A 56,418-nucleotide genomic window follows, 5' to 3' on the forward strand; every position below is an offset into this window, starting at 1 on the left:
TTTTTATCAAGCTGCCTAATGAAATAACCGTGTCTAACTTTTAGGGGTCACTTCATAAATCCTTACTCTTTTTACTTTTATTGTGTGAATAAATGTCGTTCTCTTTTTATTCTTATAGTTCTTAGTACGATTCCAATTCCGAGAAATAAAACAGTAGCAGCGACCCCGCTAATAGGATTTAACCAAAAATCACTACTGTTTGTAAGAGTAATAATCCCTGTTATGGTAACTAAAACAGTAGGAACGGCATCCTCGATCGCATGCATGATAACGCATGGCCAGACGGATTTTGTAAGTCTATATATTTCAACATACATAATTGACCAACAAACCATAAGGATACAGCCAGATAAAAGCATATTTAATCTTGAGATAGATTCAAAATATTCATTTGGCAAAAAGACTATATAATATGCAGCATGCCAAAGTGCCCAAATTAAACCAGAAATAATATAAATGTACCAATCGTTTAGATTTAGTTCAATCAACTTTGGAGTTAAATAACCACGCCAAGAAAACTCTTCAAAAATATTTTTAATAAAGTTACCAATAGTAGACATGACTATGAGTGACAATAACGTGGATATATCAAAACTAGCAATATGAGCTACTCCAAAAATGAGCGATATGCTTATCGTTATTACTGTAACGAATGGATAAATAAGTAGTGCAGTGAAATACCATATAAAGTTTCCTTTCAAATTTGGCTTGATGCCAAAATCATTCCAATCTCGGCTAATAACTCTAAGTAAAATGCTTACGAGGAAAGGTAATATTATCCATAACCCCATACCTAAAGTATTTCCTTCAGGTTGATTTGTTAGAAGAGAATCTAGAAATACCCCAATCCATCCACTGGCCAAAACAGTTAATACAAAAATAAGTAAATATAACTTTAGTGATTTCTTTTTCGCGAATTTCATTTGAATAGACTCCTTTACTTTTATTTAGCCTACTATTTGTGGGCAGTAAAACCCCCTTATAAAATTTTCACTTTATGTATCTTTGATTTTTACATTGTTTGTCAATATATAAATTAAATAGGTCACAAATAGAAAGAGGTATTTTTTGTATGCATCACTATACTATATGTGTAGTGATGTGATTTAGATGTTGTATATATCTTTAAAATTAGAAAGATAAAAAGTAAGTTTTTTCGGAAAATTTAATTGGAAACTATTGACTTTACGATTGAATTTTTAATACAATGGTATTTCGACTGAAAAATTAGAACGGACAGGAGGGAATCGTCGAAATGAGCAACATATTTGAAGATGAGTTACAAAAAATGAAGGATACTTTACACACGATGGATGAGCAATTGGATAAGCTTGAAAAAATCCCAGTTTATTATGGAGAAGATTTTAAAGAGCAAATTCTTGAAAGTATGAGAGAGTCTAATAGACAAAATTTACGTATTGGTGTGCAAGAGCCGTACTTTGGAAGGTTAGATTTTCAGGAAGATGGTAAAGAAGCAGTTATGCCGATTTATATTGGAAAAGTAGGGGTTTCGGATATGGACACGATGAAACCAATTATTATTGATTGGAGAGCACCTGTCGCAAGTATGTTTTATTCATTTACCGGTGGAGAAGAGTTAGCATTTTATCAATCACCAGATGGGTTAGTAGAAGGTGATGTGTATTTAAAACGAAACATTTCCATTCGAAAAAGAGAACTTGAACGTGTTGTTGATACATATGTAAAAGGAAATGAAGATGTATCGCATGCCGATGATTTTCTTCTATATCGATTAGGTGAGAATAAAGATAATAAGCTAAAGGATATTGTTTCAACGATTCAATCGGAACAAAATGATATTATTCGTGCGGAAAGAAACTTGCCATTATTAATTCAAGGGGTTGCAGGGAGCGGAAAGACAACAATCGCTTTACATCGCCTTGCTTTTTTAATTTATGAATATCGTGAACAACTAGAAGCAGAAAGAATGATCGTATTTGCGCCGAATAGTCTGTTTTTAGACTATATTTCGAGTGTACTTCCTGAATTAGGTGTAGGGAATATTAGTCAAACAACGTTTTCGGATTGGGCATTACGTACGTTAGAGGGTTCAGTGAAACTAAAGCAGACAGAAGAAAAATTGAAAGAAGCCTTTTCAATTAATCGCGATGAAAGAAAGATTATGATCGGTAAATTAAAAGGTACGCTAGAATTTAAGGCGTTTATAGAAGAAAGAATGACTCAATTTGAAAATGATTTAGTGCCAACAAAAGATTTTGAGGCATGGGATAAAGCTGTTATTCCAGTGGAAGACGTTAAAAAATGGATGCAAGTGGAATATAAACATTATCCATTAAAGAAGAGAAGAGAACGTTTAGTCGGCCGTATGAAACGTTGGATTGAAATTGAACTTAAAAAGTATGGAGAAACAAACGAGAAAAAGTTACTAAAAAAAGAAGCAACAAAGAGATTGAACACCTATATGAATTTTTGGCCAAAAATGAGCCCACTTTCACTATACAGTTCAATGTTGAAAAGCAAAGAAATACTCGAAGTATTACCTGAAGAACTTGTTCAAGAAACAGAAAAGAGTTGTCGTAAAAAAGAAGTGTATGTAGAAGATTTACCAGCTTTAATATACATACATCATCGTATAACAGGGATTGAAATCGGACAGAAGTTTCATCACGTTGTTATTGATGAAGCGCAAGATTTTTCGCCTTTCCAAGTTTATGTATTAAAAGAAATTACATTAGGTAATTCTTTCACTATATTAGGTGATTTATCGCAAGCGATTTATGATTACCAAGGAATTGAAGATTGGAATGCTTTTAAGCAAGTATTCCAAGAAACCGGTTATTATGAATTAACAAGAAGTTATCGGTCTACAAAAGAAATTATTGAATTTGCAAATGAAATAATTAAAAATGCAGGAATCCCAGTAGGACTCGCAACACCAGTCTTCCGCAGTGGAGAAGATGTGAAAGTAATTCGTGCAGAAAATCAATTTACTGAAATTGTGAAGACGGTAAAACATTTGCAAAATGCAGATGTGAAAACAATTGCGGTAATCGGAAGAACAGAAGATGAATGCCGTGATATATATGTGAAATTAACAAATGCAGGATTAACGGTAAACGTAATTGAAGCAAACCAAAGTAAATATGAAGGTGGTATATCAGTAGTACCTGTCTATTTAGCGAAAGGTTTAGAATTTGATGCGGTGCTTTTAATTGATGTGGATGAAGAACATTACAAAAACACAAAACATGATGCAAAATTACTATATGTCGGATGTACGAGATCACTTCATGACTTATGGATTTTCCATAGTGGGGAAGCGTCACCTTTAATTAAAGGATTAAAATAAAGTGGAACTATAATCAGTGGGGAGTTTTACTGCAAGCTAATGTGGGATAAATATAAAAAGAGGATTTCTATTACTGTCTACTTAACAGGGAGATGACTATGAAGATCCTCTTTTTATATTGAAATTAATGTTCAATTTTAAACGAATAAAGCCATTAATATTAAATTTTGATAGCTATCATCCAATTTTACACCCTTTGCTTTTCTACCCTCTTCAAAGAAGCCTAGATTCTTATATAACTGGATTGCACCTAGATTATCTTCCATTACCTCAAGACAAACTTTTTCAATCTTACTGTTATTTTTAGCCCAATTGATTAACGTTTCTAGAAGAGCTCTTCCAATACCATAATTTCGATATTCAGGTAGTATGGTCATCGCAAAAGCCCCTTGATGACTAATTTTTTCTTTGTTTCCGTTCTTAAAATCTATTGCACCTACTAACTTACCATCAACTTCAGCAATAAACTGTACATAATTTGGATTTTCATGATAAGCTTTTAACGTTTTTTGAATAGCATCGATACGCACCTTTTTTAAATCCTCAACCGTACTTAGCATGTATGGAGCGTTTATTAAAGCTTTTGAAGCAGAATCTAGTATTCTTTCTGCATCCTGTTCTTTAGCTTCTCTAATTATTACTGTTTTTCCATCCTTAGATTTATAAGTAAAAACATTAGTTGATAAGATACTACACACACCCTTTCGGAATATAATTAATTAAAATTTTCAACTGTTTCGCGATTCTTAAGTAAGAAAAAGTCGTATCACCTTTTTCTGCAATCGTTCTGCTTCAACTTAATAACGATTATTTCAAATATTTCTAATTTTTACAAGGATTCATTCCATTATATAGTCCGATTGTTGAATAACATGACTGGCGTTTTTTAAACAACTTTATTATCTCTGTACAAGATGAATTAACGACTTGAGCTGTTGTGTAAATAATATACAATGACCATTTCTAATTCCTTAGTTTGTTCTTTTTCCCATATACGAACAGCATCTACTGGAATTTGTGTATGTTTTAACCAATCTAGAATTAAGTGTAGTTGTTCTTGTATTTGACCAATGTTTTGCTCCTTTATGTTCTTATTCTGAATTCTATTAATTAATTGAAGCATATAGGGAAGTTTTTCTATACATTCGCTTAAATCTCCGCAATAACCTGAAGGGAATTCATGTGTACCAAATTCTAAAGTATGGATGTAATTAGAAACTAGGTATATCATAGCTTCTTGTTCGGTATCACCACCTAATTCAATCGCTTTTCGAAGGGATTTTTCTAAATCGTCTTCTTTATTGCTAGAGTCCATATAAATTCCTATCCATCTAAAAGGTCTTGAATCAATCGAGTTGTTTTCTGTCCATCTATATAGAATGTCAATTAGAAAACTATTTAGTGAGAAAGTTAAGACCTCATCTTTTTCGTTTAATGCATCTAAAATAGTAAACAGTGAAATGGCAAACTCTTCTTGATCTTTTGATTCCCATTTCTTTGCATTTGAAATAAATGTCTCTAAATGTTTATAAGCTAATTTTCGAAGTCCCGCTTCGCGATGCTGACAGTAACAAATAAAATCATGCCAATGCTCATTTGTATTCATATGTATAATAATAGTTTGTAATGTAGTGAGAGGTTTATCCATTATAAGTCCCCAATCTATTAAGAACGTGTTGAAAATTTAGTGTTATTATATCATTACATAAATTAAAAAGGGAGAGTTACTATGATTACAAAAGTAATTACGAAAAGTAATTGGGAAATCGCAAAAATAATTGGAAAAATTAATGAAGATTCCCTTATAGAAGAGGGATTTATTCATTGTTCATTAGTAGATCAAGCTTTAAGAGTTGCAGAAAAATATTTCAAGTATGAAGAAGATGTTTTATTACTTACAATTGATCCAGCCCTATTAAAAGCAGAAGTAAAATATGAACTTGCTTCAAACGGTCAAGAATATCCGCATGTTTACGGAGTAATTAATGTTGAGGCGATTGTAGAGGTTGTTCCATTTTCTAAAGAAAAAGGGGAATTTATATTACTTAAATCAGTTCGACTTTAGTAATAGGCGATGGAGTTCGCTATAATCGCTATATATAGCTAATGAATCCTATTGATAAACGAGATTTTTTGTTTATCAGTAGGATTTTTAATTGTATTCGAACAGACTTAAAAAGAGCACATTTGAATTGTGCTCTTAAAGAGAAAAGTGAATTAGGGTTTTTACTTCTAGATAATGTATGAGTGATTCATCATAATGTGACGATGAATCACAAAAGAGCAGTTAGAGTGGGAAGAATTTAAGATGGATTTTATTGGTCACGGGATCCAATCGATTGGTAATGAAGCAGTTCTAACAGGACTCATTATAGACTTTGAAGATGAAACGTAAAAAAATTATTATGTTTATCTGAATATTGAGGGAATACAAAAGTTTTATTTATCTAATTTTTAGAAAACATAGACTATAACGTTAATAAATGGTATAATTTCCTTGTTATTGGAATTAAAATGAAAATATTTGAAGAAAAAGGATTGGGTTGGTTTTAATGGGGGATTCTGATCACAAAGAAACAAAGGCAATATTAAAGTTATGGTTTATTTATATACCACTTGCATTTGGAGAGTTTGTCTTTTCGAATATCATAGGTTATTTAAAAAAATAAAGATTTTGCATTTGAAAAACAATTAACCTAATTTAATTGTTTTTTTATTTTACTTTAATAAACCAAATAAAAATAGAGATTTTGAAAAAGATGAAGTTTATGAAGGAAATAACGTTGATTAGGTGCTGAAAACAGTGTGAAATCAACAGTGCCTAAAGAATAAAACAGGAATCATTCAACCATGGTAATTTGCCGTTTTAATAGCTTCCTATAGTGATATGTTATGTTCACATCATATGTATACGATATTTGTAACATAGCATTACTAGAACTTCAAAATTAGTAGTTAAGGTGCTACCTTTTAGAGTGCTATAGATATATAACTTAGCTAAAAAAGCAAAAATCATATAATTTGCGCTTTTTATTATCCGTTTTTTGGTAAATGATTATAGTTTTTGTCACATTAATACTGTATGATACATAGTATAAAACACATACTGTATGACATATAGTAACGGAAATGAGGTGAGTGAATGGATACTTTATTAAACTCGTTAATTACTGAGTTAAGAAGAGGGACATTAACGTTAGCTGTTTTAAGTCAATTAAGAACGCCGCAGTACGGATATTCACTTGTCCAGTTATTGGAGCAATCAGGGATTACAATTGATCAAAGTACTTTATATCCGCTACTTCGCCGATTAGAAAAGCAGGAGTTAGTGACGAGTAGTTGGGATAAAACAGAGAGTAGACCTCGTAAGTATTATGTTTTAAGTGAATATGGATTAGAGATATTTTTACAATTGAAAAAGCAGTGGGTAAAGGATTCGAAAGAACTTTATAACTTATTAAAGGAGGAGGACGAAAATGAGTTTGATTGATATGTATGTCCATGAAGTTGCGAAGAGATTGCCTGAACAAAATCGTGAAGATATTACACTTGAACTACGGTCAACAATAGAGGATATGTTACCAGACGATTATAATGAGGAAGATGTGAAGAGTGTACTCGAAAAATTGGGAAGTCCAGTTTCATTGGCTAATGGTTATTTGGATAGACCGATGCATTTAATTGGACCACGTTATTTTGATGTATATACGACCTTGTTAAAAATGATTATACCAATCGCAGCAATCATTGCACTCATATCAATGGTTGCAGAAAATTTTATAGGATATAGTGGTGATCAAGCGGTATTAAATGTTATTTTACAATTGATAGGTAAAGGTATTGGGGAAATTTTTGAAGTAGGTCTTCATATATTTTTCTGGTTGACACTTGTGTTTGCTATTTTAGAAAGAACTGATAAAGAAAAGGATCCACACCCATTAACAACAAGCTTAAAAAAATGGACACCAGATGACTTGAAAAATGTTTCGTATATCCCGAAGAAAAAGGCGATTTCAAAGTTTGAAGTTTTTGGAGGTTTAATGTGGACAGCAATATGGGCTACACTTTACTTTTATGCGAATCATCTTGTAGGCGTATATCATGGTACAGAAAACGGATTGAAGTTTGTCGCACCAACGTTTAATCAAGATGTTTTGCTGCAGTACTGGCCAATCGTTGTAATTATGATCGTTTTTGAAATAGGTATATCCCTTTATAAATTAGTACAAGGAAAATGGACGCAAAGATTGGCGATTGGAAATGCTATTCTTCAAGTAACTGGAACGATAGTATTCATTGTAATTGTAGTAAATCCACATTTATTTAACGCAGGATTTATTACGTATTTGGCAAATGCATTTACTATTTCCCCAGAGGAGTTTAAAACGTGGCTCATTGGGGGAGGAATTTTCTTTTATATGTTATCTGCTGCAATAAATATATTTGATGGTTTCCGAAAAGCTAGTATTCGTATGTAGATAAAAATCTGAAATTTCGATAAAATAAAACTATTAAAAAGATAGTGAAATAAGATGAACATGATGAAAGGAAGAAAATAATGATAAGGGAAGCAACGAAAAGAGATTTAGCATACATTTTAGATATTTATAACGATGCTATACTATATACAACAGCTGTATATGCGTATAAACCTGTAAACCTTGAAAATAGAATAGATTGGTATGAACAAAAAAAGGCTGAAGGGTATCCAATTTTCGTATATGAATTAGACAATAAAGTAGTAGGATTTGCGACATTCGGCCCATTTAGAGCGTGGCCTGCTTATAAATATTCAGTTGAACATTCTGTGTATGTAGATAAGGCATATAGAAAAAATGGCATTGGGTCTTCATTAATGAAAGAATTAATCAAAATTGCGAAGGAAAGAGAGTATATGACCTTAATTGCTGGAATTGATGCAGAGAATGAGAAAAGTATTGCCTTGCATCAAAACTATGGATTTGTTCATGCAGGGACAATAAAAAAAGCTGGTTATAAGTTTAATAAATGGCTAGATTTAGCTTTTTATCAGCTGGAGCTTAACGGTCCTGAAAATCCTATAGAAGAATAAATATTTTTCGGTAGCAAGAAAAAATTCATGCTACCTTTTTCTTATTTTAATAGCTGATGAAAAGGTATTTTATATTTAATATAGAATTATTATAAATTAATATAACAATATTAAAAGGAGGATGGAAATGGAAACTGTCATAAATAAAATAAAATAAAATAAAAGAGGTACAATCTAATTATGTGGGAATGGAAATTTATTCTACAAAAAACAATCGTATAGTTGCTTCATATAATAGTGAATTAAATATTCCGTTAGCATCAGCAGCAAAATTAGTTATTGGATTTGTAGTAGCACAAATGGTGAAGGAAAATAAACATAATTGGAATGATATACTTCATCACATTAAATTTAATCCGCATGAAGATAGTACGCAGTTATATCCGCACTTACAAGGAAGAACTTCTTTAACACTTAGTCAAGCGGTCGAGGTAATGATAGCTTGTCATGATAGTTATGTTGCACAGTCAGTTGTAATGCACTGTGGTGGATGGGATGCTGTGAAAATGTATGTACAAACGTACTTTTCAAAAATTCATATACAAGAGAATGCTAGAGATGAGAAAAATATTGGAGACTTAAATGAAGTTCTTTCCCTTTTGATACAAACCTTTCAAGGTTATAAATCAGAACCAGAATTATGGGAACCAATTATTAGTGGTATGGTAAGACAACAAGGGGAGTATGAAGAAATCCCATATTATCATTTAGCCCATATGACAGGTGGATTGCTCACAGCTACAATAAATATTGGTATAATAGGAATGTTTAACGAATTTCCGCTTCTTTATGTGATTGGGGGAAAAGATTTACCGAATCGCCGTGAAAATAAAGAGGTAGATGAAGCTTTTGCAGTAGTTTTAAAGTACATATACAAAGAATATAGTGAAAACATGCTAGGAGTGAGCGGTTGAAAAGAAACTTAAAGACTTCAACAATCATTATTTTAATTTTAACGATTATTGCTCTTGAAGTTGGAATCGCACTATATGATCACGATTTGTCATTAGATACAATTTACTTTACAGCGATCCTTATTTGTATTGTATTGCTTTTTGGCACACGTGTTTCTGGAGAGAAAGAAAGTACATCGAAACGAGGAAGAAGAAAAACAGCTCTTATATTTTGGCCATCTATTTTATTGTCTATCGTTTGTTTTGCGGTTATAAGTTACATAAGGGTAGGATATGTCTTTGTACCAGGGATAATTGGCTTTTCATGCTTTGTTACATACGGTGGATTCGTATGTATTAGTATTTTAAAGAGAAAAAATAAAATGTAGCTTACTAAGCTGAAAGGAAGCAATATAAATGAAACATATAAAGAACGGTACACGCACTGAAGGAGAATATATTAAAAATAAAGTTATTCAATATAATATGTCCATCTTAACAGATGAGGCAAGACAGACGATGGAAGAAGTACGCCTCGTAGTAAAAAATGAAGAAGGAAAAATTTTTGGTGGCGTAACAGGTACGATGTATTTTTATCATCTTCATATCGACTTTTTGTGGGTTGATGAATCAGTTCGTCATGACGGTTATGGCAGCCAACTTTTACATGAAATTGAAGGGATTGCGAAGGAAAAAGGGTGTAGATTAATATTGCTAGATTCATTTAGTTTTCAAGCACCAGAATTTTATAAAAAGCACGGTTACAGGGAGTATGGTATTGTTGAAGATCACCCGAAAGGTCATAGTCAGCACTTTTTTGAAAAGAGATTATAATAATATTATGTATACTGTTTGATAGGAGAAAGAATATGTACACGTATAAATTGCAACAAGAACAACCAATCTGTGCAGAAAAAATAAAAAAACTTTATGATTCTGTCGGTTGGTGGCCAGAAAGAAAAGAAGTCGATATTGAAAAAATATTAAAGAATAGCATAGCCATTGGAGTATGGGAAGAAAATGAATTAGTTGGATTTGCTAGAGTCGTTTCTGATGGTGTTTTTCGAGCATACATTGAAGATGTTGTCGTACATGAGAGTGTAAGAAATAAAGGTATTGGAGAGAAGATGCTAACAATATTACTTCGAGAAATATCTCATATTGATATTGTTAGTCTATTTTGCGGAGAGAAGCTAATAAAGTTTTATGGTGAGCAACAATTTCAAGCAACGAAGCAAATTGTGATGCATCGTAATTAAACAGGGAAAGAATAAGAGGTGCCAATTAAAATGAATGCAACAAGAGCGTACTGTTTATCGAAAAGAAAAGCGACAGAAGATTCTCCAGATGGTTGGAGTGCAACATGTATGAGACTTAATAATAAAATATTTGCGATAGTAAATCATGAAGAAGGTGAAAAAGCTGCGATTACATTGAAGTGTGATCCAGAAGTCGCATTAAGGATAAGAGAAGATTATCCAGAAACAATTATTCCAGGGTATCATATGAATAAAAAACATTGGAATACCGTTTATATTCATAAGGGTATAGAACAGGAGCAAATAAATAAAATGATTGATTGGTCGTATGATTTAGTACTACAATCATTTTCAAAGAAAAAGCAGCAGGAGTTAATGAATTAATATGTATTAGGAGTGTGTGTAATGAAAGATTCGATTAAAGATACGTATGATAAATTAGCGAGTACATATAAAGAAAATCTAGATTTCGCAAATCCATATAACAGTTATTATGAAAGACCGGCGATGATGGAGCTTATTTCAAAGGAACTAGAAGGAAAAAAGATACTAGATGCTGGATGTGCAGCTGGATGGTATACTTCTCAATTCATAGGAAGAGGAGCAAATGTTACAGCAATTGACGTAAGTCCTGAAATGGTAAAAGCAGCAAAAGAATATATAGGAGAAGAAGCAACGTTCCTTTGTCATGATCTGCAAGAAACATTGCCATTTGAAGATAATACGTATGATGTGATTGTAAGTTCGTTAACTCTTCATTACTTAGAAAATTGGAATCAAGTATTTCAAGAATTTCGTCGCGTATTGAAGCCGGGTGGAGAACTTATATATTCTATCCATCATCCTTTTATGGATTTCACAAAGTTTCCATGTGAAAGTTATTTTGAAAAACAGCTATTAATAGATACTTGGGTTAAACCGAATATTACTATTGAAGTCGAATTTTTCAGAAGGTCACTACAAGACATAATAAATGAAACTACAAATTATTTTGTATTAGAAGAGATAGTGGAACCGAAGGCAGTTGAAAAGATGAAAGAAGTAGACGAAAAATCATATTATTATTTAAATACGAATCCACATTTTCTTATCATAAAAGCAACTAATAAATAGCTAGTAAAATAACTTTATTTTACTAGCTATTTACAGTTATACATTATATATTAGGAGACTTTAAAATGAATACGAAACGAAATAGAGTATTATATGCACTATTTACTATAGTTGTTATTATTTTAGGTCTTAGCTCAAGAAAGTTTTCTTTTGCACTACCACATCTATTAAATGATTACTTAGGCGATGCTTTATGGGCATTAATGATTTTCACTGGCTTTGGATTTTTGTTTCCTAAAACAGAGACGAAGAAGTTGGCTTTTATTAGTTTAATGTTTTGCTACGGGATTGAAGTGAGCCAATTGTATCATGCGGAATGGATAGATAGCATTCGTACAACGACTTTGGGCGGACTCGTGTTGGGATACGGTTTTTTGTGGAGTGATTTGGTGGCTTATACAATTGGTGTTGTTGTTGGCATACTTTGTGAGTTTATGTTACGGAGGAAATAATCGATTTTAAAAAGGAGCCCTTTATGAAAAAAATAATATTAATTGGTTCTGGTGGTTCAGGAAAATCTACATTAGCAAGGCAGTTAGGGAATAAATTAAATATTAAGGTGCATCATCTTGATGCATTATTTTGGAAACCGAATTGGGAAGGTGTTCCGAGAGAAGAACAAATAACAGTTCAAAATAACTTAATTAAAGATGAGAAATGGATTATTGATGGGAATTACGGCGGGACGATGGGTATAAGACTGAATGCAGCTGATACAATTATCTTCCTTGATATTCATAGAACAATTTGTGTTTATAGGGCTTTTAAAAGAATTGTAAAATACCGAAATAAAACAAGACCAGATATGGGCGCAGGATGTGAAGAAAGATTTGATTTGCAATTTTTTAAATGGATATGGGAATATCCTAATGCTAAACGACCTACAATTTTAAAAGAGTTAGAGCAATTGCCGGAAGAGAAAAAGGTTATTGTTTTAAAATCTCCAAATGAGGTTCGGAAATTTTTAGAGCACATATAATTATAGAATGTAACACAAAAATTCTTTGTGAATCTTACCGATTAGTTTAATAAAACTAATCGTTTTTTATTATGAAAAATTTAACGCTTTTTGAAAATTGTATTTTGTAATGAGTATATGACTTTAATTTCATATAAAATGAACGTTTGGAGGAATAGAAAATGACTAACGATTTAATTCAACTAATCGATTCATTAATGGTCAATATTCCAACTGGAGAGGTAGTATTAAGAGATGATCGAATAAAAAAAGAATGGCTAGTACAAATTCAACCATTTCTTCTTGCAAAGTATGCTGTAACAATGGAACAATATGATGCTATTACAAATAGTACATTAAATAATTTTGATAAAAATCATAAACCAGTTGTCAATATTTCATGGAACGATGCCATTGCGTTTTGTAATGTACTTTCAAAAAAAGCGGGATTAAAAGAATATTATTCTATTAGTGATGGTGGTCAAATTGTGAAATGTAATTTAGATTCAAATGGCTACCGATTACCATCTGAGGCGGAGTGGCAATATGCATGTAAAGCAAGTACAACCGGATATACATACGGGAAACTTCATGATATAGCGTGGTATAATGAAAATTCAAATGGACATATTCATGACGTTGGCCAAAAAGAACCGAATGCATGGGGACTTTATGATATGCTAGGGAACGTTTGGGAATGGTGTTATGATTTGTATGATGAAACAGTGTACGGATCATACCGCATTTTTCGTGGTGGTAGTTGGGCTGAAACAGCGAGAGGGTGCGGCGCTACTTGTCGTCGTCGAAGCCATCCTACATTTCATATAGATGATCTCGGTTTTAGACTCGCTAGGTCAATTTAGTAGGAACATGATACGAACAGCTAGGAAAAGAGTATGGAGAGAATCCGTACTCTTGCGAACATAGAAATGATTTAACGTAAGGAGTGTTTATTATGGCGCGTGTTTTATTTATTAATGCTGGATCAGAAGGACATATAAATCCAACTTTACAAGTTGTAGATGAATTGATTTCTCGTGGTGAAGAGGTCGTTTATTTTTCAATAGAAGCTTTCAGGGAGCGGATTGAGAAGACAGGTGCTACTGTACGAACGATTGATGATCAAAAATTTATAAAAGCGTTTCTATCTGGAGGCAGAAATTATTTACAGGAAAGAATAAATGGCCTTCTACATACAGCGGATATTGTAATACCTAGCGTTTTAGAACAAATTGAAGGTGAACATTTTGATTACATAATTCATGATTCTATGTTTGGCTGTGGCCATTTAATTGCTCAAATCCTTAAACTTCCAGCCATAAATTCATGCACATCTTTTGCGCAGGATGAAAAATCCTTTGAGCAAATGTTAGGTCATCTATCAAAAAATATCCCAGTAGAAATTTATGATAAAATACAGAATGATTTTCAAAACTTAACGAAGGGAATTGCTGAAAAATATGGTGTTGAAATAAAATCATCGTATGAAGTTTTCTGTAATCCTGCACCCCTTACTATTGTATATACAATTAAGGAGTTCCAGCCTTTTGGTGATACGTTTGATGAAACATATAAATTTGTAGGACCATCTATCTCTGCACAAATGAAAAACAGAGACGTTGATTTTACTTCAATTGAAGAAAAAAGTCCGATTTATATTTCATTAGGTACTGTTTTTAATGAAGCGATTGACTTTTATAAACTGTGTATGAAGGCCTTTGAGAATAGTGAGCATACAATTGTTATGTCTATTGGTAGTAAAACAAAAATAAGTGATCTAGGCGAAATTCCTAAAAACTTCATTGTGAAAAACTATGTACCCCAAACTGAGCTGCTTACATATACGAAACTATTTATTACACACGGCGGGATGAACAGTGCGCATGAAGGACTGTATAACGGGGTTCCGCTCGTTGTAATACCGCAAAGTGCAGATCAGCCAGTAGTCGCAAAGCAAGTGGAGAGTCTTGGAGCAGGAGTAAAATTACAAATGCAAGGATTAACTGTGGATCAACTAAGTGAAAGTGTAGAAATAGTATTAAATAATCGTTCATTTAAAGAAGTTGCTTTGAATTTGAAGGAATCTTTCCAAAAATCAGGTGGATATAAGGAAGCTGTTGATGAAATTTTTTTATTTGTAGGTCAGTGAAAAAAATGAAATTATACATTAGAAAAGCATCTAAATAGGATGCTTTTTATTTAACTTTATAATTCTTATTTTTAATATCTAGTATGGTTAAAACTAAGGCACTGAGAGATATAAGTATAAGAATAAAAGTTAACCAGTTAAATGTATTTTCAATTATGAAGTAAAGATGATAGATAAATATATTCAAATTTTATTTTAAAATATTAGGACTTAGTTTTACATGTTAGTAATAATTTCACTGTTTCTACACAACTTCTGCACATACTCAGGTAATTTCTATGTCATGATATATCCATAAAGTGAAATATTTCACAAGAAAAATATAATTTTACTGCGGTGTATGCATAATTAACACATACATCGGTACAAGTTTGTCTCTTGTTATTCTTTTACATCAAAGCCCACATTCCACTACAAAGTATAACAAGAAGGAGACATGAACATGAATAATCGATTTTTAAAACAACTACAAAATATGAAAATGAACAAAAAAAGTTTAGGAGCTGTAGCATTAACAGCTGGAATTATTAGTACGACACTTATTCCTCAAAATGCTTATGCGCACGGTTTTGTTGAAAAGCCCGGTAGCCGATCCGCTTTATGTAGTTCAACTTATGGTGCGCTAAATGTAAACTGTGGAAGTGTTATGTATGAACCACAAAGTTTAGAAGCTCCAAAAGGTTTCCCACAAGGTGGTCCAGTAGATGGACAAATTGCTTCAGCAGGCGGAAAATTTGGTGGTATTTTAGATCAACAAACAGCAAATCGTTGGTTTAAAAATACAATTACTGGTGGGGAAAATACATTTACTTGGAAGTATACTGCGCCTCACTTAACGAGTAAGTGGCATTACTATATTACCAAAAAAGGATGGAATCCAAATAAAGCGCTAACAAGAGCAGATTTCGAACCAATTGGAACTGTACAACATGATGGTTCTGCAGCTTCAAATAATTTAACTCATAAAATCAATATACCTACTGATCGTAGTGGATATCATGTGATTTTAGCAGTATGGGATGTAGCTGATACAGCAAATGCATTCTATAATGTAATTGATGTTAATCTTATTAATGATGTGAAACCAGACATAGAAGCGCCAAGTATTCCAAATGGACTTCAGACGCAAAAAGTAACAGCGAATAGTGTAGAACTAACATGGAACGCTTCTACGGATAATGTAGGGGTAAAAGGATATCAAATCTTCCGAAACGGAGAGATGATCGATACAGTACTAGGCACTCATTTTATTGATAAGAAATTACAACCAAGCACAGAATACTCTTATACTGTAAAAGCAATTGACTCAGCTGGAAATGTATCGAAAGAAAGTACAGCGCTTACAGTAAAAACAACAGATGAGATTCCTGATACAGAAGCACCAACACAACCAAAAGGATTACATAGTATGGGAACGACAGCGTCAAGTGTGGATTTAATGTGGAGTCCATCTGACGATAATATTGGTGTAGACCATTACGATATTTATAGAGAAACAGAAGGATCAATGAAAAAGATTGCAACATCCAATACAACTTCTTATATGGATAAAAATCTGCTCGCTAATACTACTTATAAATATGTAGTAAAAGCTGTTGATGTAGCTGGAAATGAATCCGTACAGAGTGATATATTCACAATTACTACAAAAACCGAAAGCGCTTCATATGAAGCGTGGGATGCAAAAAAAGCATATAAAAAGGGAGATAGAGTTCTACACGAAGGAAAAGTATATGAAGCAGTCCAGAGTTATCAAGGAAATGGTGATCCGAACTGGATTTATGCATTATCATTATGGAAAACAGTGTAAGCTTTACCTAGATATGAACTAAGAGATGATGGGCTTTGATGAAAAAGGGAATCTTGAGAATTCACTTTTCTATTAATAAAAAAGGGTAGTGTATGAATACATAAGATTCATACACTACCCTTTTTATTATGATAACATTTTCGTCATAAGTATATGCGGAATGCCATCTTCCATAAATATATCAGAAGAAGTTTCATAACCTAATTTTTTATAAAATCCTTCAGCTTGTGTTTGCCCGTGTAGTTTCACTTTTGTAGCTTGTTCGTTACGAGCAATTTCTTCTAACGTTTGAATGATAACTTTACCTAATCCGTATGTACGATAATCTTTTAAAATGCAAATACGTTCTAATTTTCCGACGCCATCAACAAATCGTATACGCCCTGTACCTACAGGAAGCTCATTATAATAAACTAAAATATGTTTACATTGCTCTCCGATTTCATCGAATGTATCGAATTCATCTGAAAGAGGGACACCTTGTTCTTTTACAAATACTTCTTTTCGAATATGAAAGGCAGTTTCTAAATCAGCAAGTTCTGTTATAAGTTTGGATTGCAAAATGTTCAGTCCTTTCTAGTGTAATCAGCTTGTGTTTTCATAGTATATCATAATAAAGCGCTATTAAGAGGAGAACATACTAAAAAGCCAACTTTAAAAAGTTAGCTTTTATTACAATTCCTTTATCCCATTTTTAGCGCCGATAATTACTTTACTCGTCATACTTATAAACAACCCTGTTTCAACTACACCAGTAATCATTTTTAATTGAGTGTGTAAATGGGCAGGATTAGAAATATGATTAGGGAATATACAATCGATAATCATGTTATTGTTATCGGTTATATAGGTTTCATTATTTTTCAAACGTAATGTTGTTTGACATCCTAAAGACTGAATTTTATTTTCGGTTTGTTTCCATGAAAAAGGGATGATTTCAATAGGTAATGGAAAAGTACCTAAATGTGTTACAAGTTTCGATTCATCAGCAATGATAATTAGTTCTTTAGAGGAAGAGGCAACGATTTTTTCGCGAAGTAATGCACCGCCACCGCCTTTTATAAGTTGTAAATTTGAATCAATTTCATCCGCTCCATCAATTGTAAGATCAAGACTTTGTACGTCGTTTAACGAAATTAGGGGGATATTTAGTTGATGTGCTAATGCTTCAGTTTCTTTTGATGTCGGTACAGCTTGAAATGATAATCCTTCTTTTACACGCTCACCTAATTTTTGTATTGTCCAATATACAGTAGAACCTGTACCAAGCCCAATCTTCATGCCATCATTTACAAAGTTAGCGGCATATTCGCCAGCGAGCTGTTTTAAATTCATCGCTTTACTCCGCCGGACGCGGTCCGGCATCAAGACCTGAATTTTCAACTGTAAGTACCGGACGAACGACTATATCTTTATGTACACGCATTTGACAAGATAATCGTAAATGGTCTTCAATCCCTTTTTCCGTCATTGCATGTTTCTCATTCGCACTCGCTTCACAGAAATCACCTGCTAGTATTTCTACTCTACAAGTTGTGCAACGTGCATTCCCGCCACAACGATGAAGAATGTTGACACCGCTATCTTCAATTGCTAATACTAACTTCGTTCCTTCTTTTACATCAAATGTTCCCGCACCTTCAATTGTTAATTTTGGCAAATTTGTTCCTCCTCACGTAAAATTGTACATAACATATTTATGACCGCGAATTATTGAACATAAACATTATTTTTTTATATCCCCGTAACTTTTTTTTATGTTGAATCGTTTATTAAGTAAGCGCTGAAAAGGAGTGGTTATTTTGTGCACAAAAGTAACTCATGTTTTAAAGAACCGTATCGATATGAATCATTCAAATATAAACTTTTTAATTGAACAATATGGAGAGTTAAAAAGATATTGTACTTTTTTAACGAAAAACAAATGGGATGGGGAAGATCTCGCCCAAGAAACAGTGTGTAAAGTGCTTCAAAAATATAGAAATAAAGATATTTGTATGACACTCGTCTATAAAATAGCAAGAAATCGTTGGTTAGATCAGATGAAGTCTAAGTCTGTTCATGAAAAAATAAGAGAACAAATCACTTTTGAAGAACCACATGAGAACATTGCAGATTTGCATGAAATGGTAGGGAAAGTATTGTCTTCATTAAATGTACAGCAATCCGCAATTTTATTATTAAAAGATGTTTTTCAATATAGTATCGCTGATATTGCTAAAGTGTGTTCTGTATCAGAAGGTGCAGTGAAAGCTTCTTTATTTCGGAGTAGAAATAGGCTGAAAACTGTAAGTGAAGAAGGGGTCGAGATAGTCGAATTCACAGATGATATGGAAGTTGTAGTAACGTCTATTCGAGAAGAGAGACCGGAATTATTAACGAAACTGCTTCCGTCAATAGATTTTACTAAGTTACCATCTAAACAGCCAGTCTTATTATTTAATGTGAAACAACCTTCTTCCTACAGTTGTATGCTTTGCGCAGCATAACAAGTATTGGAGGGATTTAAAATGAATGCAATTCCATATGTAGTAGAACAAACAAAATTAGGAGAACGTTCCTATGATATATATTCAAGGTTATTAAAAGACCGCATTATTATTATCGGTTCAGAAATTAATGATCAAGTAGCGAGTAGTGTCGTAGCTCAATTATTATTTTTAGAAGCAGAAGATGCAGAGAAAGATATATTCTTATACATCAATAGCCCCGGCGGTTCAACGACAGCAGGTTTTGCAATATTAGATACGATGAATTTAATTAAACCAGATGTGCAAACGCTGTGCATGGGCTTTGCGGCATCATTTGGTGCATTGCTATTATTATCTGGAGCAAAAGGAAAACGGTTTGCGCTCCCTAACAGTGAAATTATGATTCATCAGCCGCTTGGTGGTGCACAAGGGCAAGCAACAGAAATTGAAATAACTGCGAAAAGAATATTAAAGTTAAAGCATGATATTAATAAAATGATTGCAGAAAAAACAGGCCAACCGATTGAAAGAGTAGCACATGATACAGAAAGAGATTATTTTATGACTGCAGAAGAAGCGAAGGAATATGGGATTGTAGACGATGTTGTTACGAAAAAATAAGATGAAAAAGGCTAGAGGACATATTAATTCTCTAGCCTTTTTATTAATCCTTTACCCATTCATCAACTAATGCTTGATTTTTTTTAATCCATTTTCGCGCAGCTTCTTCAGGATCTTTTGTTTTATTTAACATGACCATTAACGTACCGAGCTGTTCATCGTTCATTTTCCATTTATCAAAGTATTTTATAACATCTGGGTGATCTTTTTCGAAACCTTTACGAACGGAGTAATAAATGTCATCTTTTTCACCATATACTTTCTTAGGGTCTTTTAAATATTTCAAGTCAAATTCTGAAAAACCCCAATGCGGATTCCAAAGCGTAACAGCGATTGGTTTCTTTTTTGTATATGCTTTCTTTAGTTCACTCATCATCGCAGCTTCAGAGGATTGGACAAGTTTTAGTTTTATATCATATTCTTTCATTGCTTTATTCGTTAAATTCATAAGACTACTACCGGGTTCGATACCGACAATTTTATTATCTAGTTCATCTTTATGAGCATTTAAATCTTCGATACTGTTTATGTTTTTCATATAAGAAGGGACGACTAAACCTAGTCCAGTACCTTCGTACCATTTTGATTTTAAGACAATATCATCTTTATAACGATCGTTTAGCGGTTTATCTGTAACTGGTAGCCATACTTCTAAATTCGCATCAACATCGCCACGAGCAACACCAGTCCAAATTGCGGCTTTTTCTAAATACATAAGCTCAACTTTGTAGCCTTTTTCTTCTAATAAAACTTTCCACATGTTTGCAGTTGCAATATTTTCTTTCCAACTTGTTACACCAAGTTTAATTTTTCCTTTCGAATTTGCATTTGTTGCATTACATGAAGTGAAAATCATAGTAATAAATAATGCAAGGCATATAAACCAAATTTTCTTTCGCATCGAAAACCTCCTAAGTAACGTTTGCCTTATAAAATAAATGTATAAGTAAGCATTCTTATTATGAACGGAAACGAGAATTTTAAAGAAATCTTATGAATGTCATTTTTATGTAATATTTCTTTGTAAAATCGCAACACTATGTGAATAGATGGGTAGAAAAGGAGTAGTGACATGGATAATACAAAGGTGCGTGTTGAAAACGTAACAAAAGTATTCGGGAAACATCCGCAAAAAGCCCTTTCCTTATTGAAAGAAGGAAAAAGTAAATCGGAAATTTTAAAGGAGACAGGAATGAACGTTGGTGTGAAAAAAGCAACGTTTGAAGTATACTCTGGAGAAATTTTCGTTATTATGGGTTTGTCTGGTAGCGGGAAATCTACGCTAGTTCGTATGTTAAATCAATTGATTAAACCAACCGCAGGTCATATATACATAGATGGTGAAGACATCGCAACGATGGGAAAAGAAGAGTTACGGAGAGTAAGAAGAACGAAAATGAGTATGGTATTTCAGAAGTTCGCTCTATTTCCGCATCGTACGGTTATACAAAATGTTGCATATGGGTTAGAAATACAAGGAGTTCCGGTTGAAGAGCGAGAGAAAAAAGCGTTAGAATCGCTACAGTTAGTAGGACTCGATCATCATAAAGATAATTATCCAAGTCAACTTAGTGGTGGTATGCAGCAGCGCGTTGGAATCGCAAGGGCGCTAACGAATAATCCAGATGTATTACTAATGGACGAGTCATTCAGTGCATTAGATCCACTTATTCGAAAAGAAATGCAAGATGAATTGTTAGAGTTGCAAGATAAAATGGAGAAAACGATTATATTTATTACGCATGATTTAGATGAAGCGCTTCGAATTGGAGATCGTATCGCATTAATGAAAGATGGAGAAATCGTTCAAATTGGAACGCCAGAAGAAATTATGATGAGCCCCGCTAATGAATTTGTAGAAAAGTTTGTTGCGGACGTGAATTTAGGAAAAGTAATTACGGCGGAGTCTATTTTAAAACGACCAGAAACTTTATTAATTGATCGTGGGCCTCGTGTAGCCCTTCAAATTATGAGGAATGCTGGTGTTTCAACTGTATATGTTGTAAACAAAAAGTATGAGTTTTTAGGTATATTAACTGCGGATGATGCGAGTAAGGCAGTACAAAAACAGTGGCCGATTGCTGATTTATTACTTAATGATATTCCGCATGTGTATTTAGATACTTTACTGGAAGAGACGTATGCAAAAATGGCGGAGATGAAATATCCGTTACCAGTAATCGATGAGAAGAAAAGGCTAAGAGGAATTATTAAACGTGAAAGTGTCATTCAAGCTCTTGCAGGAAACATTGAGGAAGAGGTGAAAGACGATGAATAGTATACCGCGTATTCCATTAGGGGAATGGGTAGACTCATTTGTTGCAAGTTTATATGAGCACTTTGAAGGCTTATTCCGAGGATTCTCTTATATTATTGGTGGATTCGTTGATTTACTCACTAATTTTTTAATAATAATTCCTGCCATATTGATGATTATTATCTTATGTTTCCTCATTTGGTACACAACGAGAAAACTATCTTTAGTCATTTTTACGCTTATTGGATTATTATTTATTTTGAATATTAACTACTGGGCACAAACGATGCAAACATTGGCACTCGTACTTACGTCAGTTATTATTTCAATTATTGTCGGAATTCCAATTGGTATATTAGCATCTCAAAATGAACGTTTCTCAAAATTTTTAAAACCAACATTAGATTTTATGCAAACAATGCCTGCATTTGTATACCTTATTCCAGCGATCACATTTTTCGGAGTAGGTGTAGTACCTGGAATTATTGCATCAGTAATCTTTGCAATGCCACCGACAATTCGTTTTACTGACTTAGGAATTAGACAAGTTCCAGAAGATTTAATTGAAGCAGCGAATGCATTTGGATCCACTGCATCACAAAAACTATTTAAAGTACAATTACCACTTGCAACCGGAACGATTATGGCTGGTGTGAACCAAAGTATTATGCTTTCGTTATCGATGGTTGTAACAGCGTCACTTGTAGGAGCTCCTGGACTTGGAGTTGATGTATATCGCTCGGTAACACAAGTTAATATCGGAATGGGATTTGAAGCTGGATTAGCTATCGTAGTAATCGCAATTATATTAGACCGAATTACACAAGGGTTCCATACGAAAAGAAAATAATGACCAAAAAACACACTTTTATACTACAAAGTGTGTTTTTTATTGCATCCAGTTTACATACGAACGATAACAGAACCTCCAGCTGGTGCACAAACTTGGTTTTGCTGTTGTTCCATGGATTTAATTAATTGATTATTTTCTTCAATTAATGAGATTAATTTAGCTAACTGACTTTCAAGACTTGCGATGCGCTGCATCATATATTGTGAATCATGATGCAATGTATTCCTTAAAGGATGGGGGAATAAACATACTGTTGATTTATATTTGGATTCCAATGAGGATGCATTTGAATCGTTCCTCCTTCAATAAATTACGGATCTTTCTTATAGTAAATGCCTATATATATTTAATGGTTACTTGAAATTTTTTCATTATAAAAGGAGTATGTACAGAAAATGGAAAATATTATATATGAAGTTAAAGTGCATTTTTTGAAAAGATTCAAGCGAGATAGTGCGTATATTAATACATTTAAGTGAATGCATGTTGTTTAGGGAGAAATGATGGGAGGAGATGCAATTTTGGCTAAAAATAAAAAAAGAAATGATGCTTTGGCAATAGGTGTCGGTATAGGGGTTGTAATCGGTGTATTTCAAGGGCACTTTACAAATAATTTAATAATCGGAATTGTGATTGGGATTATAATTGGGATTGCGTTTTTGAAGAAATAATGAGATGTAAATTCATTTCAAAAATTGTTGTATCAAAAGAATGAAAATTCGGAATACGAAACCTGTTTTTCCTTTTTTTGTGCTATTATATATGAAAAGGAAGGTGATGGATATGTCAACAAACAATCAAATAGAACAAAACTGTTTCATTTGCGAAAAACATAAAGGAAATATTATAGTTCCAGGTGGAGCTATTTACGAAGATGAACTCGTTTACGTTGGACATGTCTACTGGGATAGTGAAGAAACATACCTAGGTTATGTAATGATAGATATAAAAAGACATGTACCTGGACTTGCTGAACTAACAGATGAAGAAGCGAAAGCGTTCGGACTTATAACAAGTAGAGTAAGTAAAGCGCTAAAAGAAAGCGAAGGTGCAGAGCATATTTACACTTTTGTTTCAGGAAATGGTGTACCACATATGCATATGCACATTATTCCACGTTATCCCAATACACCAAAAGAATTTTGGTCACCAACCGAAGTAGCGAAATGGACTGGTGCACCATATGGTGATGAAGAGAAAATAAAAAAACTATGCGAAAGAATACGTAAGTATATGGTAAATGAGTATGCATACAACAAATAATACACAATATTCATGGGTTGGAAATATAGAAATGTGTTTAGGAGAAATTTCAGTTAAGCAATATGGTGATATTGTACTTGGTAAATATGGCGGGAATATAAGTGCTGGAGCGAAAAAGAATGAAGATGGTGCATTAGTTTGGTCAAATGGTGAATGGGAATTTGCAGCTATATTAGATGGACATAATAGTGCAGAAAGTGTTGATTTAGTAGTAAATACAATCGAAAAAGAATATGAAAATATAAGCGTAATTTTGAATGAACCAATTGATACAGTATTTCAGTCTGTTGAAAATCATATACTTACAATTTTTCAGTCATCTTCATTTAAGGAAAAGTGCAAAAGAATACAAGGTGAAACAGCTTGCTTACTATGTGTAAGAAAAGAAAATTATATATGGTGGCTTTCTATTGGTGATTGTTTAGTTTATGTATTTCACGAAGAGTTACATAAGTTAGGACAATATGCATTAAATCAACGTCATTTTTACGAATGGATTGGAAATGTAAACACATTTGATTTACCTGTTCCTTGTTATTCATCAGGTATTCGTGAATTACGTACTGGAAAGAACCGAATTGTAATGGTTACAGATGGAATATTAGAGTGCGGGGAACGACACTATGAAACACCATTAAATCTGTATAATGATATGAATAGAAATATAATAGAGCTTGAAGAAAGTGTTCATCATGTATTAGAGCACGTTCATCATCAATTCGGACGGGATAGTGCAACAATTATTAGTTGGGACGTTGAAAACAAAGAGAATGCTACGTATCCGAGTGATCAGCCGGATAAAAGGTAAAGGAGGAGACATCACTGTTTTTAGTTAAAGTAATTTTATTAGTATTATGGATCATATTTGTAGTTATTTTGGAAAAAGTAGTGAGAAAAAAATTAAATATACCGAAACAAACTGCCTGGAATAGTAAATATGTAAACAACTTTCATAAATGGGGCACTAGGGCTCTTATTATTTCTTATATAATTGTTACGATGATATGTGCTACTTTAAATCCCGTTTATATTAGTAATTTACCCATTTTATTTTTAATAACTTTATACTGCTTTCAATCATTTATGGAGTGGAAATTTAATAAAGAATCGAGGGAATATGTCATTTCTTTAGGGACAGTTCCATTATTAATAATAACAGGAATTATGTTTAATCTCTTCTTTTATAGTTATTGGATTTAATCATATGTGGAATGAACGGAGTGACAAAATGAAAATACCTAAATTACGTGCTGAAGTAATGATTGTAAACGACGAACATTCAAAAGTACTAGTACAATGTGATGAGAATGAATCATTTTATCGTTTTCCAGGTGGCTCTATTGAATTTGGTGAAACGTCAAAAGAAGCAATAATTCAAGAGTTAATAGAAGAATACGATTTGAAAGTTGATGTTCAAGAGTTAGCAATTGTAAATGAACATATTTTTGAGTGGGGCAACGAAAATGGTCATCATTGTACATTGATACATTGGGGGACTGTTGAAAAAATCATTACAAATGAAATAAGGCATAAAGAGCATGAGGATATTATATTAATTTGGAAAAGTCTAGAGGAATTACAGGAGAAGCCGACATATCCTGAAGGCATCATAAGTTATTTAGAAGGGGATAACCGTAATATAGTCCAATTTATTTCAAGTAATTAAATGAAATAATAGGAGGGGTGAAAATGGGAGCTTCTACTTTTTGGATTATAATTATTGTTTTTTGTATAGCTGTCTACTTTCTCGATAAGTTTTTAAGAAAAAAATTGAATATGCCCAAGGGTGGTTTTTGGGGATATAAGAAACATGTAAATAGTTTACATAAAAAATTGGAAATAGGACTACTTTTTATTTATTTAATAACTAGCTTTATATTTATCTTTAAATTTGAAAGTGTTAATATCGCTTATGTCATTTTTTCTTATTTAGGTGGGACGTTAATCTTAAGAGCATTGATGGAATGGAAGTATGATAAAGAATCGAAAGAATATATATTTTCGGTAATTGGGGTATTCACGTTTATTTTTATGACTTCGATACTATTTTACTTCTTTCCACCTGCTGTATAATAAAAATTTGATAGTACAAATAATGAAATAACTAATAAGCAAGAAACCATTTACTACTAAATGGTTTCTTGTTTATTTAAGCATTTATTTTAGTTAATATAGATGTAATGAAATTAGTTTTATCCTCTGCATACTTATGTTTATCAGTAGGATTAGCTTGTGAAAGTTGAATCTTTAACTGTTCATACTGCATGCGTGCAGTTTTATTGTCTATTAAGTAATCACGAAATTGCAATTGTTCTATTAAATATGTATTCCCTTGTTCATACATATGAATTTGATGAGTTCTTGGTTCACCTTTATTAAAGTAGTATCTTTCGGGTAATACTTCTTTTCTATATTTATAGTTTAGTAGTTCTAACTTTTTAATACAATGTATACCGTCCGTATAATTTTCTAATTCAATTGCTATATCAATAATTGGCTTTGCACTTAAATATGGAATAGAAGTACTACCAATATGGTGTATCGCTAAAATATGTTCGCCAATTTGTTCCTCAATGATTTGTTTCTCTTTCATAAACTCAATTTCCCATTCTTCAGTCCACGGCACTAAAAACACTTCCCCATACGGTAAACCTAACATTTAATTAGCACCTCTTTCAAAATAGTTTTCAAAAAGTTTATTACATCTTCTTAAAGCTTCTCAAAACAAGGTATTCCCACAATCTCCAAGGAAGAATCTTCTTCGTAAAGATCATAAATTTTACACCTTTTCCAATAGGATATCGTAAAGTAGTACGCTTTTTTTCAGCAATTTCAACGATTTTATTAGCAACATCTATCGGATTACCAAATGTATCACTACCGCTATTAATATGTTTTTGTATTTTATCCATATATTCTTTGTAAGGAGATGTTGTATCAGATTGGTTTTCAGCTAGTTGTTTACCAACCTCCCAAATATTTGTGTTGTAAGAACCAGGTTCAATTAAAGCGACATCTATTCCGAAAGGTTTTAATTCTAAGCGAAGCGATTCACTCCAGCCTTCTAATGCATATTTTGAAGATACATAAGGAGATAAACCAGGAAATCCAACTTGGCCGCTAATGCTGCTTATATTAATGATTTTTCCGCTTCTTTGTTCTCTCATATATGGTAAAACAAGCTGAGTGATTGATATAGCTCCAAAAAGGTTCGTTTCAAATTGCTTTCGATATTCGTCTACTGGGATTTCTTCTACAAAGCCCCCATTTGCATATCCTGCATTATTTATAAGGAGATCTATTCTATTAATTTCTTTTAAAAACAATTGGAAATTATGTATAGAATTTTGATCTGTTACATCTAATTGTTGAACTTTTATATTGTGCTGTAAGTTAAGTTGAGTAACTTGGGATAGTAAGGTTCCTTGTTTTTCAAGGTTTCGCATTGTAGCGATAACTAAATAATCTTTTTTTGCGAGTTCGAGTGTAGTTAATAGTCCAAATCCACTTGAGGCTCCAGTAATTATTGCGATTTTTTTATTCATTTTTCGCCAGCTTTCTTTTTCTTTTATCATAACGAGTTATGATAAGAAAATCTATTATTCTTACATTCAGTATGAAATGAATTTGTATGTAAAAAAGGAGATTATAGGGAATCAGCGTATATAGAGTAGTGTATATTAATATGATAATGAAATGAGGGAAGAAAAATGGTCCATGTAAAAGCTGTATTAGCAGATCAGCTATTAGCGAATGCAAATGATCCCAGTTGGTATATGCCATTTTCAGATGCAGTTAAGGATTTATCTGAGAGGGAAGCTTTCTGGAAACCGAATGAAGAGAGTAATAGTATAGCTGAAATCGTACAACATTTACTGTATTGGAACTCTACGTGGCAAACTAGGTATAAAGAATCAAATGTGAATGCAGTACCCGCTATAGGAGATAATAACAAAAGTTTTATGCTCTCAGATAATCAAACTTTCGATGAATTACGGGAAAAACTACTAGAAAAACTGTTACAATGGCAAAATCTCATAAATGAAGAAAAGGTTGAAAGTGATGTAGTGGGATTTCCTGTTTCTGCAAAGTGGTGGGAAGTGCTAGCGAATGTAACAACTCATAATGCATATCATATTGGTCAAATTATTTACATCCGAAAATTACAGAAGAGCTTTGATAATGAATAAAGTAACAATTCTCTTATTAAGGGAACAAAAGTGGACAAAACGAGACAAACGTCTCATTTTGTCCACTTTTTTATTGTTTAAAGATAGAGAAAACCTATTAAAACAAGGATTCGAAATTGGCACAATACTTGCAATATAAAAGACGAACAAGAAAATAGGAGGGTTGGACATGTTAAAAACAACTGAAAGTAAAGGGAATGAAATTACGAAAGAACAAGCTCGTTGGATGTACGAAAAAATGTTAGAGATTCGTAAGTTTGAAGATAAGGTGCATGAATTGTTCGCGCAAGGCGTTTTGCCAGGTTTCGTTCATTTATACGCAGGTGAAGAAGCGGTAGCAGTTGGTGTATGTGCCCACTTAACGGATAGTGACAGTATTACAAGTACACATAGAGGTCATGGACATTGTATCGCAAAAGGTTGTGATTTAAATGGTATGATGGCTGAACTTTTCGGGAAAGCGACAGGATTATGTAAAGGAAAAGGCGGTTCCATGCATATTGCCGATTTAGATAAAGGAATGCTAGGTGCGAATGGCATTGTAGGCGGCGGTTTCCCACTTGCTTGCGGTTCAGCATTAACAGCTAAATATAAAGGAACAAAAGATGTAAGTGTTTGCTTCTTCGGTGACGGAGCAAATAATGAAGGGACATTTCATGAAGGGGTTAATTTAGCGGCGATTTGGAAGTTACCAGTTATTTTTATCGCAGAAAATAACGGTTACGGTGAAGCAACTACATTTGAATATGCTTCAAGTTGTGATTCTATTGCTGATCGTGCAAAAGCTTATAATATTCCAGGTGTTCAAGTAGATGGAAAAGATCTTCTAGCTGTATATAAAGCTGCTGCAGAAGCAGTGGAACGTGCACGTAATGGTGATGGTCCAACAATTATTGAATGTATGACATATCGTAATTATGGTCATTTCGAAGGTGAAGCACAAACATATAAAACATCAGAAGAAAAAGAAGAACATTTAAACGAAAGAGATGCAATTGTGAATTTCCGTAAGCATTTAATTCATGAAGGTTTATTAACGGAATCTGAACTTGTTGATATGGAAAAAGCAGTAGATGATGCAGTACAAAGATCCATTGAATTTAGTGAAAATAGTCCATACCCAGACGATGAAGAATTATTAAAAGATGTATACGTTTCTTACAAATAAGAGGAGGGTGAAAAATTATGACTAGAACAGTAAGTATGTCAACTGCAATTAATGAAGCAATGAAAATCTCAATGCGTCGTGATGAAAATGTAATTTTAATAGGTGAAGACGTTGCAGGCGGTGCACAAGTTGATCACCTGCAAGATGATGAAGCTTGGGGCGGTGTGCTTGGTGTTACGAAAGGACTTGTACAAGAGTTTGGCCGAAATCGTATATTGGATACACCAATTTCTGAAGCGGGTTATATGGGAGCTGCGATGGCCGCTGCTGCAACTGGGTTACGTCCGATAGCTGAGTTAATGTTTAATGATTTTATCGGTAGTTGTCTTGACCAAGTATTAAACCAAGGTGCGAAATTCCGTTATATGTTTGGAGGTAAAGCAAAAGTACCCGTTACAGTACGTACGATGCATGGCGCTGGTTTTAGTGCAGCAGCTCAACATTCACAAAGTTTGTACGCATTATTTACGAGCATACCAGGTATTAAAGTTGTTGTTCCTTCCACACCGTATGATGCAAAAGGCTTATTATTAGCGGCAATTGAAGATGATGATCCAGTAATCTTCTTTGAGGATAAAACACTTTACAATATGAAAGGTGAAGTGCCAGAAGGATACTATACAATTCCATTAGGAAAAGCAGATATTAAACGGGAAGGTTCTGATGTAACAATTGTCGCAATCGGAAAGCAAGTTCATACAGCGCTTGCAGCTGCAAAGCAATTATCGAAAAAGGGGCTTGAAGTAGAAGTAATTGATCCACGATCTTTATCACCGCTTGATGAAGATACTATTTTATCATCTGTTGAAAAAACAAATCGTCTTATCGTCATTGACGAAGCGAATCCTAGATGTAGTATTGCAACAGATATTGCGGCAATTGTAGCGGATAAAGGTTTTGATTTGTTAGATGCACCTATTAAACGAATTACAGCACCACATACACCCGTTCCGTTCTCACCACCACTTGAAAAGTTGTATTTGCCAACGCCAGAAAAAGTAATTGAAACTGTATCAGAAATGATCGGAGACCAATCTTTATTACATGTGTAATAAAACGATGAGAAGGGAGAGAGAGACATGGCTGTAGAAGTTGTAATGCCGAAGTTAGGTATGGCGATGAAAGAAGGTATTATTACGAGCTGGAATATTAAAGCAGGCGATAATGTAGCAAAAGGAGAACTAATTGCTAGTATTAATTCAGAAAAAATTGAAACGGAAATTGAAGCGCCAGCTGATGGTACGGTACTTGATATAGCTGTAAGTGAAGATGAAGGAGTGCCGCCTGGTACTGTAATTTGCTACATCGGTAAACCGAATGAAAAGGTAGAAATGCAGGAAAGCACACATGTTGTAGAAGAAAAAACATCTAATATAGAAGTACAAAATGTACAAAATCAAGAAGCAAATGGGAAAGAAGTATCGAAGCAAAGAATTAAAATTTCACCTGTAGCCAAGAAAATTGCAAAGTCTGAAAATCTGGATATCAAAGCATTAGTTGGTACAGGTCCTGGCGGAAGGATTACAAAGGCAGATGTATTAAAAGTACTTGAGGTAAGAGTAAACGTTCCGGAAATATCTGAACGAGAAGAAAGTAAAGCGATTCCTGTTACTGGTATGCGTAAAGCAATCGCAAATCGTATGCACGCAAGCTTACAAAATAGCGCACAATTAACGTTAACGATGAAAGTAGATGTAACAGATTTAGTTGCTTTACATAAAGAAATAGCGGAAGTTGTACAAAAAAGATATGATAATAAATTAACTATTACGGATTTCGTCTCGCATGCTGTTGTATTAGCACTTGGGGAGCATAAAGAAATGAACAGCGCTTATATAGATGATGCAATTCATCAATTTGAACATGTGCATTTAGGCATGGCAGTCGCATTAGAAAAAGGGTTAGTCGTTCCAGCTATTCGCTTTGCAAATAATTTATCTTTAGTAGAGTTGTCTAAAGAGATTAAGAATGTGGCACAAAAGGCACGAGCAGGTAGCTTAAGTAGTGATGATATGCACGGAACGACATTTACAATTAGTAATTTAGGTAGCTTTGGTATTGAATATTTCACACCGGTATTAAATACACCTGAAACTGGTATTTTAGGTGTAGGTGCAATTGAACATGTTCCTGTATTTAAAGGGAAAAAATTAAGAAAAGGAAGTATGTTACCTTTAAGTTTAACATTCGATCATCGTGTATTAGACGGTGCACCAGCAGCTGCATTTTTACGCACAATTAAACATTATTTAGAAGAACCTATAACAATTCTTTTATAAAGAGAAGGTGAGAGAATGAGTAAATTAGTTGTTATTGGGGGCGGACCTGCTGGCTATGTAGCAGCAATTACCGCGGCTCAAAATGGCAAAGATGTCACTCTTATTGATGAAGCTGACCTTGGCGGAACATGTTTAAATGTTGGGTGTATGCCGACGAAATCACTGTTAGAAAGTGCTGAAGTACATGACATTGTGAGAAAAGCGAATGATTATGGGGTTACGCTTAATACAGGAAGTATATCAATTGATTGGGATCAAATACAGGCGAGGAAATCACAAATCGTAATGCAACTCGTCCAAGGAATACAATATTTAATGAAGAAAAATAAAATTAAAGTTGTAAAAGGAAAAGCGAAATTCGAAACGGATCATCGTATGCGAGTTATACAAGGAAATAAAGAAGAAGTAGTTGATGGAGAGAGCTTTATTATCGCAGCTGGTTCCGAACCTACAGAATTACCATTCGCTCCGTTTGAGGGGAAATGGATTTTAAATAGTAGCCATGCCATGTCTCTTGAGAGTGTACCATCTTCATTGTTAATCGTTGGTGGTGGTGTAATAGGATGCGAGTTTGCAAGCATTTATAGTAGACTTGGCACAAAAGTATCGATAGTTGAAATGGCACCGCAATTAATACCTGGTGAAGATGAAGATATCGCGAATACTTTAAGAGAGAAATTAGAAAAAGATGGGGTGAAAATTTTTACGGGAGCAGTTTTAAAAGGTTTAAATAACTATAAGAAGCAAGCTTCATTTGAATACGAGGGAATTACTCATGAAGTAACTCCAGAATTTGTTCTTGTTTCTGTAGGAAGAAAACCACGAGTGCAACAATTAGGATTAGAAAAGGCAGGGGTTCAGTTTTCAAATAAAGGGATTGCTGTGAATGAACATATGCAAACGAACGTATCGCATATTTACGCAGCTGGTGATGTGATCGGTGGAATTCAGCTTGCTCATGTTGCCTTCCATGAAGGAACGACAGCAGCATTACACGCAAGCGGAGAAGACGTGAAAGTAAATTATCACGCTGTGCCCCGTTGTATATACACAGCTCCAGAAATAGCTAGTGTCGGGTTAAGTGAAAAAGGTGCAAGAGAACAATATGGTGATATTCTCATCGGAGAATTTCCTTTTACAGCGAACGGAAAAGCTCTTATTTTAGGAGAACAAGTAGGTAAAGTAAAAGTCATTGTAGAACCTAAATACCAAGAAATTGTAGGGATTTCTATTATCGGTCCTCATGCAACTGAACTTATTGGTCAAGGAACCGTAATGATTCATACAGAAGTTACCGCTGATATAATGAGAGATTATATTGCAGCACACCCTACTTTATCAGAAGCAATTCATGAAGCGTTAATGCAAGCGGTAGGACATGCTGTACATGCTTAAATGGAAATATAATAAACCACTATTCTCTAAACAAATAAGAGAATAGTGGTTTGATTTTTTATTAATAGAATATCTTATTATTTTTTAATTTCAATCGCTGAAGTAATATCGTTCCAATCAGGAGCTAAATTAGCAGTTTTACCATACCAATCAGCGTGTTTAAATATAACACCTTTTCCTAATCCTTGTGTAGAAGTATGCTCCCAAAGTGTCGTTGAATAACTTGCAGAAGGTGACGCTGTACTTACAGAAGAAATTCTGTCATTCCAGCTAGATGGTAAGTTTTTAAAGCCGCTGCTCCAGTATATATATTGGCCACCTTTATCTTTATGTTCATAAAAATCAGTACTACCAGCACCGCTACCTAAAGGATAAATATTATTTTTAATTGCTTTTTTATCCTTTTCAATATACGCATCTAATGTTTCGCGGCTAGTAAAACCATAAGCTAGCCAATCTCCATTTTCATTTTGCTCTGGTAATACCATAGTAATTTGGATATCTTTCTTATCCTGATCACTTAATTTTGCAAATGAATTAACATTTTGTTCATCCACTTTTAAATAATCAAATGACTTAATTGTGTTACTTTTTTCTTCAGCACTTACTGCACCTAGTCCTCCAGTTAATGCAAAACCCGCTACTAATGTCCCTGCTACTAATTTCTTCAACATATAACCATCCCTTTTTGTTTGAATTTTTGTACAGGTGAATCTTGTACAGCTAAAATGTATTCTAATTTTATACTTTTGTAAATATTCTGAAGTTTTAGAAATAATAGGCGGAATATTTACATTTTTACATTATTTCTTTAGAAAAAATAGTTATTGGAATGATATAATAAGTGGATATATTGTTTTTACTGGATGTAAAGATATTTTAGGAGAGGTGTCATTGAAATATTTTACTAGAGAATGGTATAAAAAAATGCAAGTTTTAGAATTTGTAAGTTTTATAGAGTCTATAAAAGAATGGTCGGAAATGGATATACAAAGTTTAAAGGAAGAAATAGAGGAAAGGAAAATAGATTTATTAAAATTCCTTCCTGAATCGATATACTCAATTATACAAAACATAACAATTAATTCAGAATACCCATCAGGTGAACTGAAAAAACTTATGCAAGAGTGGACAACAGATTATGAGAAAAGAATGGCACAATTAGATCAATCATACGTAGAATATTTTAATTCCATTGAGAAAAAACTTCCGTCAAATGTCGCTCAGTTACACAAGACATCACTACACGATAGTGTAATTAAAGTAATAAAGAGAGAATCAGAAGATACTTTGTCTATCGTATTAGATTGCAGTGGTACTTTTAGTGAATTTGATAAACTTGAAGTAACCTTTATAGGAGTAACAAAGTGTTCTATGCAGGAAAACTTTGACAGTGCTTGGTGGCTATATCATGAAATAGCTCTTACTGAAGATGGTTTTGAACTAGGTGTTTTATTTGACTCTCCATTTAGAGAAGTGACGATTTGCGCAGCAGATGTATTACTTGTGAAGAAATAATGTTGTATGGAGTATTACAAACGTTTGACATAATAAAAAAATAAAGTTATTGTAGATACATGAAGTCTACAATAGGAGCTGTACTATGAAATATTCTAAAGCTACAAATTATGCTCTTCATACAATGCTTTTTCTGGCAAAGGCCACACCAAATAAGTTAGTTAGTGTTCACCAATTAGCAGAAATGCAAAATGTTTCACCAACGTACTTGTCTAAAATACTAACTAAGTTGACGAAGGAAGGGATGATACACTCATCATCTGGTCCAAAGGGCGGTTACTCGCTTAGTAAGAATTGGGAAGATATTTCATTTTTAGATATTATACATGCAATTGAAGGCAAAACATCATTGTTTGACTGTTGTTTACATGACAAACCTGGATGTTTAATTAATGAGGCAATGCTCGCAGCAGAAGAGAAAATGGAAGAAGAGTTAAGAAATCAAAAAATCGTAGATCTTGCGAAAAAAATAAAAGTGGATTTTTAATCTGCTTTTATTTTTAAAGTAATTAAGGATAAAAAGGCTCTTTAATATCTTTGATTGTAGTTAGAAAATGATATGAAGAAGGAGAGAAGATGATGAATAATTTTTGGAATGATCGATATAAATCAGATGAATATTTTTACGGGGAAGAACCTAATACATTTATTAAAGAACAAGCATTTCGTTTAGCAAATCACAATAAAGTAATAGCATTTGCGGAGGGAGAAGGTAGAAATGCTGTATTTCTAGCAAGACAAGGGAACGAAGTAACAGCTATTGATTATTCGGAAGATGGATTAGAAAAGACAAAAAAATTGGCAGAGAAGCATAACGTAAACGTGCATACAAAAAAAGTAGATTTATTAGCTGATAGTTTGCCAGAAAATGAATATGATGCAGCAATTATGGTATTTGGACATTTTCATGATGATTATAAAAAAATGATATTAGGTAAAATGATACAAACGATAAAGCCTGGTGGATTAATTATGTTTGAAGTTTACTCAAAAAAACAAATAAACTATGGTACTGGTGGACCAAAAGATGTTGATATGCTGTATGATCCAATTGATATCCTTACTTGGTGTGAAGAACATAAGGTAATTCATTTCTTTAATGGAGAACAAAAGCGAGTTGAAGGGAAAGGGCACACTGGTTTAGCTGATGTTATTCAAGTTGTTATTAGAAAATTAATATAAGTGTTAATGAAAGTGTTAAATGTATGAATGTAAAAAGACCAGTCGTATAAGACTGGTCTTTCTATTTAGATACTAAATTATCAAGCTTCCAATATGTATTTGTTAACGGCGCAGCTTTGCTATCTATGTATAAATACATATTATTTAAATCTTTTGGTGAAGTTTTCAGTTCAAACACAATGTCAGTAGTTAATGAGAATTCGTGTGGAACATTTTTATAGTGCTCGTCATCTATCGGATGAGCTTCACCTTCATATTTCTCACCAGTTTTTTCATCTTGTATGAAATATTTTATTTCCGAGAGGTCAATAGTTTGTCCATCGTCTCGAACATTATTAATCATAACACGAGTAGTAAGGCGTCGCTCTTCGTCTATTTTTTCAAACTTTGCATTTTCAACTGTCGCTCTATAGTATTCGTTTTTAACTATTTCTCCATAATGCATTGCATTCTTTTCGAGAGCGCTCTTTTCTTGTTTTGATGTAGTATTGCTATTACATCCTGTTAATATTCCTGTAAATAATAATGCTGTACAAGTTACTTTAATTAAAGAGTTCATAGAAATTCCTTTCTGTATTAAAAAGTAAAACATAGGAATAATTTTACAACAATAAGGAAATAAATAGAAGCCTTTTAGTAAAATATGCAAATGTACATTTATCCGGTGTTTGAGTTAATAAAATGGAAAAAATGGGGGGAACCTGCATAAAAACGGAAGAAAAAGGATTGAAAATATTGTAAAACGGAAGAAACGTGCATATAATTAACATAAAGTTTAAATTTCTGAATCTTCAATAATGGTGGTGGCAACATGTTTACTGAAGAACGTCGAGAGAACATTTTAGAATTGCTTAAGAAAGATGGAAGAGTAATCGCAAAGGATCTTGCGGAAAGGTTCGATATGTCTATCGATTCTATAAGAAGAGATTTGTCTATTATGGAGAAGGAAGGGTTATTAAAAAGAACCCATGGGGGTGCAATTGAACTTGCACGAGTGAGAAACTTAGCTGTGGAACCAGCTAAGCGTTATAGTGATAGTTCAATATATGAGGACACAATCGCAAAAGTTGCGGCATCTTATATAAAAGAAGATGATTCAATTTTTATTGGTGGGGCTTCCATTCATTATGCACTGCTAAAATATTTACCGGAAGTATCATGTACGGTTATTACGAATTCTATAGAAATAGCTGGTCATCTAAGAGATTATAAGAACATTGATACGTATTTAATTGGCGGAAAAGTAAAACCTTCAGGAAATATTACTGATACACTTGCCTCTGAATTGATAAGTAGATTTTCTATTGATCTTTATTTCTCTACAGGTGGAGGTATTTCATTAGAAGGTATAAGTACAGCAACACCTGAAGTTGCTTATTTTAGTAAAAGAGTAAGTGAAATTGCTAGAAGAAATATTTGTTTAGCTCCGCATAATAAACTTGGAATAGATTGTTTTATAAGAGGAGAGTCTCTAAAAGAAATTGACCTTATTATAACTGACGAAGAGGCTAGTAAAGAAACTGTTCAAGACTTTGAGAAACAAGGTAAACAAGTTGTAATAGCACCAGTATACTCATTTGAAAGGAGTTTGACATGATTATAAAAGAGCAAGAGTTTCATATAAATGGATTAACTTATACAATTCGTTCTGCAGCTGAGAAAGATGCTGACCAGTTATCGAAAATTAGAGTTCAGATTGATGGAGAAACTGAAAATATGGATAGAGATGCTGGAGAGGGATTTATAGATAATCTAGGATTTCAAAAAATAATAAAAACAGATAGTGAAGAGACGAAGAATCTCTTTTTAGTTGCAGAAGTGCACAATCGAATCGTTGGATTTTCAAGGTGTGAAGGATCAAATTTTAAGAGATTATCTCATAAAGTGGAGTTTGGCGTTTGCATTTTAAAAGAGTTTTGGGGATATAAAATGGGTAAGAGCCTATTACAACAATCTATTAAATGGGCTGACGAAAATGCAGTAAATAAAATATCTTTACAAGTATTAGAGATAAACGAGAAAGCTATTCATCTTTATAAAAAATTAGGTTTTGAAGTAGAAGGCGTTTTGAAAAATGACAAAAGACTATCGGACGGAAAGTATTATAATACGGTAGTGATGGGAAGGTTTACTGATACTTTTCATAAAAGAGGTGAAGAAGTATGTTTTACAGAAGGAAGTACTATGTAGTGAAAAATGAATTCATAGAAGTATTTAATGATCATTTCAATAACACGAACTTACCTAATCAATTAAAGCATGGTTCTAAGCTAATAGGACGCTGGATGAAAGATAATAAGAATGGTACGTCTGAAGTATTTGCCATATGGGAATATGATAGTTATGAACAGTATAAAGAAATAGAATCGAAAATTAGAAGTGACGAGAGGCATATTAGAAGAATACATGAATGGTATGAAAACCATGGCGGGAAAGAATATGTTTTACAGGAGTACATAGTAGAGATGAAAAATGAAGAGTTAGTATGTACTGTAAAGTAATAGAGGGGTGAGGGATAATAGGAATGAAAACAAAATTATATTTTAGTTTAGCATCCACTATTTTATTTGCAATAGCCGTGATTGTTTTCTTTATAAACGGTAATCCACAAAAGTGGTTTTGGTTATGTATTTTCTTTGCTTCCATTATACAAAATATAGTGCTACTAAAAAAGAATAAAGAAGTGCATTAAGATATTCAAATTATTAACATATTTGTGTCGTCTTTCTAGTTTTATTGAAAACGCTTTTATTCAGTTTTATAATAAAAGTATGTTTTTACAGATCTCCAAAACAATGAATAGGGAGATGATACAATGTTAGCTTCACCGTTTTACTTACATACATGGAAAAAGTTTATTAATGAAGGAGTCCTTGATTCGAAACGTATAAACGAAAGAATTTCAGAGTCATGGCATCGATGTAAACAAGCAAATGTGAATCCTCACATGAATAAAGGTCAGAAAATTTTGTCTTCTATTTTTTTTCAAGATCAAAAGAAAAAGAGTGAAATCTTCCTAGATATCGCAATCCCTCAAATACAAAATATGAGAAAAACCATTGATGAACTACAAATGATGGCATTATTAATCGATCCAGATGGTTATGTTCTATCGTTAAGTGGAAATAAACAAACGTTAAAGCGAGCGAAACATATTAATTTTATTGAAGGTGTAAAATGGACGGAAGCAGCTGTGGGGACAAACGCAATAGGAACAGCGCTAGAAATTGAAGAAGCTATTATGATAAGTGGTACTGAACATTACTCCGTGTTATCTCATAGCTGGAGTTGTGCGGCTGCTCCCATTCATAATGATGACGGGAAATTAATTGGTGTTCTAGATTTCTCCTGTCCAATTGAATTTTCGCATCCATATATGCTCGGTATGGTAACTTCAATTGCACATGCGATAGAACGTGAATGTAGCATAAGAGTTCATCAAAATGAATTACACTTAATTCATCGTTTTTTAGATGTCATTGATAGTGATGAACAAGTAGTTATTTGTAATCATCGTGATGTTATCGTTTCTGCGAGTAAGAGCGTTCGTGAACGAATAAATAATTGGTCAAGAATGAAACTTGAAGAGTTAATGCACCATGGATTAGAAACTAAATTAGAGATACCAGCATATAGTAATGAAAGAATGATTGGGAAATGTATGTATTTAAAGGAAAACGAACAAATGAATACATATTCTGCTCTCACATTTATAAAAGGAATTACTTTTCCAGGAGTTACTGGGACAAGCAGAGCATTTCAACACACACTAGAAGAAATTAAGCTTGTTTCAACGACTGATGCTAGTGTGTATGTATGTGGTGAGACAGGAGTGGGAAAGGAATATGTCGCGAGAGCGATTCATGAAAATAGTCCAAGAAAAGACGGACCCTTTATAGCTGTTAACTGCGGTTCTTTGCCTAAAGAATTAATGGAAAGTGAATTGTTCGGTTATGCTGAAGGTGCGTTTACAGGTGCGCGACGTCAAGGATATAAAGGGAAATTTGAACAAGCGAATGGAGGAACACTGTTTTTAGATGAAATTGGCGAAGTACCACCAGAGATGCAAGTAGCCTTATTGCGTGTTTTACAAGAACGCACAATAACTCCAATAGGAAGTTCAAAAGAGGTACCAGTAAATATTCGTATTATTACTGCCACACATAAAGATTTACTAAGGTTAGTAGAAGAAGGAAAATTCCGTCAAGATTTATATTATCGTTTGCACGTTTATCCGTTATATGTTCCATCGTTAATAGAAAGAAAAGAGGATATCCCATATTTTATACAACACTTTTGCGAACAGAAGAATTGGAATGTTGTATTTCCGAAGAGTATTTGCAATCAATTTTTACAACATACATGGCCCGGAAATATTCGAGAACTAGTAAATGCATTAGAACGCATTTACATTTTGTCGCAAGGACGGGAAATATGCGAAAAACAAGTCGCTCTTTTGATACAAACAATGATGGGAAATCAACAACAACTTGAGTTACAAGTTGAAAATAAAACCGAACATACATTGAATTTTCGCGAAAAAATACAGCGTGATAGCATGATTGAAGCATTACAAAAGACAAACGGAAATGTTTCATTAGCTGCAAAACTATTAGATGTACCCCGTAGTACATTTTATAAACGAATGCAAAAATATAAGTTATAAAGTAGATTTTTGTAATCTACTTTTTCTTTGTGGGCTCATGTTCTGTCGGAATGTGCGCTTACCGGGGAAATAATAGAATTGTTAGAAGGGAAATTTCCTAATGGGGGTTAGTGTGTGAAGTATATTGAAATTGGCTTCGGAAATAGGTGGTTCGTTCGAACAGAAACTGAAAATAAAGATGGAACTGAATTTGAAGAACGAGGAATTATAAAACCTATTTATTTTGAGTCTTTATATGTACGAGTGTGGTTTCGGAAAACGTGTTTAATTTTTGATACGAAAGAAAGGTTTAAAAAGGTTAAGAAGAGGAGGATTGAATATAAATTTATAGTTGGAATTGTAAGTAGACTGGATAAAGAAGAAGTGGGCTAACATGCGTAGTTATATTGGACAGGAAATTCTTTTGACTTATATCAAATTCATAAAAAGCAATTTTACTAAATATAAATTGTTAATACAACCACTAAAAATTATTATCAAGACCTAAAAGCTAAAAATCTTTAAAAAATAAAGGTGAGCGCATATTAGTCATGTATAATATGTACTCACCTTTATTTTCTTGTTCAAAGCACCCGTTAGTCACTCATGGAACATGGAATAAAGTGTGGTATTGATTTAAAATAAAGTTTGATAATTTATAAAAAAGATTGATAAAATCCTGTATTAATATAAGGTTTTTTTTGCCCCTTAAATTTCAGTTGTATTGTTCAATTAAAGGGCCAGATTGTTGAGGAAACAGGAATAATAAGAATACTCAAAAGATTGTTTGTGAAGTGTTACACTTAAACTAACGGGCAGTTTAGCTTAAGTACATTTTTTCACAAATTTAAAGGGGGAAATTTCCCCATTTTTTATACCAGCTTAACGTTGATTCGGGAATATAGAACTTCGCTACCTGCTAATTGAATTCTACTTCATCTGGAGACCTTTAAATTAAAATGTTTCCTTTCTTCTGACAGACTTATTAAATTTCGAAAACAATCAATTCAATCATCTTTTCGTATAGAAAAACTTATTAAGAAACATGCACTAGAAAAAATATAAATCATATATAGGAGATATCCCGTTTGAATGCTTGAGGAGGATATTATGAAACCTATGTTACCTAGTGAAAAATATTTCGGTAATTTAGAACTAGTTTATGCATTTTATGGGGCTATGCCTACAGGTGTTACTGTTTCAGAAACCGGTCGTATTTTCATTTGCTTTCCGAAATGGGGAGACGATGTTAAATTTACTGTGGCGGAAATTTTTGAGGATAAATTGCAGCCTTATCCTAATTTACAAACCAATTTGGTTAACCCCGAGAATATCCCAATGACTTTCATCAGTGTCCAAAGTGTAGTTGCTGATGGAAGGGGAACGCTTTGGATATTAGATACAGCGGCACCAAATTTTTCTGAACCTATTAAAGGGGGGGCAAAATTAGTCGCTGTTGATTTAGAAACCAATACAATAAGAAAAGTATATACCTTTACAGAAGATGTTGTCCTGCCTACAACTTATCTGAATGATGTCCGTTTTGATTTTCGTGTTGGAAAAGCAGGTTATGCCTATATAACGGATTCTTCTTCAAGAGGACCAGGAGCTATTATCGTCGTAGATTTATCAAATGGAAACGCGTTTAGACGGTTAAATGGAGCAAATTCAACTTCACCCGATCCCTATTTTTTACCGAAAGTAGAAGGTCAAATTTTAATGAATCGAAACAAAGACGGTTCAACTTCTCCATTTAGATTGGCGTCTGATAGTCTTGCGATTTCTCCTGATGGAAAGATATTATTTTTTGCTCCACTAACCAGTCGGCATTTGTTCTCGATCTCAACAGAAGCCCTGAGAGACAGAACGATATCGGACATGAATTTACCTTATCATGTGGAGTATTGGGGAGAAAAAGGTGCGTCTGATGGAATGATCACTGATGCAAAAGGAACTGTTTATGCTGGAGATTATGAAAATAACAGTATCCGTAAGATATTTCCAAATTGCATAATGGAAACTATTGCACATGATCCGAGAATTTTGTGGCCGGATACTTTTTCAATTGGTCCGGATCAATATTTGTATGTCATTGTGAACCAATTACATCGACAGCCTAGATTTCATTATGGAAAAGACTTACGACAGAAACCTTATAGTTTACTTCGTATCAAAATTGATGAATTTCCTGCTCCGACCTTTTCATAATAAAAATAGTCAATTAATTGTTTTCATTGATAGAAAATGATCAAACTTTTTTATAAAATCAAAACATAAACCTGCTGGATAAGAATCCATTTTGATCAATCTTTTTCAAAATGGATTCTTTTTATTTACCATAGAATACGGGTTAACACGATATTTTTAATCAAACTTTATTTTAAAATTACGAAGAAACTCATGAATGTTTTAAAAAATATGGTGAAGTAGTAATACCCGAACTTATGAGTGAAATTAATGAAAAGTTAAAATGGGATGTTGTTAGTTATGTAGATCATAAGGAGTATGCTTTATGGCCACATTCTATTTGAAGATTTTTCATTGAAAATCTCAATAGCTCTTTCACATATTTCTTGATTAATACAAAATCTTTCTGTTATCCAATAATTAAGTTCAGAAGATGTAAGGCTTTGTTCTATTTTCTTACCTTGGAAATATCGTTTTAAAACATTATCATTAATAGAAGTTGGAATACCATCGATATAACCGAAAATCTGAATTTTCTTTAATACAGGAGATGTATGCCAATCGTTAGACTTTTTAATGAGTTCTTTCATACTTGATAAATGTATTGGATCTGTATGTAAGATTTTTGCTGGACCTGGATTTCTAGCAATTTTAATCCTATTATTTGAGACTTCATAAGTGAAAGTTTCTCTTACATTACTTACTTGAAATGATTCATAAAGTGGGTAAGCTTGGAATAAAGGTGCACAATAACCAACATCAACGTAATAAGGTTGGTCTAAGTTAACCCGTAAGCATAAATGTCCGGGATCCATATACATAAAATGAACATTAAAACCAAGATTTGATAATAACCAATGGAATCCAATTGAGTGCGTCCAACAAGTACCCCCGAGACCTTTTGTTGTAATACGGTTTATGTATGTCTCAATGGAAGGAAAATAATTACCTGTTTCATTACCCTTTTCCCAGTCAATTATTTTAGTAAGGGTTTCCCATTTTATTTTTTCTTGATGAGCTTTAATAAGCTCATTTAAAAACTTTAAGCTAGTAGGCTGTTTTGTCGTACCTAAAAATGATAGAAAGCTATTTACTAGTTGTACTTGGGTCATTTTCTTATCCTTTCTATATAGAAATTGCTATTGGTATTATTATACAATAGGTGTCAGAAAATACAGTTGTTTATTATTGGAGTGGGAGAGAATTATATGTCGATGTCGCTATATTATAAAAAAATCCGTGAGCAATTAGGCCATGAACTAATTCTAATACCGAGTGTAGCTGCTGTTATAAAGAATGGGCAGGGAGATATTTTGTTTCAATATCCTGGCGGGGAATACTGGAGTTTGCCAGCTGGAGCAATTGAGCCTGGAGAAACTCCAGAAGAAGCGGTAGTTCGTGAAGTGTGGGAAGAAACGGGTTTGAAAGTGCAAGTAAAAAAACAAAAAGGGGTATTTGGAGGGGAAAGGTTCCGTCATATATATCCGAATGGCGATCAAGTAGAATATATTGTTGTTGTGTTTGAATGTGAAATTACTAGTGGAAAACTGAAATCGATAGATGGTGAATCTTTAAAACTACAATATTTCTCATTTTCTGAAAAGCCTACTTTAGCGCTACCATACCCAGATAATATATTTTTATAGATGTAAAATAACACACCTTACTTATTGAAGGTGTGCTATTTATATAACCCGGTCGTATACATCTCCGTTAACGTATACACAATTTCCTCTAAGTTAATCTTTTTATCATTTTGCGTAATAGTCCAAAGAAACGATTCATTCATCGCGAACCAACCGCGTGCTACAATCTCTTTATTTAAATTAGGTTGTGCTAATCCACTTTCTTGAGAGTAAGTAATATCCTGTTTAATACTTGTTATAAAACGTTCCCGAATCTCATCCCATTTTTGCCGTATTTCTCTTGATAATCCTATCGCTTCCTCTACAACGTGCAAAATAGCGCGTTCTTCATCTGCTAATTGCAGGAATGCTCTAACTTGATTTTGGATCATTATACGTGCTTCCTCTTTTGTTTGTGGAGAAAAAGAGAGCTCAGCAATATTATAAAATTGATTCATAACATCTTCCATTAAACTAATTAGGAGATCATCTTTGTTTTTGAAGTATACATATGCTGTTCCATAACCAGTTTCTGCATGTTTAATAATTTGTGTAATTGTCGTTTTTTGAAATCCATTATTTATAAAAATAGTGTAACCAGAGTGTAATAGTTTCTTCTTCGTTTCTAAGGAGCGGTGTTTTCTTGATGAAAGAGTAGAGTTTTTCAAAGAATCACCTCTTTATACTGAAATATCTGAAAATATAACTGTATTGTAAAAGAAGTTCATATATAAAGTCAACTGACACAATATCATTGACGTTGTATCAATTATGGTGATATATTTCAATTAGTTAGAATAAAAAGAAAATTAAGAGAAGGTGACACCATGTATAAAGAACCATTTCAACCAACTTATGAGTATGCGCTTGAATGTGATAAACATGATGAACTGAAAGATTTTCAAACTGAATTCTATAAAAAAGAAGGTACTATATATTTAGATGGAAACTCATTAGGGCTACTTTCAAAAAGAGCAGAGAAATCATTACTTACGTTGCTAGAATCTTGGAAAGAGTATGGCATTGACGGCTGGACAGAAGGTGAGCACCCGTGGTTTTTCCTTTCAGAGAAATTAGGTAAACTTACAGCCCCTCTTATTGGAGCTTTACCCGAAGAAACTATTGTAACCGGTTCTACGACTACGAATATACACCAAGTTATTGCGACGTTTTATGAACCAAAAGGAATACGTACAAAAATACTTGCGGATGAATTAACTTTCCCGTCAGATATTTATGCACTTCAAAGTCAAATTCGTCTAAAAGGATTAGACCCAAATGAACATCTAGTAAGAGTGAAAAGCCGAGATGGTAGAACACTTTCTGAAGAAGATATTATTTATGCGATGGAAGATGATATCGCTTTAATTTTATTACCTTCTGTTTTATATAGAAGTGGTCAAATTCTGGATATGAAACGTTTAACAACGGAAGCTCATAAACGCGGCATTCATATCGGATTTGATTTATGCCATTCAATAGGATCTATTCCGCATCATTTCAAAGATTGGGATGTCGATTTTGCTGTTTGGTGCAATTATAAATATTTAAATGCAGGACCAGGTAGTGTTGCAGGCCTTTATGTAAATAGTAAACATTTTAATAGACTGCCAGGATTGTCTGGATGGTTTAGTTCTAGAAAAGATAAACAGTTTGATATGGAGCATACATTAACAGCTGCTGATCATGCAGGTGCTTATCAAATTGGTACACCGCACGTATTAAGTACAGCAGCATTAATTGGTTCACTTGAAATTTTCAAAGATGCTGGTATTGAACGTTTACGTGAGAAATCTTTACATATTACGAGATACATGCTGAATTTAATTGGACATGAATTAAAAGATTTCGAATTTACAATTGGAAATCCATTAGAGGATGAAAAACGAGGTGGGCACATTTATTTAGAGCATGCAGAAGCAGCACGTATATGTAAAGCACTAAAAGTAAATGGAGTAATTCCAGATTTTAGGGCGCCAAATGGGGTGAGACTTGCGCCGGTCGCTTTATATAACACATACGAAGAAGTGTGGAAATCTGTACAAATATTAAAGAAAATTATGAAAAATGAAGAGTATAAGCAGTTTGAAAATAAGCGAGAGGTTGTGGCATAAATATGAAAACATCAGAGTGGATTGATATTTCACAACCGCTAAATAATAATATTGCAACGTGGCCAGGAGACACACCGTTCTCGTATGAAGTTTCATGGTCAAAAGAAGAAAGTGGCTCAGTAAATGTCGGAAAGTTAACGATGAGTATTCATACAGGCACTCATATTGATGCACCATTTCATTTTGATAATGATGGAAAGAAAGTATTAGATTTAGATGTTCAAGTTTATGTTGGCCCAGCACGGATTATTGACGTTTCTAATCTTGAAAGCATCGGGAAAAAGGAATTAGAAAGCTTTCATTTAGAAGGTGTAGAACGATTATTATTACGTACATCTTCACATGGAAAAGCTGAAGAATTTCCAGAGGTGATCCCTCATTTACGTGCAGACATAGCGTCGTTTCTTTCAGAGAAAGGTATTCGTTTAATCGGAGTAGATGTACCATCAGTTGATCCGCTAGATGATAAAGAATTAGCAGCGCATCATCAATTATTTAAACATGGAATTCATATTTTAGAAAATGTCGTACTAGATCATGTAGCAGACGGTGATTATGAACTTATTGCATTACCACTTGCATTAACTGATGCAGATGGAAGTCCAGTTCGAGCCGTTATTAGACCAATATAAGTAGAATCATATAAAAGGGGCGTTTGGCTAATATGAAAGAAAATGAAAAAGTAATTATGGAAAAAGGGATTCATACGGATTTTAAAGAGAATATGACGTATGGGGAGTATTTACAATTAGATAGTTTACTATCTTCTCAAAAAAGATTATCGGACCATCATGATGAAATGTTATTTATCGTTATTCACCAAGCAAGTGAGCTTTGGATGAAGCTCATTTTACATGAGCTAAATGCGGCGATTGAATCTATTAAACAAGATAAATTACAACCAGCTTTTAAAATGTTAGCACGTGTATCAAAAATTCAGTCTCAAATTATTCAATCTTGGGATATTCTTGCGACATTAACACCATCAGAATATATTGAGTTTCGTGATTCACTCGGTCAAGCTTCAGGTTTTCAATCGTATCAATATCGTATGATTGAGTATGCACTTGGCTATAAAACGCCACACGCATTAAAAATTTATGAAAAGGATCCAGAATTACATGCACGACTTCATAAAGCGCTACATGCACCAAGTCTATATGATGTCGCGATTCAAGCATTAGTAAAAGAAGGATTCCCTATTCATAAAGATGTGTTAAACCGTGATATTACGCAGCCTTATGAAGAAGATGCAACAGTAGAAGCAGCATGGTTGGAAGTGTATGCGGATGTGAAAAAATATTGGAATTTATATCAGCTTGCTGAAAAATTGATTGATATTGAAGACTGGCTACAACAATGGCGTTTCCGTCATATGAAAACAGTAGAAAGAATTATTGGACATAAAATGGGAACAGGTGGATCCTCCGGTGTTTCTTATTTAAAACGAGTACTTGATCAACAATTCTTCCCAGAGCTTTGGAATGTTCGTACGAAATTATAAAAATAAACCTGTCAGTTCATTATGGCTGACAGGTTTATTTTTATTTGAGCACAATTATGTTTAAAATGAAGGAACAAGATATAATAAATGGAGTAACTATTTAAATGGAGGTAAAGTTTTTGGATTTCAAGCAACTAGAAAATAAATTCGAAAAGAAAAAAGTGAATACATTTCTTGTTTATCAAAAAGGGGAATTAACAACTGAGTACTATAAAACACCTGAATGTGCAAATAACTTATATAAAATAAATTCGATTACAAAAAGTATTGTATCTTTATTAATTGGTATTGCTCTTGATAAGAGCTATATAAATGATATACATACACCGATTACAGAGTGGATTGAAAATGTACCTGGAGAAAAACATGATTTGACGCTTTATCACTTATTAACAATGACTACTGGTGAGGATTGGAAAGAGTTTGGAAATGGAGTAGTATTCCCAAATGACTTTGTAGAATCAGAGAACTGGGTGCAGTACATATTAGAAAAGCCAATAATTGAAGAACCCGCTACAAAAATGAATTATAATTCAGGTTCTTCTCATTTACTGAGCTATATTATTCAAGAAGCTACTGGAATGTCGACAGAGCGGTTTGCAAAGAAATATTTATTTGATCCATTAGAAATTAACGAATACGAGTGGCAACAAGATCCGCAAGGTATATATGTCGGCGGCTTCGGTATGAAAATGAAATCTACCGATTTATTAAAATTAGGAAAGTTATTTTTGCAAAATGGATATTGGAATGAAAAAGAAATTGTATCAGCGAAATGGTTAGAAGAGTCAAGTAGGGCTCTATTTGAAACATATGAACATGTCGGTGCATATGGATATCACTGGTGGGTATTACATAACGGAAGATTTCACATACCGTATTGTATATATTTTGCTATGGGATACGGCGGACAATACATCGTTATCATTCCTCAGTTAGAAATAGTAGCTATTATAAGTAGTCATATGCCAAAACGTGGGCTTGTTCCATTAAAACTATTTATTGAGCATGTACAGGGAAATTCTAATTATATATAAGAAAAGGAGGGAATGTATGAAGGATGAAAAAATTTTATCTTTATTTAGATTATGTTTAAGTCTTCTAGTGTGTAGCGCCATTGTTACGCAATTCATAATTAGGGCACAAGTGAAGCCGTTTAATCCAGTTAACTTTTTTAGTTTCTTCACCATTGAAAGTAATATTTTAGTTGCATGTATTCTCCTTTTAAGCAGTATCGGAACAGCTACATTTGGTCGCTCAGAACAGTTTAGTATACTTCGTGGTGCGGCAACGGTATACATACTTACGACAGGACTCGTTTATTTTTTGTTACTAAGAGGGTTAGAAGAGTCACTTCAAACGGCAATACCATGGGTAAATACTGTGCTACATTATATCATGCCGATTGCAATGCTTTTAGATTGGATTTTAAATCCACCTATTAAGAAAATCACTTGGAAACAAGCTGCAAGTTGGCTCTTATTCCCGTGTTTTTACGTTGTATATAGCTTAATACGTGGTCCAATCGTGAATTGGTATCCATATCCGTTTTTAGATCCGAGAATAAGTGGATATGGTAAAGTACTTTTATATAGTATAGGGATAGCTGTAGTAATTGGCGCTATTTGTATATTGGTAAGATTTTTAGGGAATCGAAACTTTAGGAAAGAATTTTAGAAATGCAAGGAACCCCACTGTTTCCATTTTTAACAGTAGGGTTTCATTTTATCCCGCATTAACGGGCAGCCCGATTGGTGAGGGCTGATTAAAGTTTCACTTTATCTACTCGTCTTCTGAAACGACAACTTTATAAATTTCTCCGTCTTCGTTTCAAATTCTACATCAACAAAAACACCATATTCTTTTCCATCTTCACGTAACCACAATTTAAATTTTTCAACAGTTATTTGAACTGTTTTTGGTTTTCTACCTATATGAAGATAGTCAATAATTTCTGCTTTTGGGTATTGTTCTTTCGTCTTTTCTACGGCAAGTTTACCCCATTTGGCATACGGCGGCTGCGCATGAACAATTGATGAGCCTGTATATATATTTGAACATGTTGTTAGGAACAGAATGACGAGTGCGACACGTTTTAACGATTTCTTCATGATGAACTCCTTTTATCCTTTTTTTATATTGTTTACATATTTTTTCAACGATATTAGTTTGGATTTTTTTGTCTTCTTTACATAAAAGCGAGGCTTTTACAAAACATAACCAAGAAATCATTTCCGTAATTAAGGAGGGAAAATTATGCGCCAAAAAGCTATTTTTAAAATAGCAGTTTTACTTGCGTTCATAGGACTGTCTTTAATGGTCAGTAGTATACAACTAAAGAATGTAGAAGCTTTTTCTAATCAAGTTATTCAAAGAGGAGCATCTGGCGAAGATGTCATTGAACTGCAATCTCGTTTGAAATATAACGGATTTTATACGGGAAAAGTGGATGGTGTTTTCGGATGGGGTACATACTGGGCACTTCGGAATTTTCAAGAGAAATTCGGATTACCCGTTGATGGTTTAGCTGGAGCTAAAACGAAGCAAATGCTCGTGAAGGCAACGAAGTATGACAAGTCAACTGCTAATAAAGGGACGACAACGAATAAAGGAAATAGCGGCGGAACTGCCCAAGAGAATAAACCACCTCAAAATAAAGGGACAAATGTTCCGAACGGTTATTCTCAAAATGATATTCAGCTTATGGCAAACGCAGTATACGGAGAATCACGTGGTGAACCGTATTTAGGACAAGTTGCAGTAGCTGCCGTTATTTTGAATCGTGTTACAAGTGCGTCATTCCCAAATACTGTTTCAGGTGTAATCTTTGAGCCTAGAGCATTTACAGCAGTAGCCGATGGACAAATATATTTAACGCCAAATGAAACAGCAAAAAAAGCAGTTTTAGATGCGATTAACGGATGGGATCCAACAGGAAATGCTTTATATTATTTTAATCCAGATACTGCGACTAGTAAATGGATTTGGACTCGTCCACAAATTAAAAAAATCGGTAAACATATTTTCTGTAAATAGAGCGGAGGTGGGACAATGTTACGAGGTATTATCATTGTATTATTAACAGTCGGTGTAGTAGGAACAGGCTATTGGGGCTATAAAGAGCACCAAGAGAAAAATGCGGTTTTAATTCGAGCGGAAAATAGCTATCAACGTGCATTCCATGATTTAGCATACGAAGTCGATTTATTACACGATAAAATTGGCACAACACTTGCGATGAATTCACGATCATCTTTATCACCTGCATTAGCGGATGTATGGCGTTTAACATCTGAAGCTCGCTCAGATGTAGGACAACTTCCTTTAACATTAATGCCATTTAATAAAACGGAAGAATTTTTAGCGAATATCGGTGATTTCAGTTACCGTGCAGCCATTCGTGATTTAGAAAAAGAGCCGTTAAATGAGCAAGAATATAAAACGCTACAAACTTTATATTCAAATGCAGGAAATATACAAGATGAACTAAGAAAAGTACAACATCTTGTTTTGAAAAATAATTTACGCTGGATGGATGTAGAAATGGCACTTGCATCAAATCGTGATCCAGCAGATAACACAATTATTGATGGATTGAAAACTGTAGAGAAAAACGTAACATCATATTCTTCTACAAACTTCGGACCGACCTTTACAAGTGCGCAAAAAAATAAAAAAGGCGGATTTGAAGCGGAAGGAAAGGCAATTTCTAAAGATGAAGCGGCGAAAATTGCCAAATCGTTTTTGAATTTAAAAGGAAATGAAAAAGTAGATGTAGAGAAAAGTGGAAAAGGTGCGAAAGAATCCTTCTATAGTGTGAAAATTAAAGATGAAGCAACGAACAATGAGTTCTATATGGATATTACCGGAAAAGGCGGATATCCAATTTGGGTTATGAATAACCGCGAAATTAAAGAACAGAAAGTTAGTTTAAACGATGCAGGTAGTAAAGGTTTAAAATTTTTAAAGGACCATAAGTTTAATAATATGGAGCTTTATGATAGCTCACAATATGATAATGTTGGTGTATTTACGTATGTAGTAAATGAAAATGGAGTACGAATTTATCCAGAAGCAATCCAAATGAAAATTGCTTTAGATGACGGTTCTATCGTAGGGTTCTCCGCAAAAGAATATTTAGCGTCACATCAAAAACGAACAGTTCCATCGGCAAAGCTAACTGCAGCAGAAGCAAGAAAGAAAATCAATCCGGATGTAAAAGTAATGGAAGAACGTAAAGCTGTAGTAGTTAATGATTTGCATAATGAAGTACTTTGCTATGAATTTGTAGGTACTTTAGGAAAAGATACGTACCAAATATTCATTAATGCTAATAGCGGGGTCGAGGAAAAGGTAAAGAAAATGCAAGCTGTTGAAAAAATTTATGATTAAACCTTAAAAGTGAAGTGGTGAAAATAATGAAAACTCTAATATATATATTAATGCTTTGCTTCGTTATAACTGGATGCAGTATTGGAACAAAAGAAAACCCAAACGAAAAGCCGGAACAAAAAAATGTTTCAATGAAAAATGTTAATTATACGAATAAATCAAATAAGCCAAATGAAAAAGCGGCAGATCATTTAGCATCTTTAGCAGCAAGTGTGCCAGGTGTGAATGATGCGACAGCGGTCGTTGTTGGAAAATATGCTATTGTAGGTATAGACGTAAAAGCAAAACTTGATCGAACTCGTGTTGAATCAATTAAATATTCTGTTGCAGAAAGTTTAAAAAATGACCCTGACGGTGCTAATGCAGTCGTTGTAGCAGATGTTGATACGTATGAACGCCTCAAACAAATCGGAAAGCAAATTAAAAAAGGAAAAACAGGTGAAGGTATACTAGATGAATTAGCGGCTATTGTGGGACGAGTAATGCCACAAGTTCCAAATGATATGATTGAAAATCGAGAAACGAATCCAATTAAAGATAATGATAAACAATTACCAAAAGATGAAGAACAAGAGTTAAGAAAAGAACAGGATGATCAATCAAATAATCATTTGAATAAATGAAATTAGCCTCGTACTTAATTGTGCGAGGTTTTTAAGTATAATATTAAATATTCAGTTTATTTTTAAGGGAATATATGGTTTAATTATGATGGGAGGGACAACTGTTATGATGAAAAAAAGCGCATGTATATTGTTTAGTTTATGCTTAGGTTTCAGTATGACAGCGTGTGAAAAGAGAAAAGAAGTGAAAAATCAAACAGCAACTTCTTCTACTGTGATGGAAAGGCAACAGAAAGAATCTATCAATATAAATCATTTCTCGAACATAAATGAAGGAATGACTTATACAGAAGTGAAAGATTTAATTGGTTTTGAAGGGGATTTACTTATAGAAGAAGGGATAGAACATTCTACACAAATTAAACAAATTTTTGCTTGGAAAGGAAACAATCCAAATTCATTTGTTGAAATTACCTTTTTAGATGGAAGAGTGCATTCAAAAGCACAGCAAGGTATAAGTTAATAAGCTAAAAAATGGGAGAGTTTAGCATGAACATACACACAGGGGAAATTCAATTAGTTCCGTATAAGGAGAAATATAAAGAAGTTATACAAACATTTACTTTACCAAGTGAACAAGTTCAGTTTACAGCAGATCCAAGCGCATTACTGGAAAAAGCAAAAAGTAATCGTACAAAAAATGTGATTGTTATTTTAGATTACAATGGGGTACCGGTGGGTCTTTTCGCATTGGAAACGGGAGATAGAGTAAAGGAGTTCACAGATAATGAGGATGCTTTACTTTTAACGTCATTTTCTATTAATCACAATAGACAAAGAAAAGGATTCGCTAAAAAGTCATTGTTATTATTAGAAGAGTTTGTAAAACGCTATTTTCCAATAAAAAATGAAGTTGTACTTGCTGTGAATGAAAGAAATATTCCTGCACAAAATTTATATGCAAAAGTCGGCTTCGAAGATAAAGGTTTTAGAAGAATGGGACCAATTGGCCAACAAATAATAATGCATTTACCTATAATGAAATAATGAGATAGAAAACTTACTCTTGAATATTCACGTAGTAGGTTTTTTTATTTTAGTGATATATAATTATATGTATATAAAATGAAACAGAAATGAAGGATATAAAAAATGAATCAAGATAGAAAATGGAATATCGTTGGGGGAAGAGTGATTAAAACTGGGATTGCAGTTTTTCTTACAGTGTTAGTTTGTGAATTTTTTAACATTCCAACTATTTTTGCTGTAATAACAGCAATTGTTACAATTGAACCAACTGCAACAGACTCAATAAAAAAAGGGCTTATTCGCTTTCCGGCCTCAACAATTGGATCGGCATATGCCATGACGTTCATATTTTTCTTAGGTCATCAAGCAATTTCTTATGCATTAGCTGCGATGTTTACGATCGTTACATGTCAAAAACTAAGGTTACATGCGGGAACATTAGTCGCAACTTTAACTGCTGTAGCTATGATTCCAATTACGGCAGATCATTATTTCACTGCATTTTTAATTCGTTTAGCTACTACATCTACTGGTATTATAGTATCTACTTTAGTGAATTTTTTCATTTTCCCACCACACTACACGAAAACGATTTTTGGATGTACAGAGGATCTATTTGCTAAAACAGCAAATATTATGGAAGAATGGATTACTGCATTAGTTGCAGGAAAAGGTATGAAAAAGGAGACCGCTCAGGATTTATCTAAATTGACTGTATTATTGCATAAGGCGATACAATTTGTTCAATATGAGCAGAAAGATTGGAAATATCATCAACATACAAAGAAGGAAATGAGAAGCTTTTTAACCATGCAGAACCAACTTCATATATTACAGCAAATCATTTACCATATAGATAATTTAGCTCGAGTGTCAATTGAGACTTGTGACTGGTCACAAAGTGAAAGGGAAATATTACAACGAACAATTCATTCTATAATTGCTATATTGAGAAACCGTTGTAATGAAATTGATGAGGAACATTTGAAACTTATTGCTGAATTAGACAAGCAATTTTGGAGTTATAAAAATGATTTAAAAGATTATAAACCAAATCATTATCATCACCATTTTTCAAGTGAGTCTATTATTTTATTTGAGGTATTATCTATTCATGATATGTTAGAAGAATTAAAACAAATATCCGAGAAATATGAGTGGGAAAATCGATTCAATTGATAAGTTTATTTTATTGTGAGGGGAATAATATGACACTTTATATTGCATTACTAAGAGGAATCAATGTCGGTGGACATAAAGTAATCAAAATGGCTGATTTAAAACGAGTGTTTGAATCAATAGGGTTAAAACAAGTGAAAACATATATACAAAGTGGTAATATCGTGTTCGAATCTGAGGAAGATATAAGCTTTCTAAAGGACCGAATACAATCTGAAATAAAAAATGAATTTGATTTCGATGTTCCAGTCATGCTAAGAACATATGGTGAATTTATAAATATTATTAAACAATGTCCGTATGAAGTTCATTCATTGTTAGAAGGAGAAAGTGTTCATGTTGCTTTTTTAGCTAATGTACTTTCTGAAGAGGAAAGTAGTCAATTGCTTACATTTAAAAGTGAACTTGAAGATTGCTATATAGATGAGAAGGTTGCTTATTTGTTTTTCAAAAATAGCATTCGAAATTCTAAATTAATGAACCAGTTTCAGAAGTTACATACACCAGCTACAGTTAGGAATTGGCGTACTGTGAATAAATTAAAAGCAATTGTAGAGAGTATGTAAATATAAAAAGATGAGGTTTTCTACATGTAGAAAACCTCATCTTTTTACTTATATTGTTTTGCAACTATGAGTTCGACAATAGGATAAATAAAGAATGAAGAGCAAATTGCGATGAACAGAGGGAGGTTTTTAACGCCATCTAAATTAGCCCCCATAGAAAATCCTTCGGAGAAGATTAATAAAAGGAACATTACAACTACAAGCACAAAATACGCAATTTTAAAGCTTTTATATGTAATTTGTTGGCCCATTTCATCTTGACTTTCTTCTGATACACCGTGGGGATCTCCCCAAGTAATGTGATTAATTAAATTACTAAGTATTAACGAGATAGCAAAAATCGTACCACCCAAAATAGAACCTTCAGTGATGTATTTATATGTGCCATGTACTAGTATTGCAATTAATGCTAAAACAATGATTATAAAAATAGTTTTTTTAGTATTCAATAAATAATTGCCCCCCTCGATTGTAAAAAATTCTTTACAAATATAAGTATAAAATTGGAAAAGTATCATGTCAAATACTTTTTACATATAATATGTAAGTATGCAATATTTTGGTTTTATGATAAATAAAAAATTACAATACATTTGAATGTAAAAGAATGGGCTCGCATATATTTGGAAGGGATGTCAGATTAATTTAGGGGGTAGTTATGTCTATACTTTTAAAAGCTGGTGCAGATGCAGGAAACAACGGTTTGAAGTTAATGGTGAAAGGGCAAGACCCTATTTTTATTCCGAGTATTTATTCTTTATATATAGGTGAGCCGACAGGACTCTTAGATGAGGTAGATGTTTCATTATCTGAATTAGAAAACCACATTGATG

General features: G+C 33.3%; 70 protein-coding genes, 1 pseudogene and 1 riboswitch (1 of these 72 only partly in view). Of the genes and pseudogenes, 55 read left to right on the plus strand and 16 right to left on the minus strand.

What is annotated here, in order from left to right; genetic code table 11:
* Positions 1-77: 77 nt before the first annotated feature.
* Positions 78-923 carry a CPBP family glutamic-type intramembrane protease gene (locus tag CQ064_RS22300; RefSeq protein WP_000666535.1) on the minus strand — a complete coding sequence of 282 codons (846 nt, stop codon included), beginning with the start codon at positions 921-923 and terminating at the stop codon, positions 78-80.
* Between the two features lie 332 nt (positions 924-1,255).
* Here CQ064_RS22300 and CQ064_RS22305 point away from each other — a divergent pair, with 332 nt between their 5' ends.
* Positions 1,256-3,331 carry a HelD family protein gene (locus CQ064_RS22305; protein ID WP_000065168.1) on the plus strand — a complete coding sequence of 692 codons (2,076 nt, stop codon included), beginning with the start codon at positions 1,256-1,258 and terminating at the stop codon, positions 3,329-3,331.
* Positions 3,332-3,468: 137 nt separating this feature from the next.
* On the opposite strand, the gene CQ064_RS22310 is transcribed toward CQ064_RS22305, so the two are convergent.
* A complete protein-coding gene (locus tag CQ064_RS22310) occupies positions 3,469-4,029 on the minus strand; it encodes a GNAT family N-acetyltransferase (RefSeq protein WP_000337117.1) in 561 nt (186 codons plus the stop codon).
* A gap of 221 nt (positions 4,030-4,250) precedes the next feature.
* Positions 4,251-4,979: a hypothetical protein gene (locus CQ064_RS22315; RefSeq protein WP_000360505.1), complete on the minus strand. Its 729-nt coding sequence runs from the start codon at positions 4,977-4,979 to the stop codon at positions 4,251-4,253.
* 81 nt (positions 4,980-5,060) lie between these two features.
* Between CQ064_RS22315 and CQ064_RS22320 the strand changes: the two genes are divergently transcribed.
* The 15 genes from CQ064_RS22320 (at position 5,061) to CQ064_RS22390 (ending at position 16,584) form a co-directional block, all read left to right on the plus strand.
* Entirely contained in the window at positions 5,061-5,396 is a 336-nt protein-coding gene (locus tag CQ064_RS22320) for a DUF952 domain-containing protein (protein ID WP_000629082.1), read from the plus strand.
* A riboswitch (Fluoride riboswitch) is annotated at positions 5,393-5,454 on the plus strand. Its footprint overlaps the gene before it by 4 nt.
* A 1,019-nt stretch (positions 5,455-6,473) precedes the next feature.
* Positions 6,474-6,821 carry a PadR family transcriptional regulator gene (locus CQ064_RS22325; protein ID WP_000380296.1) on the plus strand — a complete coding sequence of 116 codons (348 nt, stop codon included), beginning with the start codon at positions 6,474-6,476 and terminating at the stop codon, positions 6,819-6,821.
* Positions 6,808-7,809, plus strand: coding sequence for an HAAS signaling domain-containing protein (locus CQ064_RS22330; RefSeq protein ID WP_000052352.1), 1,002 nt, complete (start codon positions 6,808-6,810; stop codon positions 7,807-7,809). The genes CQ064_RS22325 and CQ064_RS22330 overlap by 14 nt, the downstream gene beginning before the upstream one ends.
* Before the next feature lie 80 nt (positions 7,810-7,889).
* A complete protein-coding gene (locus CQ064_RS22335) occupies positions 7,890-8,402 on the plus strand; it encodes a GNAT family N-acetyltransferase (protein ID WP_000617517.1) in 513 nt (170 codons plus the stop codon).
* A gap of 188 nt (positions 8,403-8,590) precedes the next feature.
* A complete protein-coding gene (locus tag CQ064_RS22340) occupies positions 8,591-9,316 on the plus strand; it encodes a serine hydrolase (RefSeq protein ID WP_014482051.1) in 726 nt (241 codons plus the stop codon).
* On the plus strand, positions 9,313-9,684 hold the full coding sequence (locus CQ064_RS22345) for a hypothetical protein (RefSeq protein WP_000827989.1): 372 nt from the start codon (positions 9,313-9,315) through the stop codon (positions 9,682-9,684). The genes CQ064_RS22340 and CQ064_RS22345 overlap by 4 nt, the downstream gene beginning before the upstream one ends.
* A 28-nt stretch (positions 9,685-9,712) precedes the next feature.
* Complete coding sequence (locus tag CQ064_RS22350; RefSeq protein ID WP_000680536.1) at positions 9,713-10,129, plus strand: GNAT family N-acetyltransferase; 417 nt, start codon at positions 9,713-9,715, stop codon at positions 10,127-10,129.
* A gap of 35 nt (positions 10,130-10,164) precedes the next feature.
* Positions 10,165-10,554 carry a GNAT family N-acetyltransferase gene (locus CQ064_RS22355; protein ID WP_000288963.1) on the plus strand — a complete coding sequence of 130 codons (390 nt, stop codon included), beginning with the start codon at positions 10,165-10,167 and terminating at the stop codon, positions 10,552-10,554.
* A gap of 30 nt (positions 10,555-10,584) precedes the next feature.
* Positions 10,585-10,938 (plus strand): MmcQ/YjbR family DNA-binding protein, encoded by a 354-nt coding sequence (locus CQ064_RS22360; RefSeq protein WP_000994624.1) that lies wholly within the window; start codon positions 10,585-10,587, stop codon positions 10,936-10,938.
* Between the two features lie 21 nt (positions 10,939-10,959).
* Positions 10,960-11,667 (plus strand): class I SAM-dependent methyltransferase, encoded by a 708-nt coding sequence (locus tag CQ064_RS22365; protein ID WP_000655266.1) that lies wholly within the window; start codon positions 10,960-10,962, stop codon positions 11,665-11,667.
* Between the two features lie 65 nt (positions 11,668-11,732).
* A complete protein-coding gene (locus CQ064_RS22370) occupies positions 11,733-12,119 on the plus strand; it encodes a ribosomal maturation YjgA family protein (RefSeq protein WP_001093453.1) in 387 nt (128 codons plus the stop codon).
* A 23-nt stretch (positions 12,120-12,142) separates the two neighbouring features.
* Positions 12,143-12,646 carry a DNA topology modulation protein gene (locus tag CQ064_RS22375; RefSeq protein WP_000720561.1) on the plus strand — a complete coding sequence of 168 codons (504 nt, stop codon included), beginning with the start codon at positions 12,143-12,145 and terminating at the stop codon, positions 12,644-12,646.
* 161 nt (positions 12,647-12,807) lie between these two features.
* Positions 12,808-13,488: a formylglycine-generating enzyme family protein gene (locus tag CQ064_RS22380; RefSeq protein WP_000180353.1), complete on the plus strand. Its 681-nt coding sequence runs from the start codon at positions 12,808-12,810 to the stop codon at positions 13,486-13,488.
* A gap of 92 nt (positions 13,489-13,580) precedes the next feature.
* Entirely contained in the window at positions 13,581-14,774 is a 1,194-nt protein-coding gene (locus CQ064_RS22385) for a macrolide family glycosyltransferase (protein WP_000124881.1), read from the plus strand.
* A 442-nt stretch (positions 14,775-15,216) separates the two neighbouring features.
* Positions 15,217-16,584, plus strand: a complete 1,368-nt coding sequence (locus CQ064_RS22390; protein WP_001065156.1) for a lytic polysaccharide monooxygenase — start codon at positions 15,217-15,219, stop codon at positions 16,582-16,584.
* 126 nt (positions 16,585-16,710) lie between these two features.
* On the opposite strand, the gene CQ064_RS22395 is transcribed toward CQ064_RS22390, so the two are convergent.
* The 3 genes from CQ064_RS22395 to CQ064_RS22405 form a co-directional block, all read right to left on the minus strand.
* The gene (locus CQ064_RS22395) at positions 16,711-17,145 is read right to left on the minus strand and encodes a GNAT family N-acetyltransferase (protein ID WP_001190870.1); all 435 of its coding nucleotides are present in this window, start codon (positions 17,143-17,145) and stop codon (positions 16,711-16,713) included.
* A 111-nt stretch (positions 17,146-17,256) separates the two neighbouring features.
* Positions 17,257-17,919: a ribose 5-phosphate isomerase A gene (rpiA, locus tag CQ064_RS22400; RefSeq protein WP_001049982.1), complete on the minus strand. Its 663-nt coding sequence runs from the start codon at positions 17,917-17,919 to the stop codon at positions 17,257-17,259.
* Positions 17,920-17,923: 4 nt separating this feature from the next.
* Positions 17,924-18,244 carry a 2Fe-2S iron-sulfur cluster-binding protein gene (locus CQ064_RS22405; protein WP_001125388.1) on the minus strand — a complete coding sequence of 107 codons (321 nt, stop codon included), beginning with the start codon at positions 18,242-18,244 and terminating at the stop codon, positions 17,924-17,926.
* Positions 18,245-18,386: 142 nt separating this feature from the next.
* Between CQ064_RS22405 and CQ064_RS22410 the strand changes: the two genes are divergently transcribed.
* On the plus strand, positions 18,387-19,073 hold the full coding sequence (locus tag CQ064_RS22410) for an RNA polymerase subunit sigma-70 (RefSeq protein WP_000337521.1): 687 nt from the start codon (positions 18,387-18,389) through the stop codon (positions 19,071-19,073).
* 21 nt (positions 19,074-19,094) lie between these two features.
* Complete coding sequence (clpP, locus tag CQ064_RS22415) at positions 19,095-19,676, plus strand: ATP-dependent Clp endopeptidase proteolytic subunit ClpP (RefSeq protein WP_000991612.1); 582 nt, start codon at positions 19,095-19,097, stop codon at positions 19,674-19,676.
* 43 nt (positions 19,677-19,719) lie between these two features.
* On the opposite strand, the gene CQ064_RS22420 is transcribed toward clpP, so the two are convergent.
* Positions 19,720-20,577: a glycine betaine ABC transporter substrate-binding protein gene (locus tag CQ064_RS22420; RefSeq protein WP_001227615.1), complete on the minus strand. Its 858-nt coding sequence runs from the start codon at positions 20,575-20,577 to the stop codon at positions 19,720-19,722.
* Between the two features lie 171 nt (positions 20,578-20,748).
* Between CQ064_RS22420 and CQ064_RS22425 the strand changes: the two genes are divergently transcribed.
* Positions 20,749-21,954, plus strand: a complete 1,206-nt coding sequence (locus tag CQ064_RS22425; protein WP_000370603.1) for a quaternary amine ABC transporter ATP-binding protein — start codon at positions 20,749-20,751, stop codon at positions 21,952-21,954.
* Positions 21,947-22,783, plus strand: coding sequence for an ABC transporter permease (locus CQ064_RS22430; protein ID WP_001084752.1), 837 nt, complete (start codon positions 21,947-21,949; stop codon positions 22,781-22,783). Before CQ064_RS22425 ends, CQ064_RS22430 begins: the two co-directional genes overlap by 8 nt.
* A gap of 53 nt (positions 22,784-22,836) precedes the next feature.
* Here the strand turns inward: CQ064_RS22430 and CQ064_RS33180 are convergent.
* Positions 22,837-23,072, minus strand: a pseudogene (locus CQ064_RS33180) (hypothetical protein).
* A gap of 217 nt (positions 23,073-23,289) precedes the next feature.
* Here CQ064_RS33180 and CQ064_RS22440 point away from each other — a divergent pair.
* The 6 genes from CQ064_RS22440 (at position 23,290) to CQ064_RS22465 (ending at position 26,122) form a co-directional block, all read left to right on the plus strand.
* Positions 23,290-23,457, plus strand: coding sequence for a glycine zipper domain-containing protein (locus tag CQ064_RS22440; RefSeq protein WP_000508400.1), 168 nt, complete (start codon positions 23,290-23,292; stop codon positions 23,455-23,457).
* Positions 23,458-23,548: 91 nt separating this feature from the next.
* Positions 23,549-24,049: an HIT family protein gene (locus CQ064_RS22445; RefSeq protein WP_003291689.1), complete on the plus strand. Its 501-nt coding sequence runs from the start codon at positions 23,549-23,551 to the stop codon at positions 24,047-24,049.
* Complete coding sequence (locus tag CQ064_RS22450) at positions 24,027-24,857, plus strand: PP2C family serine/threonine-protein phosphatase (RefSeq protein ID WP_015055144.1); 831 nt, start codon at positions 24,027-24,029, stop codon at positions 24,855-24,857. The genes CQ064_RS22445 and CQ064_RS22450 overlap by 23 nt, the downstream gene beginning before the upstream one ends.
* Positions 24,858-24,925: 68 nt before the next feature.
* Positions 24,926-25,249, plus strand: coding sequence for a DUF4181 domain-containing protein (locus CQ064_RS22455; protein WP_003274417.1), 324 nt, complete (start codon positions 24,926-24,928; stop codon positions 25,247-25,249).
* Between the two features lie 4 nt (positions 25,250-25,253).
* Positions 25,254-25,715 (plus strand): NUDIX domain-containing protein, encoded by a 462-nt coding sequence (locus tag CQ064_RS22460; protein ID WP_003270727.1) that lies wholly within the window; start codon positions 25,254-25,256, stop codon positions 25,713-25,715.
* Between the two features lie 23 nt (positions 25,716-25,738).
* The gene (locus CQ064_RS22465; RefSeq protein WP_000501284.1) at positions 25,739-26,122 is read left to right on the plus strand and encodes a DUF4181 domain-containing protein; all 384 of its coding nucleotides are present in this window, start codon (positions 25,739-25,741) and stop codon (positions 26,120-26,122) included.
* Between the two features lie 76 nt (positions 26,123-26,198).
* Here CQ064_RS22465 and CQ064_RS22470 read toward each other — a convergent pair whose 3' ends face one another.
* A complete protein-coding gene (locus tag CQ064_RS22470; protein WP_000901177.1) occupies positions 26,199-26,708 on the minus strand; it encodes a GrpB family protein in 510 nt (169 codons plus the stop codon).
* Positions 26,709-26,748: 40 nt separating this feature from the next.
* Complete coding sequence (locus tag CQ064_RS22475) at positions 26,749-27,594, minus strand: oxidoreductase (RefSeq protein ID WP_001034792.1); 846 nt, start codon at positions 27,592-27,594, stop codon at positions 26,749-26,751.
* Positions 27,595-27,759: 165 nt separating this feature from the next.
* Between CQ064_RS22475 and CQ064_RS22480 the strand changes: the two genes are divergently transcribed.
* From CQ064_RS22480 to lpdA, 6 genes are read left to right on the plus strand one after another with little or no spacing between them, the layout of a single operon-like run.
* Positions 27,760-28,239: a DinB family protein gene (locus tag CQ064_RS22480; protein ID WP_000233778.1), complete on the plus strand. Its 480-nt coding sequence runs from the start codon at positions 27,760-27,762 to the stop codon at positions 28,237-28,239.
* A complete protein-coding gene (locus tag CQ064_RS33715) occupies positions 28,232-28,378 on the plus strand; it encodes a hypothetical protein (RefSeq protein WP_001045412.1) in 147 nt (48 codons plus the stop codon). The genes CQ064_RS22480 and CQ064_RS33715 overlap by 8 nt, the downstream gene beginning before the upstream one ends.
* A gap of 30 nt (positions 28,379-28,408) precedes the next feature.
* Positions 28,409-29,407: an acetoin:2,6-dichlorophenolindophenol oxidoreductase subunit alpha gene (acoA, locus tag CQ064_RS22485; RefSeq protein WP_000921277.1), complete on the plus strand. Its 999-nt coding sequence runs from the start codon at positions 28,409-28,411 to the stop codon at positions 29,405-29,407.
* A gap of 17 nt (positions 29,408-29,424) precedes the next feature.
* Complete coding sequence (gene acoB / locus CQ064_RS22490; RefSeq protein WP_000198898.1) at positions 29,425-30,459, plus strand: acetoin:2,6-dichlorophenolindophenol oxidoreductase subunit beta; 1,035 nt, start codon at positions 29,425-29,427, stop codon at positions 30,457-30,459.
* A 27-nt stretch (positions 30,460-30,486) separates the two neighbouring features.
* Positions 30,487-31,686: a dihydrolipoamide acetyltransferase family protein gene (locus tag CQ064_RS22495; protein WP_000257775.1), complete on the plus strand. Its 1,200-nt coding sequence runs from the start codon at positions 30,487-30,489 to the stop codon at positions 31,684-31,686.
* A 15-nt stretch (positions 31,687-31,701) separates the two neighbouring features.
* The gene (lpdA, locus tag CQ064_RS22500; RefSeq protein ID WP_000041185.1) at positions 31,702-33,081 is read left to right on the plus strand and encodes a dihydrolipoyl dehydrogenase; all 1,380 of its coding nucleotides are present in this window, start codon (positions 31,702-31,704) and stop codon (positions 33,079-33,081) included.
* A 77-nt stretch (positions 33,082-33,158) separates the two neighbouring features.
* Here lpdA and CQ064_RS22505 read toward each other — a convergent pair whose 3' ends face one another.
* Entirely contained in the window at positions 33,159-33,755 is a 597-nt protein-coding gene (locus tag CQ064_RS22505; RefSeq protein WP_000914435.1) for a hypothetical protein, read from the minus strand.
* 220 nt (positions 33,756-33,975) lie between these two features.
* On the opposite strand from CQ064_RS22505, the gene CQ064_RS22510 reads away from it, so the two are divergent.
* The 3 genes from CQ064_RS22510 to CQ064_RS22520 all read left to right on the plus strand — a co-directional run bounded on the left by CQ064_RS22510 (position 33,976) and on the right by CQ064_RS22520 (position 35,781).
* On the plus strand, positions 33,976-34,599 hold the full coding sequence (locus tag CQ064_RS22510; RefSeq protein ID WP_000873450.1) for a DUF4085 domain-containing protein: 624 nt from the start codon (positions 33,976-33,978) through the stop codon (positions 34,597-34,599).
* Between the two features lie 85 nt (positions 34,600-34,684).
* Complete coding sequence (locus tag CQ064_RS22515) at positions 34,685-35,086, plus strand: Rrf2 family transcriptional regulator (RefSeq protein WP_000877649.1); 402 nt, start codon at positions 34,685-34,687, stop codon at positions 35,084-35,086.
* A gap of 89 nt (positions 35,087-35,175) precedes the next feature.
* Positions 35,176-35,781: a class I SAM-dependent methyltransferase gene (locus tag CQ064_RS22520; RefSeq protein WP_003270732.1), complete on the plus strand. Its 606-nt coding sequence runs from the start codon at positions 35,176-35,178 to the stop codon at positions 35,779-35,781.
* A gap of 61 nt (positions 35,782-35,842) precedes the next feature.
* On the opposite strand, the gene CQ064_RS22525 is transcribed toward CQ064_RS22520, so the two are convergent.
* Positions 35,843-36,340 carry a hypothetical protein gene (locus CQ064_RS22525; RefSeq protein ID WP_001086651.1) on the minus strand — a complete coding sequence of 166 codons (498 nt, stop codon included), beginning with the start codon at positions 36,338-36,340 and terminating at the stop codon, positions 35,843-35,845.
* Positions 36,341-36,592: 252 nt separating this feature from the next.
* On the opposite strand from CQ064_RS22525, the gene CQ064_RS22530 reads away from it, so the two are divergent.
* The 6 genes from CQ064_RS22530 to CQ064_RS22560 all read left to right on the plus strand — a co-directional run bounded on the left by CQ064_RS22530 (position 36,593) and on the right by CQ064_RS22560 (position 42,634).
* Positions 36,593-37,378, plus strand: coding sequence for a DeoR/GlpR family DNA-binding transcription regulator (locus CQ064_RS22530; RefSeq protein ID WP_000493654.1), 786 nt, complete (start codon positions 36,593-36,595; stop codon positions 37,376-37,378).
* Entirely contained in the window at positions 37,375-37,971 is a 597-nt protein-coding gene (locus CQ064_RS22535) for a GNAT family N-acetyltransferase (protein WP_000584318.1), read from the plus strand. Before CQ064_RS22530 ends, CQ064_RS22535 begins: the two co-directional genes overlap by 4 nt.
* Positions 37,944-38,282: an NIPSNAP family protein gene (locus tag CQ064_RS22540; RefSeq protein WP_000499988.1), complete on the plus strand. Its 339-nt coding sequence runs from the start codon at positions 37,944-37,946 to the stop codon at positions 38,280-38,282. Before CQ064_RS22535 ends, CQ064_RS22540 begins: the two co-directional genes overlap by 28 nt.
* Before the next feature lie 314 nt (positions 38,283-38,596).
* Positions 38,597-40,447, plus strand: coding sequence for a sigma-54-dependent Fis family transcriptional regulator (locus tag CQ064_RS22550; RefSeq protein WP_000881393.1), 1,851 nt, complete (start codon positions 38,597-38,599; stop codon positions 40,445-40,447).
* A gap of 114 nt (positions 40,448-40,561) precedes the next feature.
* Entirely contained in the window at positions 40,562-40,819 is a 258-nt protein-coding gene (locus CQ064_RS22555) for a DUF3977 family protein (RefSeq protein WP_000873830.1), read from the plus strand.
* Positions 40,820-41,536: 717 nt separating this feature from the next.
* Positions 41,537-42,634, plus strand: a complete 1,098-nt coding sequence (locus CQ064_RS22560) for an L-dopachrome tautomerase-related protein (RefSeq protein ID WP_014482048.1) — start codon at positions 41,537-41,539, stop codon at positions 42,632-42,634.
* Between the two features lie 302 nt (positions 42,635-42,936).
* Here CQ064_RS22560 and CQ064_RS22565 read toward each other — a convergent pair whose 3' ends face one another.
* Complete coding sequence (locus CQ064_RS22565; protein ID WP_000195530.1) at positions 42,937-43,725, minus strand: arylamine N-acetyltransferase; 789 nt, start codon at positions 43,723-43,725, stop codon at positions 42,937-42,939.
* A gap of 96 nt (positions 43,726-43,821) precedes the next feature.
* Here CQ064_RS22565 and CQ064_RS22575 point away from each other — a divergent pair, with 96 nt between their 5' ends.
* A complete protein-coding gene (locus CQ064_RS22575; RefSeq protein WP_000062938.1) occupies positions 43,822-44,259 on the plus strand; it encodes an NUDIX hydrolase in 438 nt (145 codons plus the stop codon).
* Positions 44,260-44,294: 35 nt separating this feature from the next.
* On the opposite strand, the gene CQ064_RS22580 is transcribed toward CQ064_RS22575, so the two are convergent.
* Positions 44,295-44,906: a TetR/AcrR family transcriptional regulator gene (locus CQ064_RS22580; protein ID WP_000798533.1), complete on the minus strand. Its 612-nt coding sequence runs from the start codon at positions 44,904-44,906 to the stop codon at positions 44,295-44,297.
* Positions 44,907-45,065: 159 nt separating this feature from the next.
* Here CQ064_RS22580 and kynU point away from each other — a divergent pair, with 159 nt between their 5' ends.
* From kynU to CQ064_RS22605, 5 genes are all read left to right on the plus strand, one after another.
* Positions 45,066-46,352, plus strand: a complete 1,287-nt coding sequence (gene kynU / locus CQ064_RS22585) for a kynureninase (RefSeq protein WP_000276304.1) — start codon at positions 45,066-45,068, stop codon at positions 46,350-46,352.
* A 2-nt stretch (positions 46,353-46,354) separates the two neighbouring features.
* The gene (gene kynB / locus CQ064_RS22590; RefSeq protein WP_000858074.1) at positions 46,355-46,984 is read left to right on the plus strand and encodes an arylformamidase; all 630 of its coding nucleotides are present in this window, start codon (positions 46,355-46,357) and stop codon (positions 46,982-46,984) included.
* A gap of 32 nt (positions 46,985-47,016) precedes the next feature.
* Positions 47,017-47,856 (plus strand): tryptophan 2,3-dioxygenase, encoded by an 840-nt coding sequence (kynA, locus tag CQ064_RS22595; protein ID WP_000661957.1) that lies wholly within the window; start codon positions 47,017-47,019, stop codon positions 47,854-47,856.
* A gap of 119 nt (positions 47,857-47,975) precedes the next feature.
* The gene (locus CQ064_RS22600; protein WP_000346256.1) at positions 47,976-48,893 is read left to right on the plus strand and encodes a serine hydrolase domain-containing protein; all 918 of its coding nucleotides are present in this window, start codon (positions 47,976-47,978) and stop codon (positions 48,891-48,893) included.
* Between the two features lie 16 nt (positions 48,894-48,909).
* Positions 48,910-49,533, plus strand: coding sequence for a Pr6Pr family membrane protein (locus tag CQ064_RS22605; RefSeq protein WP_000650962.1), 624 nt, complete (start codon positions 48,910-48,912; stop codon positions 49,531-49,533).
* Positions 49,534-49,634: 101 nt separating this feature from the next.
* Here the strand turns inward: CQ064_RS22605 and CQ064_RS22610 are convergent, their stop codons facing one another.
* Positions 49,635-49,967, minus strand: coding sequence for a DUF3889 domain-containing protein (locus CQ064_RS22610; RefSeq protein ID WP_000749154.1), 333 nt, complete (start codon positions 49,965-49,967; stop codon positions 49,635-49,637).
* A 145-nt stretch (positions 49,968-50,112) separates the two neighbouring features.
* On the opposite strand from CQ064_RS22610, the gene sleB reads away from it, so the two are divergent.
* The 7 genes from sleB to CQ064_RS22645 all read left to right on the plus strand — a co-directional run bounded on the left by sleB (position 50,113) and on the right by CQ064_RS22645 (position 55,585).
* Positions 50,113-50,892, plus strand: a complete 780-nt coding sequence (gene sleB / locus CQ064_RS22615) for a spore cortex-lytic enzyme (protein WP_001249053.1) — start codon at positions 50,113-50,115, stop codon at positions 50,890-50,892.
* A gap of 15 nt (positions 50,893-50,907) precedes the next feature.
* Positions 50,908-52,248, plus strand: a complete 1,341-nt coding sequence (ypeB, locus tag CQ064_RS22620; RefSeq protein WP_000943728.1) for a germination protein YpeB — start codon at positions 50,908-50,910, stop codon at positions 52,246-52,248.
* Between the two features lie 26 nt (positions 52,249-52,274).
* Positions 52,275-52,871, plus strand: a complete 597-nt coding sequence (locus CQ064_RS22625) for a YhcN/YlaJ family sporulation lipoprotein (protein ID WP_000854060.1) — start codon at positions 52,275-52,277, stop codon at positions 52,869-52,871.
* Between the two features lie 106 nt (positions 52,872-52,977).
* On the plus strand, positions 52,978-53,334 hold the full coding sequence (locus CQ064_RS22630) for a hypothetical protein (RefSeq protein WP_000976439.1): 357 nt from the start codon (positions 52,978-52,980) through the stop codon (positions 53,332-53,334).
* Between the two features lie 11 nt (positions 53,335-53,345).
* Positions 53,346-53,858 carry a GNAT family N-acetyltransferase gene (locus tag CQ064_RS22635; RefSeq protein ID WP_003270739.1) on the plus strand — a complete coding sequence of 171 codons (513 nt, stop codon included), beginning with the start codon at positions 53,346-53,348 and terminating at the stop codon, positions 53,856-53,858.
* 105 nt (positions 53,859-53,963) lie between these two features.
* Positions 53,964-55,019 (plus strand): aromatic acid exporter family protein, encoded by a 1,056-nt coding sequence (locus tag CQ064_RS22640; RefSeq protein ID WP_001070831.1) that lies wholly within the window; start codon positions 53,964-53,966, stop codon positions 55,017-55,019.
* A 29-nt stretch (positions 55,020-55,048) separates the two neighbouring features.
* The gene (locus CQ064_RS22645; RefSeq protein WP_000177386.1) at positions 55,049-55,585 is read left to right on the plus strand and encodes a DUF1697 domain-containing protein; all 537 of its coding nucleotides are present in this window, start codon (positions 55,049-55,051) and stop codon (positions 55,583-55,585) included.
* A 44-nt stretch (positions 55,586-55,629) separates the two neighbouring features.
* On the opposite strand, the gene CQ064_RS22650 is transcribed toward CQ064_RS22645, so the two are convergent.
* Complete coding sequence (locus tag CQ064_RS22650; protein WP_001093141.1) at positions 55,630-56,034, minus strand: hypothetical protein; 405 nt, start codon at positions 56,032-56,034, stop codon at positions 55,630-55,632.
* A 209-nt stretch (positions 56,035-56,243) separates the two neighbouring features.
* Here CQ064_RS22650 and CQ064_RS22655 point away from each other — a divergent pair, with 209 nt between their 5' ends.
* Positions 56,244-56,418, plus strand: the 5' end (the start) of a protein-coding gene (locus CQ064_RS22655; RefSeq protein WP_000025623.1) for a ParM/StbA family protein. 995 nt of this gene lie beyond the right edge of the window; the window shows 175 of its 1,170 coding nt (coding positions 1-175); it begins with the start codon at positions 56,244-56,246; its stop codon lies off the right edge, out of view.

Origin of the sequence: Bacillus sp. MYb78, from assembly GCF_002975115.1 — a bacterium.
In the GTDB taxonomy this organism is placed as follows: domain Bacteria; phylum Bacillota; class Bacilli; order Bacillales; family Bacillaceae_G; genus Bacillus_A; species Bacillus_A cereus.

Coding starts and splice junctions, on each gene's coding strand:
- CQ064_RS22360 (WP_000994624.1), top strand. CDS start 10,585: ATGAATGCAACAAGAGCGTACTGTTTATCGAAAAGAAAAGCGACAGAA.
- CQ064_RS22505 (WP_000914435.1), bottom strand. CDS start 33,755: ATGTTGAAGAAATTAGTAGCAGGGACATTAGTAGCGGGTTTTGCATTA.
- lpdA (WP_000041185.1), top strand. CDS start 31,702: ATGAGTAAATTAGTTGTTATTGGGGGCGGACCTGCTGGCTATGTAGCA.
- CQ064_RS22550 (WP_000881393.1), top strand. CDS start 38,597: ATGTTAGCTTCACCGTTTTACTTACATACATGGAAAAAGTTTATTAAT.
- CQ064_RS22480 (WP_000233778.1), top strand. CDS start 27,760: ATGGTCCATGTAAAAGCTGTATTAGCAGATCAGCTATTAGCGAATGCA.
- CQ064_RS22640 (WP_001070831.1), top strand. CDS start 53,964: ATGAATCAAGATAGAAAATGGAATATCGTTGGGGGAAGAGTGATTAAA.
- CQ064_RS22325 (WP_000380296.1), top strand. CDS start 6,474: ATGGATACTTTATTAAACTCGTTAATTACTGAGTTAAGAAGAGGGACA.
- CQ064_RS22450 (WP_015055144.1), top strand. CDS start 24,027: ATGAGTATGCATACAACAAATAATACACAATATTCATGGGTTGGAAAT.
- CQ064_RS22385 (WP_000124881.1), top strand. CDS start 13,581: ATGGCGCGTGTTTTATTTATTAATGCTGGATCAGAAGGACATATAAAT.
- CQ064_RS22380 (WP_000180353.1), top strand. CDS start 12,808: ATGACTAACGATTTAATTCAACTAATCGATTCATTAATGGTCAATATT.
- clpP (WP_000991612.1), top strand. CDS start 19,095: ATGAATGCAATTCCATATGTAGTAGAACAAACAAAATTAGGAGAACGT.
- CQ064_RS22320 (WP_000629082.1), top strand. CDS start 5,061: ATGATTACAAAAGTAATTACGAAAAGTAATTGGGAAATCGCAAAAATA.
- CQ064_RS22315 (WP_000360505.1), bottom strand. CDS start 4,979: ATGGATAAACCTCTCACTACATTACAAACTATTATTATACATATGAAT.
- CQ064_RS22575 (WP_000062938.1), top strand. CDS start 43,822: ATGTCGATGTCGCTATATTATAAAAAAATCCGTGAGCAATTAGGCCAT.
- CQ064_RS22370 (WP_001093453.1), top strand. CDS start 11,733: ATGAATACGAAACGAAATAGAGTATTATATGCACTATTTACTATAGTT.
- CQ064_RS22355 (WP_000288963.1), top strand. CDS start 10,165: ATGTACACGTATAAATTGCAACAAGAACAACCAATCTGTGCAGAAAAA.
- CQ064_RS22560 (WP_014482048.1), top strand. CDS start 41,537: ATGAAACCTATGTTACCTAGTGAAAAATATTTCGGTAATTTAGAACTA.
- sleB (WP_001249053.1), top strand. CDS start 50,113: ATGCGCCAAAAAGCTATTTTTAAAATAGCAGTTTTACTTGCGTTCATA.
- ypeB (WP_000943728.1), top strand. CDS start 50,908: ATGTTACGAGGTATTATCATTGTATTATTAACAGTCGGTGTAGTAGGA.
- CQ064_RS22540 (WP_000499988.1), top strand. CDS start 37,944: ATGTTTTACAGAAGGAAGTACTATGTAGTGAAAAATGAATTCATAGAA.
- CQ064_RS22610 (WP_000749154.1), bottom strand. CDS start 49,967: ATGAAGAAATCGTTAAAACGTGTCGCACTCGTCATTCTGTTCCTAACA.
- CQ064_RS22515 (WP_000877649.1), top strand. CDS start 34,685: ATGAAATATTCTAAAGCTACAAATTATGCTCTTCATACAATGCTTTTT.
- CQ064_RS22330 (WP_000052352.1), top strand. CDS start 6,808: ATGAGTTTGATTGATATGTATGTCCATGAAGTTGCGAAGAGATTGCCT.
- CQ064_RS22465 (WP_000501284.1), top strand. CDS start 25,739: ATGGGAGCTTCTACTTTTTGGATTATAATTATTGTTTTTTGTATAGCT.
- CQ064_RS22530 (WP_000493654.1), top strand. CDS start 36,593: ATGTTTACTGAAGAACGTCGAGAGAACATTTTAGAATTGCTTAAGAAA.
- CQ064_RS22605 (WP_000650962.1), top strand. CDS start 48,910: ATGAAGGATGAAAAAATTTTATCTTTATTTAGATTATGTTTAAGTCTT.
- CQ064_RS22340 (WP_014482051.1), top strand. CDS start 8,591: ATGGAAATTTATTCTACAAAAAACAATCGTATAGTTGCTTCATATAAT.
- acoB (WP_000198898.1), top strand. CDS start 29,425: ATGACTAGAACAGTAAGTATGTCAACTGCAATTAATGAAGCAATGAAA.
- CQ064_RS22350 (WP_000680536.1), top strand. CDS start 9,713: ATGAAACATATAAAGAACGGTACACGCACTGAAGGAGAATATATTAAA.
- CQ064_RS22300 (WP_000666535.1), bottom strand. CDS start 923: ATGAAATTCGCGAAAAAGAAATCACTAAAGTTATATTTACTTATTTTT.
- CQ064_RS22375 (WP_000720561.1), top strand. CDS start 12,143: ATGAAAAAAATAATATTAATTGGTTCTGGTGGTTCAGGAAAATCTACA.
- CQ064_RS22365 (WP_000655266.1), top strand. CDS start 10,960: ATGAAAGATTCGATTAAAGATACGTATGATAAATTAGCGAGTACATAT.
- CQ064_RS22625 (WP_000854060.1), top strand. CDS start 52,275: ATGAAAACTCTAATATATATATTAATGCTTTGCTTCGTTATAACTGGA.
- CQ064_RS22420 (WP_001227615.1), bottom strand. CDS start 20,577: ATGCGAAAGAAAATTTGGTTTATATGCCTTGCATTATTTATTACTATG.
- CQ064_RS22445 (WP_003291689.1), top strand. CDS start 23,549: ATGAAAAGGAAGGTGATGGATATGTCAACAAACAATCAAATAGAACAA.
- CQ064_RS22390 (WP_001065156.1), top strand. CDS start 15,217: ATGAATAATCGATTTTTAAAACAACTACAAAATATGAAAATGAACAAA.
- CQ064_RS22520 (WP_003270732.1), top strand. CDS start 35,176: ATGATGAATAATTTTTGGAATGATCGATATAAATCAGATGAATATTTT.
- CQ064_RS22525 (WP_001086651.1), bottom strand. CDS start 36,340: ATGAACTCTTTAATTAAAGTAACTTGTACAGCATTATTATTTACAGGA.
- kynA (WP_000661957.1), top strand. CDS start 47,017: ATGAAAGAAAATGAAAAAGTAATTATGGAAAAAGGGATTCATACGGAT.
- CQ064_RS22565 (WP_000195530.1), bottom strand. CDS start 43,725: ATGACCCAAGTACAACTAGTAAATAGCTTTCTATCATTTTTAGGTACG.
- CQ064_RS22470 (WP_000901177.1), bottom strand. CDS start 26,708: ATGTTAGGTTTACCGTATGGGGAAGTGTTTTTAGTGCCGTGGACTGAA.
- CQ064_RS22440 (WP_000508400.1), top strand. CDS start 23,290: ATGGGAGGAGATGCAATTTTGGCTAAAAATAAAAAAAGAAATGATGCT.
- CQ064_RS22305 (WP_000065168.1), top strand. CDS start 1,256: ATGAGCAACATATTTGAAGATGAGTTACAAAAAATGAAGGATACTTTA.
- kynU (WP_000276304.1), top strand. CDS start 45,066: ATGTATAAAGAACCATTTCAACCAACTTATGAGTATGCGCTTGAATGT.
- CQ064_RS22630 (WP_000976439.1), top strand. CDS start 52,978: ATGATGAAAAAAAGCGCATGTATATTGTTTAGTTTATGCTTAGGTTTC.
- CQ064_RS22535 (WP_000584318.1), top strand. CDS start 37,375: ATGATTATAAAAGAGCAAGAGTTTCATATAAATGGATTAACTTATACA.
- CQ064_RS22335 (WP_000617517.1), top strand. CDS start 7,890: ATGATAAGGGAAGCAACGAAAAGAGATTTAGCATACATTTTAGATATT.
- CQ064_RS33715 (WP_001045412.1), top strand. CDS start 28,232: ATGAATAAAGTAACAATTCTCTTATTAAGGGAACAAAAGTGGACAAAA.
- acoA (WP_000921277.1), top strand. CDS start 28,409: ATGTTAAAAACAACTGAAAGTAAAGGGAATGAAATTACGAAAGAACAA.
- rpiA (WP_001049982.1), bottom strand. CDS start 17,919: ATGAATTTAAAACAGCTCGCTGGCGAATATGCCGCTAACTTTGTAAAT.
- CQ064_RS22495 (WP_000257775.1), top strand. CDS start 30,487: ATGGCTGTAGAAGTTGTAATGCCGAAGTTAGGTATGGCGATGAAAGAA.
- CQ064_RS22460 (WP_003270727.1), top strand. CDS start 25,254: ATGTGGAATGAACGGAGTGACAAAATGAAAATACCTAAATTACGTGCT.
- CQ064_RS22425 (WP_000370603.1), top strand. CDS start 20,749: ATGGATAATACAAAGGTGCGTGTTGAAAACGTAACAAAAGTATTCGGG.
- kynB (WP_000858074.1), top strand. CDS start 46,355: ATGAAAACATCAGAGTGGATTGATATTTCACAACCGCTAAATAATAAT.
- CQ064_RS22645 (WP_000177386.1), top strand. CDS start 55,049: ATGACACTTTATATTGCATTACTAAGAGGAATCAATGTCGGTGGACAT.
- CQ064_RS22635 (WP_003270739.1), top strand. CDS start 53,346: ATGGGAGAGTTTAGCATGAACATACACACAGGGGAAATTCAATTAGTT.
- CQ064_RS22430 (WP_001084752.1), top strand. CDS start 21,947: ATGAATAGTATACCGCGTATTCCATTAGGGGAATGGGTAGACTCATTT.
- CQ064_RS22475 (WP_001034792.1), bottom strand. CDS start 27,594: ATGAATAAAAAAATCGCAATAATTACTGGAGCCTCAAGTGGATTTGGA.